The organism is Pseudoalteromonas sp. 2CM32C (assembly GCF_023161925.1).
GTDB lineage: Bacteria > Pseudomonadota > Gammaproteobacteria > Enterobacterales > Alteromonadaceae > Pseudoalteromonas > Pseudoalteromonas marina.
This window is the reverse complement of sequence record NZ_JALNTI010000002.1, coordinates 403,699-461,369: the sequence shown is the minus strand read 5'-3', so window position 1 is coordinate 461,369 and position 57,671 is coordinate 403,699. Positions and strand designations below refer to the sequence as shown.

Annotated in this window: 48 protein-coding genes and 1 pseudogene (2 of these 49 only partly in view); 14 read left to right on the top strand and 35 right to left on the bottom strand. The window is 39.3% G+C overall.

What is annotated here, in order from left to right; genetic code table 11:
- Positions 1 to 757: the 3' end of an AAA family ATPase gene (locus tag MTF67_RS05935; protein ID WP_248518982.1), read on the top strand. It extends 1,400 nt beyond the left edge of the window; only the last 757 of its 2,157 coding nucleotides appear in the window; its start codon lies off the left edge, out of view; its stop codon occupies positions 755 to 757.
- A gap of 49 nt (positions 758 to 806) precedes the next feature.
- Here MTF67_RS05935 and MTF67_RS05930 read toward each other — a convergent pair whose 3' ends face one another.
- From MTF67_RS05930 to MTF67_RS05910, 5 genes are all read right to left on the bottom strand, one after another.
- Positions 807 to 4,127: an HsdR family type I site-specific deoxyribonuclease gene (locus tag MTF67_RS05930; RefSeq protein WP_248518981.1), complete on the bottom strand. Its 3,321-nt coding sequence runs from the start codon at positions 4,125 to 4,127 to the stop codon at positions 807 to 809.
- Positions 4,128 to 4,178: 51 nt separating this feature from the next.
- The gene (locus MTF67_RS05925) at positions 4,179 to 5,690 is read right to left on the bottom strand and encodes a restriction endonuclease subunit S (RefSeq protein ID WP_248518980.1); all 1,512 of its coding nucleotides are present in this window, start codon (positions 5,688 to 5,690) and stop codon (positions 4,179 to 4,181) included.
- A complete protein-coding gene (locus tag MTF67_RS05920; protein WP_248518979.1) occupies positions 5,680 to 7,293 on the bottom strand; it encodes a class I SAM-dependent DNA methyltransferase in 1,614 nt (537 codons plus the stop codon). The genes MTF67_RS05925 and MTF67_RS05920 overlap by 11 nt, the downstream gene beginning before the upstream one ends.
- 152 nt (positions 7,294 to 7,445) lie before the next feature.
- Positions 7,446 to 7,916 (bottom strand): hypothetical protein, encoded by a 471-nt coding sequence (locus MTF67_RS05915; protein WP_154945483.1) that lies wholly within the window; start codon positions 7,914 to 7,916, stop codon positions 7,446 to 7,448.
- 58 nt (positions 7,917 to 7,974) lie between these two features.
- Positions 7,975 to 8,280, bottom strand: a complete 306-nt coding sequence (locus tag MTF67_RS05910; RefSeq protein WP_348983486.1) for a helix-turn-helix transcriptional regulator — start codon at positions 8,278 to 8,280, stop codon at positions 7,975 to 7,977.
- A 105-nt stretch (positions 8,281 to 8,385) separates the two neighbouring features.
- Between MTF67_RS05910 and MTF67_RS05905 the strand changes: the two genes are divergently transcribed.
- Entirely contained in the window at positions 8,386 to 8,958 is a 573-nt protein-coding gene (locus MTF67_RS05905) for a hypothetical protein (RefSeq protein ID WP_154945482.1), read from the top strand.
- Between the two features lie 411 nt (positions 8,959 to 9,369).
- On the opposite strand, the gene MTF67_RS05900 is transcribed toward MTF67_RS05905, so the two are convergent.
- Positions 9,370 to 9,975 (bottom strand): TetR/AcrR family transcriptional regulator, encoded by a 606-nt coding sequence (locus tag MTF67_RS05900; protein WP_248518977.1) that lies wholly within the window; start codon positions 9,973 to 9,975, stop codon positions 9,370 to 9,372.
- A gap of 100 nt (positions 9,976 to 10,075) precedes the next feature.
- Between MTF67_RS05900 and MTF67_RS05895 the strand changes: the two genes are divergently transcribed.
- Entirely contained in the window at positions 10,076 to 11,092 is a 1,017-nt protein-coding gene (locus MTF67_RS05895) for an aldehyde reductase (RefSeq protein ID WP_248518976.1), read from the top strand.
- Positions 11,093 to 11,620: 528 nt separating this feature from the next.
- Here MTF67_RS05895 and MTF67_RS05890 read toward each other — a convergent pair.
- Both MTF67_RS05890 and MTF67_RS05885 read right to left on the bottom strand, forming a co-directional pair.
- Positions 11,621 to 11,986 (bottom strand): hypothetical protein, encoded by a 366-nt coding sequence (locus MTF67_RS05890; protein ID WP_248518975.1) that lies wholly within the window; start codon positions 11,984 to 11,986, stop codon positions 11,621 to 11,623.
- Positions 11,987 to 12,030: 44 nt separating this feature from the next.
- Positions 12,031 to 12,921 carry an oxidoreductase gene (locus tag MTF67_RS05885; protein WP_248518974.1) on the bottom strand — a complete coding sequence of 297 codons (891 nt, stop codon included), beginning with the start codon at positions 12,919 to 12,921 and terminating at the stop codon, positions 12,031 to 12,033.
- Between the two features lie 291 nt (positions 12,922 to 13,212).
- On the opposite strand from MTF67_RS05885, the gene MTF67_RS05880 reads away from it, so the two are divergent.
- The gene (locus MTF67_RS05880; protein ID WP_248518973.1) at positions 13,213 to 14,130 is read left to right on the top strand and encodes a response regulator transcription factor; all 918 of its coding nucleotides are present in this window, start codon (positions 13,213 to 13,215) and stop codon (positions 14,128 to 14,130) included.
- Between the two features lie 462 nt (positions 14,131 to 14,592).
- Here the strand turns inward: MTF67_RS05880 and MTF67_RS05875 are convergent, their stop codons facing one another.
- From MTF67_RS05875 to MTF67_RS05865, 3 genes are all read right to left on the bottom strand, one after another.
- The gene (locus MTF67_RS05875; protein ID WP_248518972.1) at positions 14,593 to 14,955 is read right to left on the bottom strand and encodes an MmcQ/YjbR family DNA-binding protein; all 363 of its coding nucleotides are present in this window, start codon (positions 14,953 to 14,955) and stop codon (positions 14,593 to 14,595) included.
- 85 nt (positions 14,956 to 15,040) lie between these two features.
- Complete coding sequence (locus MTF67_RS05870; RefSeq protein ID WP_248518971.1) at positions 15,041 to 15,424, bottom strand: hypothetical protein; 384 nt, start codon at positions 15,422 to 15,424, stop codon at positions 15,041 to 15,043.
- Between the two features lie 445 nt (positions 15,425 to 15,869).
- Entirely contained in the window at positions 15,870 to 16,472 is a 603-nt protein-coding gene (locus tag MTF67_RS05865; protein ID WP_248518970.1) for a TetR/AcrR family transcriptional regulator, read from the bottom strand.
- A gap of 196 nt (positions 16,473 to 16,668) precedes the next feature.
- Here MTF67_RS05865 and MTF67_RS05860 point away from each other — a divergent pair, with 196 nt between their 5' ends.
- A complete protein-coding gene (locus tag MTF67_RS05860; RefSeq protein WP_248518969.1) occupies positions 16,669 to 17,574 on the top strand; it encodes a haloalkane dehalogenase in 906 nt (301 codons plus the stop codon).
- 267 nt (positions 17,575 to 17,841) lie between these two features.
- On the opposite strand, the gene MTF67_RS05855 is transcribed toward MTF67_RS05860, so the two are convergent.
- A complete protein-coding gene (locus tag MTF67_RS05855; protein ID WP_248518968.1) occupies positions 17,842 to 18,654 on the bottom strand; it encodes an ion transporter in 813 nt (270 codons plus the stop codon).
- Between the two features lie 255 nt (positions 18,655 to 18,909).
- On the opposite strand from MTF67_RS05855, the pseudogene MTF67_RS05850 reads away from it, so the two are divergent.
- A pseudogene (locus MTF67_RS05850) lies at positions 18,910 to 19,152 on the top strand (ion transporter); the annotation flags it as partial.
- A 52-nt stretch (positions 19,153 to 19,204) separates the two neighbouring features.
- On the opposite strand, the gene MTF67_RS05845 reads toward MTF67_RS05850, so the two are convergent.
- On the bottom strand, positions 19,205 to 20,320 hold the full coding sequence (locus MTF67_RS05845; protein WP_039037360.1) for a DUF748 domain-containing protein: 1,116 nt from the start codon (positions 20,318 to 20,320) through the stop codon (positions 19,205 to 19,207).
- A 466-nt stretch (positions 20,321 to 20,786) separates the two neighbouring features.
- On the opposite strand from MTF67_RS05845, the gene MTF67_RS05840 reads away from it, so the two are divergent.
- Positions 20,787 to 21,752 carry a GGDEF domain-containing protein gene (locus MTF67_RS05840; protein WP_235420611.1) on the top strand — a complete coding sequence of 322 codons (966 nt, stop codon included), beginning with the start codon at positions 20,787 to 20,789 and terminating at the stop codon, positions 21,750 to 21,752.
- Positions 21,753 to 21,877: 125 nt separating this feature from the next.
- Here MTF67_RS05840 and asd read toward each other — a convergent pair whose 3' ends face one another.
- From asd to MTF67_RS05755, 17 genes are all read right to left on the bottom strand, one after another.
- On the bottom strand, positions 21,878 to 23,017 hold the full coding sequence (gene asd / locus MTF67_RS05835) for an aspartate-semialdehyde dehydrogenase (protein WP_039037362.1): 1,140 nt from the start codon (positions 23,015 to 23,017) through the stop codon (positions 21,878 to 21,880).
- 203 nt (positions 23,018 to 23,220) lie between these two features.
- On the bottom strand, positions 23,221 to 25,920 hold the full coding sequence (locus MTF67_RS05830) for a TonB-dependent receptor (RefSeq protein WP_248518967.1): 2,700 nt from the start codon (positions 25,918 to 25,920) through the stop codon (positions 23,221 to 23,223).
- Between the two features lie 63 nt (positions 25,921 to 25,983).
- Positions 25,984 to 30,072, bottom strand: coding sequence for a hypothetical protein (locus MTF67_RS05825; protein WP_248518966.1), 4,089 nt, complete (start codon positions 30,070 to 30,072; stop codon positions 25,984 to 25,986).
- Between the two features lie 307 nt (positions 30,073 to 30,379).
- Positions 30,380 to 31,708, bottom strand: coding sequence for a CDC27 family protein (locus tag MTF67_RS05820; protein WP_248518965.1), 1,329 nt, complete (start codon positions 31,706 to 31,708; stop codon positions 30,380 to 30,382).
- A 30-nt stretch (positions 31,709 to 31,738) separates the two neighbouring features.
- Positions 31,739 to 32,344 (bottom strand): energy transducer TonB, encoded by a 606-nt coding sequence (locus MTF67_RS05815; RefSeq protein ID WP_006793482.1) that lies wholly within the window; start codon positions 32,342 to 32,344, stop codon positions 31,739 to 31,741.
- Between the two features lie 9 nt (positions 32,345 to 32,353).
- Positions 32,354 to 32,764, bottom strand: a complete 411-nt coding sequence (locus tag MTF67_RS05810) for a biopolymer transporter ExbD (protein WP_006793481.1) — start codon at positions 32,762 to 32,764, stop codon at positions 32,354 to 32,356.
- A gap of 50 nt (positions 32,765 to 32,814) precedes the next feature.
- Complete coding sequence (locus MTF67_RS05805; protein WP_006793480.1) at positions 32,815 to 33,342, bottom strand: MotA/TolQ/ExbB proton channel family protein; 528 nt, start codon at positions 33,340 to 33,342, stop codon at positions 32,815 to 32,817.
- A gap of 3 nt (positions 33,343 to 33,345) precedes the next feature.
- The gene (locus tag MTF67_RS05800; protein ID WP_006793479.1) at positions 33,346 to 34,713 is read right to left on the bottom strand and encodes a MotA/TolQ/ExbB proton channel family protein; all 1,368 of its coding nucleotides are present in this window, start codon (positions 34,711 to 34,713) and stop codon (positions 33,346 to 33,348) included.
- Between the two features lie 10 nt (positions 34,714 to 34,723).
- Entirely contained in the window at positions 34,724 to 35,476 is a 753-nt protein-coding gene (locus MTF67_RS05795; RefSeq protein WP_006793478.1) for a DUF3450 domain-containing protein, read from the bottom strand.
- 211 nt (positions 35,477 to 35,687) lie between these two features.
- Positions 35,688 to 36,302, bottom strand: coding sequence for a DsbA family protein (locus MTF67_RS05790; protein WP_248518964.1), 615 nt, complete (start codon positions 36,300 to 36,302; stop codon positions 35,688 to 35,690).
- Between the two features lie 8 nt (positions 36,303 to 36,310).
- Positions 36,311 to 37,399, bottom strand: a complete 1,089-nt coding sequence (locus tag MTF67_RS05785; RefSeq protein WP_248518963.1) for a GGDEF domain-containing protein — start codon at positions 37,397 to 37,399, stop codon at positions 36,311 to 36,313.
- A gap of 2 nt (positions 37,400 to 37,401) precedes the next feature.
- Positions 37,402 to 39,291, bottom strand: a complete 1,890-nt coding sequence (locus MTF67_RS05780; RefSeq protein ID WP_248518962.1) for a methyl-accepting chemotaxis protein — start codon at positions 39,289 to 39,291, stop codon at positions 37,402 to 37,404.
- A 252-nt stretch (positions 39,292 to 39,543) separates the two neighbouring features.
- Entirely contained in the window at positions 39,544 to 40,794 is a 1,251-nt protein-coding gene (locus MTF67_RS05775) for a sugar MFS transporter (RefSeq protein WP_248518961.1), read from the bottom strand.
- A 98-nt stretch (positions 40,795 to 40,892) separates the two neighbouring features.
- A complete protein-coding gene (locus tag MTF67_RS05770; protein WP_248518960.1) occupies positions 40,893 to 41,786 on the bottom strand; it encodes a transporter substrate-binding domain-containing protein in 894 nt (297 codons plus the stop codon).
- A gap of 157 nt (positions 41,787 to 41,943) precedes the next feature.
- On the bottom strand, positions 41,944 to 42,462 hold the full coding sequence (locus tag MTF67_RS05765) for an RNA methyltransferase (protein WP_248518959.1): 519 nt from the start codon (positions 42,460 to 42,462) through the stop codon (positions 41,944 to 41,946).
- The gene (locus MTF67_RS05760; protein WP_006793470.1) at positions 42,462 to 42,974 is read right to left on the bottom strand and encodes a YcgN family cysteine cluster protein; all 513 of its coding nucleotides are present in this window, start codon (positions 42,972 to 42,974) and stop codon (positions 42,462 to 42,464) included. The genes MTF67_RS05765 and MTF67_RS05760 overlap by 1 nt, the downstream gene beginning before the upstream one ends.
- A gap of 97 nt (positions 42,975 to 43,071) precedes the next feature.
- Positions 43,072 to 44,901 (bottom strand): DUF885 domain-containing protein, encoded by a 1,830-nt coding sequence (locus MTF67_RS05755; RefSeq protein WP_248518958.1) that lies wholly within the window; start codon positions 44,899 to 44,901, stop codon positions 43,072 to 43,074.
- A 143-nt stretch (positions 44,902 to 45,044) separates the two neighbouring features.
- Here MTF67_RS05755 and MTF67_RS05750 point away from each other — a divergent pair, with 143 nt between their 5' ends.
- The 3 genes from MTF67_RS05750 to MTF67_RS05740 all read left to right on the top strand — a co-directional run bounded on the left by MTF67_RS05750 (position 45,045) and on the right by MTF67_RS05740 (position 49,878).
- On the top strand, positions 45,045 to 46,322 hold the full coding sequence (locus tag MTF67_RS05750; protein WP_248518957.1) for an amidohydrolase family protein: 1,278 nt from the start codon (positions 45,045 to 45,047) through the stop codon (positions 46,320 to 46,322).
- A 416-nt stretch (positions 46,323 to 46,738) separates the two neighbouring features.
- Entirely contained in the window at positions 46,739 to 49,156 is a 2,418-nt protein-coding gene (locus tag MTF67_RS05745; RefSeq protein WP_248518956.1) for a TonB-dependent receptor, read from the top strand.
- A gap of 176 nt (positions 49,157 to 49,332) precedes the next feature.
- Positions 49,333 to 49,878: a MarR family transcriptional regulator gene (locus MTF67_RS05740; RefSeq protein ID WP_010556194.1), complete on the top strand. Its 546-nt coding sequence runs from the start codon at positions 49,333 to 49,335 to the stop codon at positions 49,876 to 49,878.
- A 32-nt stretch (positions 49,879 to 49,910) separates the two neighbouring features.
- Here MTF67_RS05740 and MTF67_RS05735 read toward each other — a convergent pair whose 3' ends face one another.
- Both MTF67_RS05735 and MTF67_RS05730 read right to left on the bottom strand, forming a co-directional pair.
- Positions 49,911 to 50,927, bottom strand: a complete 1,017-nt coding sequence (locus tag MTF67_RS05735; protein WP_006793465.1) for a lytic murein transglycosylase — start codon at positions 50,925 to 50,927, stop codon at positions 49,911 to 49,913.
- Entirely contained in the window at positions 50,920 to 51,201 is a 282-nt protein-coding gene (locus MTF67_RS05730) for a YcgL domain-containing protein (RefSeq protein WP_006793464.1), read from the bottom strand. Before MTF67_RS05730 ends, MTF67_RS05735 begins: the two co-directional genes overlap by 8 nt.
- Positions 51,202 to 51,356: 155 nt before the next feature.
- Between MTF67_RS05730 and minC the strand changes: the two genes are divergently transcribed.
- The 3 genes from minC to minE are packed head-to-tail and all read left to right on the top strand — an operon-like array spanning position 51,357 to position 53,141.
- Positions 51,357 to 52,061, top strand: coding sequence for a septum site-determining protein MinC (gene minC, locus MTF67_RS05725; protein ID WP_248518955.1), 705 nt, complete (start codon positions 51,357 to 51,359; stop codon positions 52,059 to 52,061).
- A gap of 5 nt (positions 52,062 to 52,066) precedes the next feature.
- Positions 52,067 to 52,876: a septum site-determining protein MinD gene (gene minD, locus MTF67_RS05720; protein WP_006793462.1), complete on the top strand. Its 810-nt coding sequence runs from the start codon at positions 52,067 to 52,069 to the stop codon at positions 52,874 to 52,876.
- A gap of 1 nt (position 52,877) precedes the next feature.
- Entirely contained in the window at positions 52,878 to 53,141 is a 264-nt protein-coding gene (gene minE / locus MTF67_RS05715; protein ID WP_006793461.1) for a cell division topological specificity factor MinE, read from the top strand.
- 61 nt (positions 53,142 to 53,202) lie between these two features.
- Here the strand turns inward: minE and rnd are convergent, their stop codons facing one another.
- The 3 genes from rnd to MTF67_RS05700 form a co-directional block, all read right to left on the bottom strand.
- Positions 53,203 to 54,333: a ribonuclease D gene (rnd, locus tag MTF67_RS05710; protein ID WP_248518954.1), complete on the bottom strand. Its 1,131-nt coding sequence runs from the start codon at positions 54,331 to 54,333 to the stop codon at positions 53,203 to 53,205.
- A gap of 51 nt (positions 54,334 to 54,384) precedes the next feature.
- The gene (gene fadD, locus MTF67_RS05705; protein ID WP_248518953.1) at positions 54,385 to 56,037 is read right to left on the bottom strand and encodes a long-chain-fatty-acid--CoA ligase FadD; all 1,653 of its coding nucleotides are present in this window, start codon (positions 56,035 to 56,037) and stop codon (positions 54,385 to 54,387) included.
- A 115-nt stretch (positions 56,038 to 56,152) separates the two neighbouring features.
- Positions 56,153 to 57,004, bottom strand: a complete 852-nt coding sequence (locus MTF67_RS05700) for an alpha/beta hydrolase (RefSeq protein WP_248518952.1) — start codon at positions 57,002 to 57,004, stop codon at positions 56,153 to 56,155.
- A gap of 359 nt (positions 57,005 to 57,363) precedes the next feature.
- On the opposite strand from MTF67_RS05700, the gene MTF67_RS05695 reads away from it, so the two are divergent.
- Positions 57,364 to 57,671, top strand: the 5' portion of a protein-coding gene (locus tag MTF67_RS05695) for an alkaline phosphatase (RefSeq protein ID WP_248518951.1). The gene runs 982 nt beyond the window's last position; the window shows 308 of its 1,290 coding nt (coding positions 1–308); its start codon is at positions 57,364 to 57,366; the stop codon falls past the right edge of the window.

Here is a 57,671-nt window from a genome sequence, read left to right as displayed (position 1 = left end):
GATCCTAGCCGATATTGTTCTATCACAAAGCATTGCTAATACGATGCTGGATATTGTTAAACGCCAGGATGGGTCAACAGGTATCCCTGAATATTCAAAGTATATTAACCAAGGTATAGTACCTGAAAACTTAAGCTTTGGAGCCGTACATTTTCATGAAACCCCTAAGCAACACATAGCTAATGTATGCTGCGAATTATATTTAGAGTCTTCGTATAATAGCCGTGTAATGGCACCAACAAAAAAATTGGTTCAAGACATCAATAATCAAATTCAAGATACTGTCAATGAACATGGCGAGCAATTAAAATTTAACCTTCAAGGGGACGAATTTTATGTAAAATTAAGAGTTAATGATCAAATACTGTTTACTCAGAATTTATATGACAAAGGAGTAAATAATGGCTCTCTTGGAGAGCTTTCTTCAGTTACCAATGCAGGTGACTGCTTTGGTGAGGTTACATTAGATACAGGTGATAAAGTCGAAATTACACAACCAGTACTCGATTGCATGGAGCTTGGTTATGCCATCACCCTCCATAAGGCTCAAGGCTCTCAATTTCCTAGAGTAATCATAGCACTTCAACAAGGTCGAATTGTTGACAGAGCATGGCTTTATACAGCAATAACTCGTGCTGAGAGTGAAATACACTTAGTAGGCTCAGCAACTGATTTTAAACTAATCACTAAGTCACCTAGCAATTCAAACAGCAGAAATAGCTTTCTCTGTGAAATTTTGCGTGATCAAGGAAATTGAGGCTAATTATTATTTCTCAAAGCAAATATTAAGAAGAGATCTTGGCTGATCAAACCTCTTTGTTCGCTTTAAAACTCTGCGCTTGTTCAAATATTTCTTTATACACTTCATCGCGGCTGATTGGTGGGTATTTAAATTTAGCGAGTATTAAAATCAGCTCTACTTTTAAAGCTGATTTAATATCGTCGCGGTGGTTCCAATCTACAAATTTTACCTTGTCGTCTACGATTACTTTTACCGCTTGGGCGAGCTCTATTAGCTTATCTTCGGGGTAGTCAAAGTCGTACTTAACCGCTAACATTTTTAACGCGTCGTAAAAGCCCTTTTCTTCAATATCAATGCCTAGCTCATCGCCGGCGTTCATTTCGTCGCGTACGCTGTAAATCATATCAACCATGCTTTCTGAAAAGTCATCAAGTACACTACTTACCAACACGTCATCTTCTTTTCGTTCGTTGTAGCGCTGTACTAGCGATTCAAAGCGTTTAGTAAAATCGATACCTTGGGTTTGGTTTACTTTTTTAAGCTCGCCAATGGCTTTGGCTAGCATTTGTTGCAGTATTTTTATTTTGGTATTCGGGAGTTTTATTTTTTCTATTTTAGCAATGTAGTCGTCATTAAAAATGTCGATTTCGCCACCGTCTTCATTACCGAGTTTAAATACTTCTTCTACACCGTCGCTTTGCAGGGCTTCGCTTATCATTTCACGTACTTTGGCGTTCATTTGCGCGGTATCGGGCGCTTCACCTTTGGTTAGTTTGTAAATAATAGAGCGAATGGCAAGGTAAAAGTGAATGTGGTTACGCTCGTTTTCGCTAATTTTTTCACTGCCACAACATACATCGTAAGCGGCTTTTAAACGCTTTACTAAATCCATAAAACGCTTTTGGCGTTTTTCGGTAATAAGTGCAAACTCAGCGGCGTGGTTTAAGCAATTTAATTGTGCAACGGCTTGACCGGTAAAGTATGGGCTGCTGTCAAATTTATGAAATAGCTCTGCAAGTAACGCTAAGTGATTTTTTACTTCAATAACCGAGGCGGTAATGTCTTCAAAGTTGGTTTCGTCAGTTTTTGAATACTGCGCTAACGCTTTATTCATTTCAGATTTAATACCAATGTAGTCAACCACTAGGCCTTTATCTTTGCCTTCAAACTGACGATTAACCCGCGAAATAGTTTGTATTAAGCTGTGTTTTTGCAGTGGCTTATCTATGTACATGGTATCTAAAAATGGCACGTCAAAACCGGTTAGCCACATATCTACTACTATGGCAATTTTGAAGTTTGAATTTTTGTTTTTAAATTGCTTATCAAGCTCTTTACGTTCGTCTTTACTGCCAAGTAAATTATATAAGCGCTCAACGTCGTCTTTGCCTCGCGTCATCACCATTTTTACTTTTTCAGAAGGAGCTGCAATACGGCCTTCGCTAATGGCGCGCTTTCGCTCGGTATCTGATAGCTTTTGCGCGTCATCAGTATCTACTACATCAAACCACTGTGGGCGTAGTTCTTCTAGCTCTTGATACAGCTGATAGGCAATGCCGCGCGAGCTACACACAAACATCGCCTTTCCTGCAATGGTAGAGCCTTCCTCAACGCGTTTTTCGTAATGTTCAACAAAGTCTCTTGCTAATACACGTATGCGGTCAGGGTCGCCTAAAATGCTATTCATGTTAGCGGTGGCTTTTTTACTGTCTTCTATTTGCAGCTCGTTACTGCCTGCATCGGCGCATTCTTTGTAATAGGCTTCAATTTCTGCCAGCTTGCTATTGTTTAAACACACCTTGGCGGCGCGGCCTTCGTAAACAATGCGTACGGTTATTTCATCTTTAACCGACTCGGTCATAGTGTACGAGTCAACCACTTCACCAAACACATCAAGCGTGGCGTCCACTGGCGTGCCAGTAAAACCAACGTAAGTAGCATTGGGCAGTGAGTCGTGCAGGTATTTAGCAAAACCAAAGGTCTTTTTTACACCTTTTTCGGTAATAGTAATTTTTTGATCAAGATTAACTTGGCTACGATGCGCCTCATCAGAAATACAAATAACGTTAGCGCGTTCAGTTAATAACTGGGTGTCTTCGGTAAACTTATGAATAGTGGTTAAAAATACACCGCCACTATTACGGCCCTCTAATAACTCACGTAAGTGAGTCCGGCTGGTAACAGTTTTAACTGTGTCGTCGCCAATGTAGGTTTTAGCATTACCAAACTGCTGCGAAAGTTGGTCGTCTAAATCGGTTCGGTCGGTAATTAAAATAATGGTGGGGCTTTTAAGTTCAACGCTCTTCATCAATAAGCGTGTTAAAAATTGCATGGTGTAACTTTTGCCACAACCCGTTGCGCCAAAGTACGTACCGCCTTTACCATCACCTTGTGGTTTTAAATGCAGTTTTATATTTTCGAACAGTTTATTAGCCGCATAATATTGCGGGTAACGCGGAACAATTTTTATCTCTTTTTTGCCCGCGCTTTTATTATCAGAATCGGGGAAGAATACAAAATTGCGCATTACATCGCGCAAACGCGCTTTATCAAACAAACCCTGCAATAAGGTATGTAACGAGTTAATACCCTCTTGCGCGGTGAGTTCTTGCCCCGTTACTTTTCCCCACGAGTAAAAAAACTGATACGGCGCAAATAAGTTACCCATTTTGTTGTTTACGCCATCACTTATAACGCACAAGGTATTAAACACAAATAACTGCGGAATAGCGCGGCGGTAGCGCACCGTTAACTGCTCATACGCTTCAAAAATAGGGGCTTGCTCGCGTATCGCGCTTTTAAATTCAAATACCACCAATGGCAAGCCATTTACATATAAAATGCCATCGGGAATACGCAGTTCAATGTTGTCGTAGCTTGTGGGGCTTTCTATCTCTAACTGGGTAACAAAGCGATAGATATTGCCGTCTTGCAGGTAAGTAACGCTTGCTTCATTCACGTTATCGAGAGCCATATTATCCAAAGCAGCCATAGCACTGCCTGCTACTAGGCTACTTTTAATGCCTTGCTCAACGTTGTCGTAATCTAGCAGCTGAACATACAAATCTTTTTGCGCTGCACTGCCTGCTACTTTGCCACGCTCACGTGTGAGTAAAAAGCCATCACTCAGCCACTTACAAAAGGTTTTATTGCTCTCGTATAAATCACTGGCTGGCAGCTTTTCAAGCTTTGCAATTATTGAGTCTACTTCGCCGGTGGTAATATTATTTTTAGCGTAGCGTTTAGTTAAAAAAGCACGCAAGTCGTCTTTAATTAATACATCGCTATTACTACGAGTGAGCTCACCGCCCAGTAAATGCGGGTAGCCTTGCTCGCCTAATAACTCCACCACCGCTTGTTCTAATTTGGCTTCAGTAAATTTCATCAAACATCCTTATTCTTTTTATATTCGCCTTTAAACGCTTAGCTAAGGTTATTAATCTACTATTTTTTCATCAGTGGTTACATCGGGTATTTGTACTTCACCAGAGATAAGTTTGGGTAATAGAGTATCGCGGAGTTTTGTTAAGTATCTATTTTGTTGTTCATTTTTTGCAACTTTAGCCATAAATTTTCCAATGCTAGATTCAAATGTATCCAAAATTTTATTATTTGAGTAGATGCAATATGTATTCGCGACATCTTCAGGCTTAATTGCAGGGTAAGCAGCACCATCTGCAATGCGCGTAAACTCTTGAATGCAATCATCATTAGTTAGAGAAAAATATGCAAAAGCTCTACAATTTTGATTGTTTGCTCTAACTACTGCAAAGCCTGTACTACCCGTTAAATTTTCTTCATTTACATAAGCAAAAGATCTATTTGCAGGTCTAACTACACCAATGATTGTGTCATGCGGTCGCAAAACTCTTCTGGCCCGGCTTGGTGCTTCAGAAAAACTATACTCTATAGTTTCCCCCACAGCTCCATTTTTAGCATTAGCCAAATCAACATATTTAACTACCTGCGGTGCATTTTTTTTAGTCCACGATTCTGGATTTATTCTACATATTTCATCAATAGTTTTTGCTTCCCAGCCCTTTGGTATCCAGCCTAGTTGTTCGTTGTGCTCGAACTCATTGGGGAAGTGAGCGTGGGTGTTGGCGTGTTGCGTCAATATATTAGGGTTGGTGTTAAAGTTTGCTTTAACGGGTGTTTCAGTGCCTTTCTCTGCTTCTTTTGTTGGTAACTGTGCTTGTAGATCGTGAGCGAGTGCAATGAGTGATGCTTTGCATTCTGTCGCATTTTCTAAACTGTTCAGTGCCGCTAAGCGACGCTGCGCTTTTTGTTTTAACTCGTCAGGCAGACTAGTTTCAAGGTTTTCTAACTTAAAATCCACGCTGGCAAGGAGGTTGTCGAACACAGGATCAAAGTCAACAAACCAACTTTTAAACAACGCCTGCGCCATTTGTTCGAGGGTTTGGTTGGTTTTTTGGTTTAAATGAATTTTGCTGTCTAATGAATAAAGAATGTCAGCAATACGTTTTTGCTCTTCTACAGCAGGGATTGAAAATTTAAGTCGCTCAAATGTTGCTAGATTAATATTATCTTGGACAGAACCTATAGCTTCTCTCTGTAGTTGTTTTTTCAAATATCTAAAATGATATTCAACAAATCGTACATCACACTTTTTTTCATCAGCAACAAAGCCAATTACACTATCAGGAAAGCATGCTGGATATGTTAAAATTCCAGTTTCAGCGATATTAGCTGCAATAGTTATACACATAGTATTAGTTGGCCATAAACGGCTTTGCGCCAAACCCGCTTCACTATATGTTTGTGAATGAGAGGTTACCAATCCACCTGAAGCCTTAATGTCACCCGTTTGAACAAATGGATATTTACCACCATATAAATGTTCTGCGTATCTAGGCCTATGCCTAGATTTTCCTCTAGCAACTTCACCTAAATCATTTAGTCCTACTTTTTTCCAATCACTCCCCATAACCCAGCGCCTCCAAGTTTTTACGGATAGCTTTATCAAGCTCATCGCTTTGGCTCATTTGGCTATAAAGTGTTTGGCTAAGTTCGCTCATTTTAGTCTCAAACGGAATGCCGTCGTCTGCAATGTCAGCAGCACCTACATAGCGCCCTGGGGTCAATACGTAGTCGTTCGCTTTTATATCGGCAAGGGTGGCTGATTTACAGTAACCGGCAACATCTGCATATTCTTGCTCTGTATTTATGCTTAGCTCTTCACCGCGCCATATATGGTAGGTTTCGGTTATTTTAGCTATGTCGTCGTTAGTGAGCTCTTTTAGGGTACGGTTAACCATAGAGCCCATTTCGCGGGCGTCTATAAATAGCGTTTCGCCTTGGCGGTCGCGGCGCTTTAGAATGCCTTTTTCGTTATTACCGCGTTTATCTTTGCTTATAAACCATAAACACACCGGAATTTGTGTGGTGTAAAACAACTGCCCTGGTAGGGCTATCATACAATCGACTAAATCGTTTTCGATTATTTTTTGGCGAATATCGCCCTCGCCACTGGTGTTAGAACTCATTGAGCCATTAGCCAGTACAAAACCTGCGGTACCATGCTCGCTGAGTTTTGAGATCATATGCATGATCCACGCATAGTTGGCATTACCAGTAGGCGGTGTTGGGTAACCTGCCCAGCGGGCATCGTCGACTAGTTCATTATCGGCGCGCCACTGTTTTTGGTTAAACGGTGGGTTTGCCATTATGTAATCGGCTTTTAGGTCGGGGTGTTGGTCTTTAAAAAAAGTATCGCCCGCTATATCGCCTAAGTTGCCAGAAATACCGCGCACAGCAAGGTTCATTTTAGCCAGTTTATAAGTGGTGTTGGTGTACTCTTGCCCGTAAATAGACACATTTTTTTGGTTACCGTTGTGGCTATTTATAAACTTAAGCGATTGCACAAACATACCTCCCGAGCCACAACATGGGTCGTAAATTTTGCCCTCGAACGGTTCTATCATATCAGCTATGAGGGTAACAATTGACTTAGGCGTATAGAACTCGCCCCCGCCTTTACCTTCAGATGCGGCAAACTTACCTAAAAAGTATTCGTAAACACGGCCAACGAGATCTTCTTCTGTTTTTTCGTTTTGGTTGGCAATGGTGTCGATATTATTAATGGTGTCGATTAGTGCTGAGAGCTTACTGGCATCAAGCCCTAAGCGTGAAAAGTAGTTATCGGGCAATGCGCCGGCGAGTGATTTATTGTTTTTTTCTACCGCGTGCAGCGCGGTATCTATTTTAACGGCAATATCGCCTTGCTTAGCGTTGATTTGAATATATGACCAGCGTGCGTCTTCTGGGAGGTAAAACACGTTATCCATCGCGTAAAAATCGACCATGTCGATGTATTCATCACCGTACTCAGCAACGATAGCCTTTTTACGCACTTCAAATTTATCACTAATAAATTTAAGAAAGATTAAGCTTAAAACAATGTGCTTATATTCGGCTGACTCAACACTTCCGCGCAGTTTATTGGCGGCGTCCCAAAGGGACTCTTCAAACCCGACTTGTGTTTTTTTTGTGGCTTTTTTAGTTGCAGGCTTTTTTGATGCAGCGTCCATGTGGTCTCTCTTTGCAAGAATATCAATATAATTATTGGCTTATCATACCGCAAAGGTCGTGGTTTTTTGAGCGTTAATTAGTAATAAATTGGTATTAAAAAGAAAGGTGTAATATTACTGCTAGGTAGAAATAATACACATGGGCGACTAAATTACTTTTCTTCATAGCCCTTAGCTGAAGAAATGACCCATGAATACTCAGAGCCATTTCCAGCTGGAATTATATCAAAACCAAAGCTTTTGCTTGTTAAGGGGGGAATGTTAACCTCATCAATATAATATCTTGACGTTTTGCTTTTTCCATTCGTAGTTGTAATTTTAACTTTTAATTCTGTAACTGTAATTGATTCATTACCATTGTAAATATTGCCGGAATAATAATTTGAATAACCTAAACTTGCACGACCGGTTAAGTTTAACCGTTCTTTAACTTCAAGTTGTTTAATTTCTTTATGCGTCGTTTGCTTTTTATTTTTATCGTAACAAGACCTATGGATTAACTTAGCGCCAACATCACTTTTAACGCCTTTCATATTCTCAAGAATACATTCATCATAAGTTGCGGGCTTTCTATCACAGCCCAATAGAAATAAAGTAACTAGTATTAAAGGGATAATTCTCATAAACATCCTTATTCATATGATAAATAAACTAAAAATTTTTCTCGAATTACAAGATTTACTATTCTGATTCTAGTAGTTGAATTAGTTTTCGCTTGCCTTCTTCATCTAGCTTTTCGATTAAACACGCAAGAGTTGCGCTTTCTTCTGACTCACAAAAAAAGTAATTTACGGGAACATTTAGCTCGGTTGCTAGCTTTTTTAGAGTAGCTAAGTCGGGCATATGGCGACCCGTTTCGTAATGGTTCATTCTGCCACTGGCTGAACTTGGGTCCATCCCTATTTTAACACCTAACTCTTTTTGGCTTATCTTCATTCGCTTTCGAGCCTCTTTAAGACGCTCTGTAAAAAAGGATTTAACCTGCACCGTTGCTTCATCTTGGTAACTCTCACATTTAAATGATTGTCTAGCTTTTACATGAGCATGTATACTTAGGAATCCTAAGTTTATGGTTGATAGTAAGGTTTAGCAATGATTAAGAAAGCGAATATGAATGTATTTTTACATTTTCTCTTGGTAATCAAGCAGATGGATAAATTTACTGTAACAGAAGCTAAAGAGGGGTTATTACGTGAACAGCCTACGTTTACCGATGCGGTAGAAACCCGAAAGTTTATATATCGTCAATTAACTCGCAATGTTGCAAAAGGACTTTTAAAACGAACCAACAAATTAAACAAGGGAGTTAAGGAAGTTATTTATTCAAAAACAGAGCTATTTCTGAGCTTGGAAATAGTGCCGATTTCAAGAGGAAGTAGAACAAGCGAAATAAATACCCTCAAAAATGTCTCGACCGAAAAAGTTAAGGTTATTGAATACCAAGAAGAGCTTCAAAGAGATTTATCAATGCACGAGGTTGATTTAAAAATAGTGCTTGAAGAAGCTAAAGAGTACAAGCGTCTTTCATTACATTACCCGGAGTTATATGAAAAACTTAAACAGCATCATACTCAGGCTAAGAAGAAATCGATTAAATTACTTGGCAAAATAAATGCTTTGCAGACTTTACTGGATAATAAAATAACAGAAAAGCAGCCACATTAATGGCTTGGCTAACAGTCTGCTTATCGGCAGTTAAAAACATTATTCTTAAAACTATAAACACTTTTTTTGTTTGGCTACACCGATGATCAAACACACAAAAGGTGGGATTGTTGCACAGCGTGAGATTTATGACCGATTTAAAGTAGCAAAAATGGCTTTTTAATTGAACAAGCTATTCGAATATCTCAAATTAGAATCAGGATAATACCTAGACAACAATGTGTAAATAACCACCGTCGGCTGAGTGCCAAAAGCAGACCTTTACTTTTGTTTGATGCCTACATTTCTTAGCGAATACTCAAGTGAATACTTAACTTTTTACCCACTTATTTCGATATTATCATATATAGCGATTATGACTATGTAACCTAAATATCAGCCATAGTATTTAGATTACTTGCTTGTTCACTGTCATAGAACAGAGAGTGCAACCTGTAATATAGCCCTAACATCCTCACTAGTTTCGCCCTTCATCATCTGTGATTGAGCAAAACTGATTTGGGCATAAATATAGACCGCAGCAAATCTGCTATCCATATCCATCATTTTAAACTCACCTTTTTCTTTTGCCGCATCAACCCATTGTTCGAATGCTTTAATGACACTTTCATAAGTTTTATCAATTTGCTCGATTGTGAACTCACCTAAGCTCAAGCGCGACTCTTTCATATTCGCAAACAAGCACCCTTTGGGCATTTCAGAAGTTTCATCTGCACTCGTACTATAGAGTGCCAGATTTTTTAGCGTGTCGTTGAATAGAGCGTCCAAGCTCAAAACGCTTAGCATTGGACTGAGTATTGTATTGTTATAACGCTCTAGTACAGCTTGCATCAAGCCATCTTCCCCGCCAAATTCGCGATAGATGCTTGGCTTAGATACACCTGCCAATTTACATAACTCATTAATCGATACCTGATTGATACCGAGTTTCCAGTAACTTTCTTGGGCAATATCTAACACATGGTTACGGTCGAATTTTTTAGGGCGACCACGTGATGCTTTTTTTTCTTTACTCATATTTTAGTACCAGCCGGTATTTTATTGTTGACAACTAAATAACTGGCCATTAAGATACCATGCAGTATTTAATTAATCAAGAAACTTAAAGGCACCCACTATGACAAAACAAATCGTTTTACTGACTGGTATTTCAGGCTTTATTGGTCTTCATATTGCGAAACAACTTTTAGACCAAGGCTTTCATGTTCGTGGCTCTGTTCGTAATTTAAGAAAATCACAGAGCATCAAAAATACACTAGAGAAAGCATCGACTAATGTGAGCGAGTTGTCATTTGTTGAATTAGACCTGACTTCTGATAAAGGATGGGATAACGCTGCTGAAGGTTGTGATTATGTTATGCATGTTGCTTCTCCGTTTGCAGCCGCTGAACCAAAACATGAAGACGATATGATAAAACCTGCTGTCGATGGCTCACTTCGAGCACTTCGAGCGGCTAAAAATGCAGGAGTTAAGCGAGTTGTATTAACCAGCTCAGCCCTGACAATGATGGCGACAATGAAAACTGGCACAATTGGGCCTGATGATTGGGCTGATACTAACTCTAAAGACATTGGCACCTACGCTAAAAGCAAGACATTAGCAGAACAAGCGGCATGGCAATTCATGGAAAAACAAAATTCTGCTATGGAACTTGTTACTGTCAACCCTGGTGGCGTATTTGGTCCGGCATTAGGTGATGACATTAGTGGACAATCGATGTCTACGGTTGACCAAATGTTACGCGGGAAAATTCCAATGGTCGCCAATGTTGCTATTCCGATGGTTGATGTTCGTGATGTGGCAAACGCCCATGTAAAAGCGATGACAAATGATCAGGCTGCGGGCCATCGTATTATTGCTTCTCGCTCAGAAGCAACTCATCTTAAAGAGATTGCAAAAATACTGAAAGAGCATGGTTACAAAGGCCCAAGCACACGTGTTGCTCCTAACTTTTTACTACGCTTTATGTCTCTTTTTGATAAAGAAGCAAAAGGCATGGTGAGTTTCCTAGATATGAATATCCGTGCAGACAATAGCAAAGCACTAGAGCTATTTGATTGGACACCTCGCCCATTTTCAGAAACCATACTTGATGCTGCAAAATCGATTATAAAGATTCAGAGAAATTCATAATCCACGGTTCCAATAAAGCACTCGATAATCACCGTTGACTTGTGCTCAAAAGTCACAGCCTAGAGAGAGCTATTGACCTTTTATCATCACATGCGAGAGCGCTCAAAGTTATTAGTTTTGGGCGTTTCCTTTAAAACTTGGCTTTGATTAATTGAGCTTTAAATTACCTTATGCAGCATTAGAATTAGTTTTCAATGCCTGCGATTAATGAAGTTTTTTTAGAAATAGAGTAGCTAATAAAATAAAGGAGCAAATAATTCTATTAAGGTCCGCTTCTCGCTCATTGACGAAGTTCGGCTCAGTGCCATGAGCGGACACTCATTGTTAACTCGTTTCTGCCCCATTCGGTGTTAACGCAATTACTCAGAGGCAGACCGTGCCACTGGAATCATAGTATTTTTGCTTATGACTGACGGTTGAGGGGCGTTGCTATGAAGCTTACATTTTCTTGCAAAAACGGAATTCCTAAACTGAAACGATCGTCTACATTGTTGTGGATATTCGCTGGCAAGTATATCTCGCAACTCGCTATGTGTGTTGCTTGGCATACCAAAAACCGAAACCAATGACCATTACTAGCTCAACTGCAACCCACATCCAATGCCGTGCTACGGAGCCATTAAGGAAAATCCCCATTACGCGTGCAACCAAAGCTCCCAAGGTCAATGTCATGCCGAGTGCAGCAGCAGTAAATAAGTATGGGGTAATTTGATGATGAAACATGAGCAGCATACCTACTCCCATTAGAAAGCCCCACCGAACTCTTCGTTCAACAGCTTGGAAGGTATCCTCAGGGATGGGTTTATTACTCACTAGCTCAGGGTTATAGCTGAGTATTCCCCCTAATAATAAAATGATAAAACCCACCACCTGTAAAATTATTTTATTGTCCATAAATACCCTTAAACGTACGTAGCACAATGCTCTTGTATAATCATTTAATATTTGATGCCTGTTATTTCTTCAGATAGCGTCCAAAGCTTTTGCGCCGCGTCGGCATCATGTGACCGCTTGCTTGAATCGACCTTGATTGGTGCGCCGTGCAATTCAAAAAAATCTTTCGGGCCGAAAAAATCACCCGAATACGCACTCCCGTCTGTTGCGGCTCTCAGCGTTGGCAATGCTCCCATTTCTTTGCTCTGGCCGAAAAAACTATTTAAAAATTTCACAAAGCCACGCTGAAGCCCTGATGTCGTCCATCCTGGATGAGCGGCTGTAACCATAGGATTGCAACCTTGTGATTTAAGTCGTCTTTTCAGCTCATAGGCAAAGTAGAGATTTGCCAACTTGCTATCTGCGTATGCCGTAAAATTGCAGTATTTTCGTTTTTCCCAATTCAGATCATCCAAATCGATCTTAGAGGCCTTATGAGCGCCAGCGGAAACGACAACCACGCGGGAGTCTGGTGTTTTCTTGAGTGTCTCGATTAAATGACCAACTAATGCAAAGTGACCTAAATGATTCGTACCCATCAGAATTTCAAACCCGTCTTCTGTCTTGTCATAAGGGCACGCCACGCCTGCGTTGTTGATCAGCAAATCAAGTCTGTTGAACTTGGCCAAAAACAGTGAACTGAATGCTCGAATTGAACTAAGACTGGAAAGATCCAACGGCATAACCAAAATATCTGCATCTGAATAGTCAACTCGAATTTCCTCTGCAACCTTCTCGCCTTTGGATACGTTTCTAACAGCAAGTATCACAGTCGATTGTTTTTGTGCTAACACTTTAGCTGTTTCCTTGCCTATCCCGCTGGTCGCCCCAGTAACGACAGAGACTCTGCCTTTTTGATTGGGTATGTCGTCAGCACTCCAAGGTTTTCTTGACATGAATCTTCACTCCTCAAACTTTATATTGAATTAACAGTTTCGAAACAAAACATAGAGCCGATGCAATTGAATTTGACGGTTTCGCAATCGAAAGAGGAATTTTAGGAGGTATGGTCAAAAGTAGCAGTGCACAAAACTGCAAGAGTTGTATACGAAATAACGAATGGAACTGCTTTGAAATTTTGTATACGCATAGCGACAATTTGTGCACTGATTTTTCAGTTCAATTACACCATAATGTGTTTAAGAATGAGGTTTATGCTGCTAAAGGTCACTCTGCAAGGTTAAGCAATGAAAAAATTCCATTTTGACACCATTAAAGAACTCAATGCCGTCCTTGGTATTCGTCCACCAGAGCGTCCTTTAATTGATGTAATGAAACTAAATCCAGACAGTGATGAGAATCAATTGCTCAGTGGTGACAGGATTTCACTCACCACCAGTTTCTATTCGATATCATTCAAACACATCACTTCAGGTGAGGTCATGTACGGCCGTACCAAATATGATTGTTCCAATGGGGCGATGCTTTTTATTGCCCCTGGTCAAGAGCTGACCGCTAGTGGTATCGTAATTGACTCCGTAGCTCGCACAATCTGTTTTCACCCTGATTACATTCGAGGTCACAAGCTGCACGATGAGCTTAAGCAATGTCAATTTTTTAATTATTCGGTTAACGAGGCTCTACACCTTTCGCCAAAAGAAGAACAGCATATGATCGCGATGTTTAATGCGCTTGAGGCAGAAAACAACAATACTCTAGATGCCTTTAGTAAAGACCTCATTTTATCTCAAATCAGTACGTTATTGATGTATGCCAATCGCTATTACCACCGTCAATTTATGATGCGTAAGGAGGCAGACACCTCCGTATACGATCGCTTTTCAACGCTTTTAGAGGCTCGCTTAGAAACTGTCACTCAAGAGTCTGCCGCAATCCCTAATGTAGAAAAGCTGGCTCAGGGCATGAATATGACCAGTCGATACCTAAGTGATGCCCTTAAAGCTGAAACAGGTAAGACAACCAAGGACTGGATTCATTATGCGCTAATTGATAAGTCAAAAGATCGCTTACTTTCTAGTAAGGATTCAGTAGCGACCATTGCCTACAGCCTAGGTTTTGAATACCCACAGTATTTTTCGAGATTATTTAAAAACAAAGTAGGGATGACACCTTCAGAATATCGAACAGAGAATACTCGCCATTGAAAGCTTTTATCCAGTTCTGAGCACATTGACCACCGATGACCTTTGAAATTTTAGTATACGAGTAGTTATCCGAAGAACGGGTTTTGGCCTATCTGCTCTAACAAAGTTATGTCCAGAGACGGGTTATAAATATAACTCGCCTTTGCCTCATTATGAGTTTGCGCAACAGAACAGTGTGTTTTTCATTCAGGAATACGTCCTACAATTACGAATGAGTGAGCTTGTAAAACAGCTTTCTGATTGATGTGTTCACATCAAGCTCTTAACCTTATGACTCTCGTGAAATTGCAAGTATAAGCGGGTAAAAGTAGATATACCGATCCAGCTTCATGGTTCGGCTTCTTCTTGAAATACGACCAATGACAGAAGTGTTACACGCATAGTTTAACAGTTGATGTACACACTTAATCCGCAAGCAACTTTAGCGAGCTATTATGGTTAGATCGCCCAAGTGCATTTTTATCATTGAGGTAAACCAAGCTCTGCTTGCTTTCGCTTGCTTAGCGCTGAGGAAACTATTCGATAGGATTCAGACATGTAATACTTCAGCTCTTCATCAAGCGTTCCGTCGGTATCGGTTTGCTGGATCCATTTCATCCCTCGACTAGCAAAGTATGGAGCAGGGCGGTAGCCATCATGGTTACACAAAAACTCATAATTCAGGTTCGATGCTTTGAATGTGTATGCTGTCGTGCCTCCTTTTAAAGTAAAGCCAATCGCATACACCTTTCCCCCCACCTTCCACACATGTGAGTTTCCCCATTGCATGACATAGGTTGAGGATTTTAAAGCTTCACAAAATTGATTGAATTCATCGTGTTTCATACCCCTGTATTCCTTATCTGATGCTTTTTAAGCTACTTAGCTCACTTTAGCTACATTGGCTTTATAAGTGAAAAGGCGAAAGCTTTTAAGAAGCGGACTTTCCTAAAATCAGAGACATAACTGGAATCCCCGTTATTTTTGAACTTCCGATTATGTAGATTGTGGCAGCGAGCAGATCCATTAATGAAATAGGAATAAATGCCATTGGCGCGATACCAAGCAGAGCGGCATAGCTGACAACGAAGAAGCCAAAAAGTCGAACAAGGCCATTCCAAACAATTATAGGAGCACGTCTAGGTAAATCTGAGACAGCCCAAAGTAATGCTGCCCCGATACATATTAAGAACGAAGCGAGCACAAGAGTAACAATGAATGAACTTGGCTTAGGAGAAAGAAGCTCAGGGATCATTATCCCAATCGCGATAGGAAAATTAAAAATGGCGGTAATTTGTACAAACTTCTTAAACATATATCTACTCAATCATTTGAATGTATCGGTTGACTAGGATTTATTTTGTAGTGATCAGTAAGTAATGTCAATATTTTTTAGCGATAACTACAAAATAGGTTTCACCCCTTATCCTCGTTGCAAATCAATCACACAGACTGCATGAAGAATTCGCTTATGCTATGTCATTTACCAGAACAACAAAAAAAAGAGTTTGCCCACTTACAACAAGACTCAAACGGCGATACTCACCATCACAATAAGCGACACAAACTCCTTTACCCTTTCTCTCCCCAATCAAATGAAAGGGTTGTTCGAAGTAATTCTGCATCGTTCACTAAAAAATATTTAGTTATAGCGTTGACATTACTTAGTGATCGATACGGAATTTTCACCCTGGCGTGGTTGCAACAGATATGGCGGATATTACTGGTTTAAGTGAAATGGCATCGTCACCACAATAGTATTACTGACCGCTGCTAGTCTGTATCGAATTGAGTGCGTAGTCTATGACCGATTCTGCAACTTGCTGTGACTCACCCGCTCGAATCTGAGTAGAAAGCCCATAAAGAACCGATAGCAGGTATTTTGTCTGCAGTTCTGCGGTCTCAGACTCAGTGATTACACCCTCAGATTCGATCAAGGTAGTGATCAGGTTTTGGGTTTTCAATCCAAATTGATTGATGTACACCGTCGCTTCCTCGGGAAAGGCAACGCTGTCAGACTCATTGACGCTTTTTACTAATAAACACCCCAGCGGGGTATCAGCATCTGAAAACTCTTGAATCAGCTCATAGAAACACGCTCGTAGCCTTTCTATGAAAGGCGCGTCTGAAGGCTCTGTGATATGGCGATAACACGGGTCAGCATATTGCGTGATGTAATGCGCGATCACTTCTTTGAATAGCTTCTCTTTGTTGCCAAAAGCGGCATACAAGCTAGGCGTATTGATCCCGAGCTCTGAGGTTAGATGCGCCACAGATGTAGCTGCATAACCGTTGTTCCAAAATATGCGCATTGCCTTATCGAGTGCGATCTCTCTGTCAAACGCTCTTTTTCTTCCGGCCATTACCGATGATGCTCCTACCTAAAGTATATTGATCGATAACTATTTTGTAGTATTCACTAAAAAATGTCAATTTCGTTGTTGACTTGCTTTATCGATCGGTACAGAATGCATTCTTACAATATGTATCGATCACTACAAAACATTAATGACCGTGCAGACAATTTTATGAAAACTAACCAATCTGTAGGAAAAAATAATGACGATTAAAGCATTAAGAACACCAGAAGAACGTTTTTCAGTACTCCCTGCGTTTCCTTATCAACCTAATTATGTTGATGATCTCGGAGGATATGAATCGCTGCGAATGGCGTATATTGATGAAGGTGATAAAGACTCGGAATACACGTTTCTTTGTTTGCACGGTGAACCAACATGGAGTTATCTATATCGTAAAATGATCCCAGTTTTTACTGATGCAGGTCATCGTGTTGTTGCCCCTGATTTATTCGGCTTTGGCCGCTCAGATAAGCCTATTGAAGACTCTGTGTACAACTTTGAGTTCCACAGAAACAGTCTAATTCAATTAATTGAACACTTAGATCTTAAAAATATTGTGTTGGTTTGTCAGGATTGGGGCGGGTGCCTTGGTTTGACGATACCAATGGATATGCAAGATCGTTTCAAAAAACTTATTGTGATGAACACTACTATCTCAAATGGTGAACCGCTGGCCGAAGCCGCAGTACAGTGGATGGCTTTTAATGAAACAATTTCAGAATTACCAGTAGCAGGGATCATAGCATGTGATGCTGGCGCAGCTGTCAATGTGATGGACGCAATTGCGTATGATGCGCCATTCCCTGACAAAAACTACAAAGTTGGCGTGAAACGATTCCCACAGATGATCCCAACGAATGCAGATGATGATGCGGTGAAGTATGGACTTCGTGCGATTGAGTTCTGGTCAAATGAATGGAGCGGTGAAAGCTTTATGGCGATAGGAATGAAAGATGCAATCTTAGGTGAGGCCGCCATGATGCAACTTAAAGCGGTTATCAAAGGTTGTCCTGAGCCAATGAAAATTGAAGAAGCTGGTCACTTTGTTCAAGAGTATGGTGTTGAAATAGCAGAGCAAGCTCTTGCTTCATTTACTATGAGTTAGTTGTACTCATTCAAACCTGACAGTTGTCTATAACTCGACTCGGCATCTGTCAGGTGATATCTGAAAACCAACCTCTATATATTTATCCTATCCCCAAAAGAGCCAACTAGCAGCCAACTAGGGTCAGCAGCCAACTAGGGTCAAATCTTGACTTCAGCAATGTTGACGTAATCACACCCCTATTATTTTTGTAAAATCAACAAATCAACAAATCAACGAAGGTATAAATTCAAAAAGAATATTATTGGAACTCTAACATATTTAACATCAAGGTTTAGAATCATTGCTACTGCGCTTTAATATTTGTTTTAATTCTAGAATTTCTTTATGTAAATCCTCGATTGTCGGCTTATTCAGGGCTTCTTGTTTTTCTTGACGCATCTTAGCGTGCTCATCTTCCATAACATTAACTACGATACCAATAACCATGTTTAAAAATGCAAACGCTGTAAAAAATATAAATGATAAATAAAATACCCATGACATTGGGTAAACTTCCATAGTTTCATATTGAATGTCAGTCCAGTCCTCGAACGTCATTATTCGAAAAAGTGTCAGCATTGATATAGCGATATCTCCCCATAATACAGGATTGATTTCGTTAAATATAAAACTTCCAATAGCAGCATATATATAAAAAATAATAAACATTAATAAAATAACATAACCGAGTTGAGGCATTGCTTTAATTAGTGAGTTAATAAGCACCCGTAATTCAGGAACAACAGATACCATCCTTAAAACTCTAAATACACGAACTAATCTAGCCAAAAGTGCCATTTCACTGTCATCTATTGGGATCAAACTAATTGCTACCACGAGCGTATCGAAAATATTCCAACCTTTTTTGAAAAAGTTCTTTTTATCTTCGTCTGCAACAAAACGAACTGTAATTTCAAACAAAAAAAACAAAGTTATCAATATATCAAGTATATGTGTAGCTGAAATTGCGGTATCGGGAAGCGTAAAAGTTTTAGCGCCTATTTCCAAGGCTGAAATGATTATTACTGCTACAACCGTTAGCTCAAAAGCTTTATTGTTTTTAAGGTTGTTCAACTTAATTTTTAAATTTTCGTACATTTACATCTACTAAAAGGTTGGAGTAATTTAAATTACGTGGATTATATCCTAGTTATTTGTCAACAAAAATGCTTAATGTGGTGATCTGAAGTTAGGGCTTAGATAATTTCTTTTGACTATATTTTTGAGTGTCAACGTTGACAGTGGCAATTTGAAGAAAGATTCCTCATCTCCTTTTGTGATGCGTTGTAATATGGGGGGGTCACTCACTCACCCATTGATTGTCACAAAAGAATGGGTTCTTATAAAGTGGCCATAATGTACGAAACAATGGCGGTGTATGAGCTAAGCTGGATTTACTACCTGACCTTTATATTTTTAACCGCCTTTGTATTTTTAAATATGATGGTTGGCGCAATTTTAGAAGTAATGGGTGAAGAACACCGAAATGCACGAGAAGAACAGGCCGATAACGACTCGCTTCCTGCAACACAAGGACAAGTTAACGAATTACAAGCGCAAATAGCAGAGTTAAAAACATTGCTGAGTAAAAAGTAACAGTTTAAGCCTCACAAAATATGTTTGTGGGGCTTAAAACTCAAATAGCCTGTTACTCATCTGATGTATTTTCTACTGTTTCAAACGAGATGACGTCGTCCACTTCCATTTTAAACGCCTCTAAAAACGCATTTTTTAATACTGATACCACTGCCTGAAACGTAGATATATCGGTGTTGTTTAATGTGCCGTCGATCGGTATACGCGCAGCAACTAACTCAGATTCATCATTTTCAAGTAATTCGCTGAGTATATCTATGCTGCCTTCAAAAATAGCAGTGAACAGTCCGTCGTCGTCTTTTTCTATATCTTCACGCCACGAAAAAACACTCAAGTTATAAACACCGGCCTTTGCATAGCCGTTTAAAACATTGTCTTTTGCAGCAAGCTCCATTGCCCCATCAATGCCTCCTGCTTCAATGTCAAACGGGGTGTACACTTTAAAAACCGTTTCTAGGTGTTTAACCGAAAAACGTTGAACCTCTACATTAAAGTCAAAGTTTGCTTTTTCACTAAATGGGTCTAATTGCCCTTTAAGAGACAATGCAGCTTCGCCCATTAAATCCCCTTCAACGTTTAACGAAGTCACTAAGGTTTTTGTAAGGTTTTGAGCATTGGTTATGTTTTTAATCTCTGCATTAATATTTGAGATATAGGTAGGTTTATCACCCTCGCGGGTGGCATTAACTAATGAAACCTTACCGTTATCAATAATTAATGTATCAATTGAAAAAGGGACTAAATTATTAGCAAGCCCAATCCAGGTTGTTTCGTTTTTAACTTGTTTGTTTTGCTCCATTTTATTAGGGGCTTTGTCGTAAACAACAATTTCAGGATGGGTAAATTGCATGTTAGTTACTAAATTTCCTTTTAAAAGCGCAGGCCAAGAAAGTGAAAAATTAAGTGTATCCACTGCTAATAATGGTTTTGGAGCGGATGTTGCTCCCAGAGCGTAAATGTTAACGCTATCTATAGCGTAAGCACCGCGATATAAATATAAGTCTACATCGCCAACATGCCCTTTGATCCCTTGTGTTTGTTCAAGCTGCTGATTTACGTAATATTGCACTGCATAAGGCAATGCACCTCTTAGCAAAATTAAAAATAAAACAGTAGCTATTACAACAGAAAGCCACTTATTTCGGGTATGTTTGAAAATAAAAGCCATTTTATGTCCTTGTGGTAAAACTTAGTAACTCGGTATAAGTAAAAGTTACACACGTAAAAGAACTAACTACCTAAAAAACAGCTTAACCGAGCTAAAAACAATGTAATCAATATAAATTGCAAAAGCTGTTCCAAAAAAGTAATTCATGGAAAGTGGATACGCACTAGCACTAAATATTTTCTAATGGAACGTGTTAAATACATGGAGTTATTAGAATTATGAGGAAACCTCTACTACATTAAAAAGTAACTCAAACAAAAACAAATATTCTATGAGCCCAATCTTCTTTATTTTAATTACTCTTTTGCTTACCAGTATTATTTGGTCCGTTATATTTTTGATGGCATGGTATACATTAGGTAAAAAATCATATGCTTTATTTTGGGCTGGCGCGTTTATATGCTCGGCATGTCAATGGAGTACAATATTATTACGACCCTACTTTGAGTCAGAGGTTACTTATTGGATGTTAGCTATAAGCTTATCTATGGGGTCTGTTTTACTAGGAACTTGGGGGCATTGTATACGTACACGCTGTCCGATAAGTATTCGCTTTTTAGTCGCATTAGCCATTATAACATTTGCTGCTGTTTACTACTTTAAAGCAGTCGATCTACATGTTGGACTATCTATGTCGTTGTACTTATATTACGATATAATGCTGCTGTTTATAAGTGCCATTGTTATAATAAAACATAAACCGCAATCCCTTCCGGCTGAAATTGGCGCAGCTGTTACCTATACCGTATGTGGTTTACTTTTATTTGTTGCAGCCACAACAGCGCTTATGCAAGGCAGCCAAGTAAATCAAACTTACCTAGATTTATACACACTCATAAATTTTATTACCGTCCCTACTGCACATGTTGGTATGGCGGTATTTATTATTTTTATAATGGCGTCAGACTTAGCCCAAGAAATGCAAAAACTCGCCACCACCGATATGCTAACTAAATGTATAAACAGACGTGGATTTTATGAAATTGGCGAACAAAAACTACAAACTCACTTAAACTGCCTACAACACGTTTCGCTAATATATTGGGATATAGACTCGTTTAAGAACATAAATGATGAATACGGACATGCTGGTGGTGATGAAGTGCTTATCCAAGCTACTAAACGCATAAGAGCCTGTTTAAATAAAGACGATATATTTGCTCGTATAGGCGGAGAAGAATTTGTAATACTCATAGCCAGAGATTCAGAACAAAAAACACAGCAATTTGCCGAAACACTACGTACACAACTTTGCAGTAGGCCTATTGAATATAATACACAACAAATAGAAGTAACGGCTAGCTTTGGGGTAGTTATTATAAAAAGTGCAAACACACTTATAGATAAAGCAATAGACCTAGCTGATAAAGCCCTTTACGTAGCAAAACACGAAGGTAAGAATAAAGTCGCTTATGCAACACCTATTAACTAAAATGGGTTAACAGTAAGCTAACCCATTTTACTAACTTCCTTAATTAGGTGTTAGCGCAAATATATTTTAGTTCTGAACAGCGTCTAAAAATAAAGATTGCTTTAATACACTGGCATGAATTAAATTTATTCACCGTCTACAATAATGCGAAGCATACGACGAAGTGGCTCTGCTGCACCCCATAAAAGCTGATCGCCCACTGTGAAAGCACTAATATATTTAGGCCCCATTGCAAGCTTACGAATACGCCCAACAGGGATGCTTAATGTGCCCGTTACTTTAACCGGTGTTAAGTCAGTCGCTGTAATGTCACGCTCGTTAGGAATAACTTTAACCCACTCGTTGTGCGATGCTAATATTTCTTCTATTTTCTCTACGCTTATGTCTTCGCGTAATTTAATAGTCATTGCTTGGCTATGACAACGCATTGCGCCAATACGAACACATAAACCATCAATAGGTACAGGCTGCTGGGTAGAGCCTAAAATTTTGTTAGCTTCAACTTGTGCTTTCCATTCTTCCTTTGATTGTCCACTTGGCATAGGCACGTCAATCCATGGGATCAAGCTACCTGCTAATGGCACGCCAAATTGATCTTGTGGTAAATCGCTTGAAGCCATTTTTTCACTGACTATTTTATCAATTTCTAAAATAGCTGAACTTGGGTTATCGAGTTGCTGAGCAACACTTGAATGAATAGCGCCCATTTGTGAAATCAGCTCTTTCATATTGCGTGCACCCGCACCCGAGGCTGCTTGGTAAGTCATAGGGCTTACCCATTCAATAAGGTCTTTCTCAAACAAACCACCTAAAGCTAGGAGCATTAACGACACAGTACAGTTACCGCCAACAAAGGTTTTAACGCCTTGCTCTAAACCTTGAGTAATGACATCTTTATTTACAGGGTCAAGCACAATAATGCTGTCATCACTCATACGAAGTGCAGAAGCAGCATCAATCCAGTAACCATCCCACCCCGATTCACGAAGCTTTGGGTAAACCGCTTTGGTGTAATCGCCCCCTTGACACGTAACAATAATATCCATTTTTGCAAGTTCAGATACATCGCTTGCATCAAGTAGCGGTTTAGCATCACCCGCTAAATCAGGACCAAGTTGTCCGGCTTGTGAGGTAGTAAAAAAAGTGGTGTCTATATTGGCAAAATCATTTTGCTTTTCCATACGCTCTAATAACACAGAGCCAACCATGCCACGCCAACCGACTAAACCTACTTTTTTCATTGTTTTATCCACTGTTTTGTTCATAAAAGATGCCTTAATACATTAAAAATTAAATTCATTGCGTGAGATTCAATTTTCAAGTTAACAAACTAACACTGCTAGACGGCTAAAACTAGTTAATAAAACAGAACTTAAAAATTTTTCATGCGTAATTAAGGTATAAAAAAAGCCCTGTATTTAATACAGGGCTTATAGCGTGAATGTACAAGGCTTAACGCAAGCTAAAACTAAAATTCATAACTATAGCTTAAGCTAAACTCGGTGCCTGTTTCTTGGCCCCAAAGGGTTAACCCTTCTTGCTCTATTTGTTTTTCTTGGCCTAGAATATTCTTCACTTTAAAATTAACTTTAGAATTAAAGTTAGGAAAGTAAGAATAAACTAAATCAAGTGAGTGAAATGACTTTTCTTCAGCATCTTCATTTCCACGCGTACCTGGTACGATAATTCGCGGCCCAAACACATTGTAAATAACCGATGTTGAATGAAAACCGTCATCTGAATCGTAACCCATTTGTAAGTTAGCAACCCATTCAGAGTGGCCTACTAAACGGCGTTTGTTGTTAGTAACAATATTTGAAACGGTATCGGCTTCGAGTGCTTCTTTAAGTTGCGTTTCAAATAATGAATCAACATTATCTGAGTCATTTATACCTAAATTGACGCTCGAATCAGATAGCGTTACGTTACCCGACAAAAATGCAGAGGACCAATCTTTATTAATAAAACCAAAGTCAGTTAAAAAATCTACCTCAATACCTGATAGCTTACCCGACTGCGCATTAGCCGTAAGTAATTGCGGAGACGCACCACCTACACCTGCAAGTTCTACCATTTCAATTGGGTTTTCTATGTCCTTGTAAAACAATGCAACTGACAGGTTATTCCCTGTTGGCATGTACCACTCAAACCTAAAATCAATATTCGTTAGCTCAGAGCTTTGCAAGCTAGGCGAACCACGAACCAAAAACTCAGTTAGCGGATCAACAAAAAACGAGGTACTTACATCACGTAAGTCTGGGCGAATGGTGGTTTCGCTCACGTTTAAACGAAACTGCATTTCTTCATCCATGATGTACGTAACAGCAAGTGATGGAAAAAAAGTATCTTCGTTAATGACAACGTCTTGAATTTCTTCAAGCGTGTTTTCGAATAAGTTTGAATGTGCCTGATAACCAATTGATACTTGTTTGAAATCTTCCCAGCGAACACCGCCAGTAATACGCCATGTATTTTCAAAAAAGTAGTCAGCCATAAAGTAATAAGCATCTAACTTATGCGCTGCACTGTATTTGTCACCGTCAGTTGTACCATCATCAAAAATACCTGAACCCGTAGCACTTGTGTAAAACGCGTCGTTTGATGTGTTTGCATCAGCAAAAATATCGCTAATGTTATTACCAAACGTAAACTCATCGCTTATACCACGGTGCGTTATGCCAAATTTAACATTGCTTGCATCACGTTTTTTTTCTGAAAAGTCACCGCCAATTTTAAGTTCGAGCTCGTAGCCGTCCCCATAAAAAGGTAACCCCATGTTCCAACCAAATGTTTCTACGTCATCGTGAAGTACCTGGTATTCACGCGTAATATTAGTTGCTGCAACATCTTGAAGCTGCTCTGACTCAAATACACCGTCGTTATAGTTTTGTTGAAAAACAACATCTAAACCGCCTGGTGCGTTGCGGTTAGCTCTACTTAAGCCACCATACCAATCAAAAAATAAATTATTTAGCTCTGGAAAGTTATGCGTGCCTTTAAGCTGAGAAGAAAACATTTCACGTTCTTCGTAGCTAATATCAACACGGCGAAGCTCAGTAACACCCTCTTCGGTTTCATTGGCATCGTAATAGTTACGATTACGAACCCGATCGCTCATGTCGTGTAACGCAATGTTAGTCAGCTCAAATCGATGGTTTGAGTTAAACTCATAGCCAAGGTTTAACGTTCCGCTCCAGCGAACATTTTGTTTAGTCGATGTACCATCGTAATATTGTGCAAAACATTTGTTCTCACAACCCAAACTACCTAGGCTTGAACCACTTTGTTCTTGAACAACTTCCCATTCGTTGTCATAAGAAACAGCCGCAAGCATGCCAAAGGTGCCTATTTCGCTTTCTAGTCTGTCGCCCACAGCAACAGAAAAGCTCATAGCTGGGTCAACATCTTCCTTGCTAATGCCTACATTCCAATCAAGCGATTGAATAAGGTTTTTACGCTCTTCAAGCGTAGAATTAATATTGCCTTCAAGGCCTGCGTCGCTGGTAAGTGCTGTAGTAAATACATTAGATAGCGCACGTGTGCCATCATCACGGCCCATCCAATCATCATCACCGCCTTCGTAAAAGTAGCCAGAATCACTATTTGACGTGTTATACGATGAGCCTACTTGTACTTTAAATAAAAAGTCAGACGGAATAGACTTGGTACGAATGTTTACATTACCACCACCAAAATGCGCAGGCATATCTGGTGAAAATGATTTTTGTACACTTAAGCTTTCGATTATTTCAGATGGAAATAAATCGAGTGGCACAACCGAGCGAGTAGGATCGGGGCTTGGTACATACATGCTATTTAATTGTGTACTTGAGTAACGCTCACCTAAACCACGCACATATATAAATTTACCGTCAACTAAGGTTAAGCCTGTTACACGGCGAAGAGCCGATGCAGCATCACCATCGCCGGTGCGTGAAATTTGGTCGGCACCCATAATATCAGCAACAAACGCCTGATTTTGGCGTTCTTGCAGTACTGCACCTGCGCTCCCTTTGAGTCGTTGCCCTACTGCAACCACTTCTTCTATTTCTTGCTCTTGAATGTCGGCTTCTGCAGAAGCAGTATTTACCGACCAACCAAATAGTGCAGCCAAAACGGCGCAATTTAATGTTGATAAGGCAAGTTTAGAGGGTTTATAAGAATTCATTTTTATACTCCGAAACAAAACAAGACATTAGCCGGGCTTTCGCCCGGCCTAAAGCGTTTAAGGTTAAAGACCTACTTTTACCCAACCCGCTGTCCAGTCTGTTTGTGCATCCATTGCACCAATGTAATCTACTGTATCAAAGTAGCTATCTAGGCTAGAAGAATCAAAACCTGCATCGAGTAGTAATGATTCACTTGAAGGCATGTAACCGTTACTCGCTAGTGCAAGGCTTGCAGCTGTTTGCACTGAGTTACCAGCTTGACCTAAGAACCAAGACTCAACATTGCCATCACCAATTGCTTGAGTACCAAAGTTGTTAGCTGTTTCACACGCAACCACTGAGTGAGTGATAGTAAGTGAACCGTCTTCGGCACGTGGTGCTGAATCAGAACCTACACGTAAACAGTTTGCGTAATCTGCGCCACCGGTTACCACTACGTTTTTAAGTATGCCCGCAGTACCTGCACGTAAGCGAATACCGTTTACGCCTGCGTCACCAATAATGGTTACATTAGAGATAGTAGGCATAGTAAGCGGTGATGCATCTGAATCAAATTCAGAGTTATCAGCTTCAATCGCGTTATCGCCCTCAGAGCCTGATTGTTTGATAAGTACGTATTGCGCTTTACCCGTCCAACCAAATGACCAATCTAAAGAGTCGTCACCAATATTTGTAAGCACTAAGTGGCTGATGTTTGCTGTGCCACCGAAGAACTCTACGCCGTCATCTAGGTTTTCATGAACGTGGATGTAATCTAGCTCTGTTTGGCTACCTACACCAGCAAGTGATATACCGTTAAGTTCATCACCATTACCTAGCGTTTTTCCCGCTTGTTTTACAGCAACATACTTTAACGTACCTGAGTTATCTTCTGGGTCATTACCACCAAATTGGCCAGCATCACCTTCAGCAGATACACCACAGTTTGCAAGTTCATCAGCTGTTGCTTCACCTTCTTGGTCGCCACATGAGTTAGCCGGTGCATTACCTAATAATACTAAGCCGCCCCATTGGCCAATCGTTGTTTCGCCACCCGTTACATCTTGAATAGATGTCATGGTGATAGGCTGAGTTGCTGTGCCTACGGCCTCAATTTTTGAACCACGACGAACAACTAAAAAGTCATCACCCGATTCACCAATTAATGTTGTGCCAAACTGAACATACAATGTTGTGTTATCTGCGCGGTCATTACCAACAGCTGTACGCCCTTTTAAGATCCAATGTGCATCATTTGTTAGTGTTACATCAGCTGTGAATACCACATCTGAATTTAACTGATAAACAGGCTTATCGGTAATAGCTGGGAAACTTGCAGACACATCTGTTGCTAGCCCTTGCTCTAAAGCGTTTTGGATATCTGTTGGGAAGCTAGGTTTAATAGCAACGGTCCAGCCTTCCATCCAGTTATTATCACCATCAAACGCACCAATGTAATCGGTTTTAGTGAAGAACGAATCAAGGCCAGAGGTATCAACACCTGCACCAAGTAAAGGTGAACTCGACTTAGGTGTATATCCATCAGTTGCTAAGCTTAGGTTTGCAGCCGTGAGTGTTTGGTTACCTGTTTGGCCTTCAAACCACGATTGAACGTTACCACCAGCAATTGCTTCGCTACCGAAGTTATTATCTTCATTACAGGCTACTACTGAGTTTTCAATAGAAAGCTCACCCGATTCTGCATTAGCTACCGAGTCAGAACCTACACGTAAACAGTTTGAATACCCATCTGGGCCAGTGATAACAACATTACGAAGCACACCCGCTGTACCTGCACGTAAACGAACACCGTTAGTACCATCTGCACCTACAATTGTTACGTTAGAAATAAGTGGCTTAGTCAATGGCGTTGCATTTGAATCAAATTCAGAGTTATCAGCTTCAATGGCATTATCGCCTTCAACAGCACTTTGTTGAATATAGATATTTTGTGCACGACCTGTCCAACCAAACGACCAGTCAAATGCGTCATCGCCAATATCAGTCAGTACAATGTTACGTACGTTTACTGTACCACCAAAAAACTCTACACCGTCGTCTAGGTTTTGATGAACCTGGATATATTCAACCTTAGTTTGTGAACCTACACCAGCAAACGAAATACCGTTTAGCTCATCGCCATTACCCAGTGTTTTACCAGCATGTTTTACAACAATGTAACGAAGAACACCTGAGTTATCATCGCTGATATCACCACCAAACTGACCTGCATCACCTTCTGCCGATACACCACAGTTAGCGAGTTCTTCTGGAGTAGTCTCACCTTGTTGGTCGCCACAAGAGTTAGCAGGAGCATTACCAAGTAACACTAAACCACCCCATTGGCCAATATTTGTTTCGCCACCCGTTACATCTTGAATAGATGTCATAGTGATAGGTGCTGTTGCATTACCATTAGCGTTGATTTGTGAACCACGGCGAACAACTAAGAAATCGTCACCAGTTTCACCAATAAGCGTAGTGCCCGCTTGAACGTAAAGTGTAGTTGCATCAGCGCGATCGTTACCTACCGCAGTACGGCCATTTAAAATCCAATGCGCATCGTTTGTAAGCGTTACATCGGCTGTAAATGTTGTATCTTGTGTTAAACGGTAAACAGGCTTATCGGTAATTTGTGGAAATTCACTTGATACATTGGTCGCTAAACCCTGCTCCAACGCATTTGAAATATCTGTTGGGAAGCCACCATTAATACCTACTGTCCAACCTTCCATCCAGTTAGTTGTACCATTAAATGCACCAACTTGCCCATTGGCAATAAGCGGTGAACCCGGCAGTGGTGTGTAACCATTATCATCAAGCATTAAATCTGCTGGAGTTAGCGTTTGGTTGCCGTCTTGAGCTTCAAACCACGATTTAACATCGCCGCCATTAATCGCTTCACTACCAAAGTTGTTAGCTGTTGTTTGACATGCAACAACTGAATTAGTAATAGTTAATGTACCATCTTCTGCGCGTGGTACAGAGTCTGAACCCACACGTAAACAATTTTCATAAGTAGCTGGACCCGTTACGAATACATTACTTAATGCGCCCGCAGTACCTGCACGTAAACGAATACCGTTGTTACCTTCAGCACCTACAATTGTTACGTTTGAAACAGTTGGCATTGTAAGTGGTGTTGCACTTGAATCAAACTCAGAGTTATCAGCTTCAATCGCATTATCGCCCACGTTTGCAGCTTGTTGAATGTATACGTTAGTTGCAGAGCCTGTCCAACCGAACGACCAATCAAGTGAATCATCACCAATGCTGGTTAATACAACATTGCTTACATCAACTGTACCACCGAAAAACTCGATACCGTCATCAAGGTTTTCGTGTACTTGAATGTAATCAACAGTTGTTGCAGAACCCACACCGGCAAACGAAATACCGTTTAGCTCATCGCCATTACCCAGAGTTTTACCTGCTTGCTTAACGATTAAGTACTTTAATGTACCTGAGTTATCATCTGCAACATCGCCACCAAACTGGCCTGCGTCACCTTCAGCAGATACACCACAGTTAGCTAGCTCGTCGGCTGTTGCTTCACCTTGTTGATCGCCACATGAGTTAGCAGGTGCATTACCTAGTAATACTAAACCACCCCATTGACCAATGGCTGTTTCACCACCCGTTACATCTTGAATAGAGGTCATAGTAATTGGCTGGCTTACTGTACCAACCGACTCAAGCTGTGAACCACGACGAACAACTAAAAAGTCATCGCCAGATTCACCAATAATTGTTGTGCCTTGTTGAATATAAAGCTTTGCGTTATCTGCACGGTCATTACCTACTGCTGTACGACCATTTACAATCCAATGCGCGTCGTTTGTAAGTGTTGCATCGGTAGTGAACGTTGTATCTGCTGTTAAGCGATACACTGGCTTATCAGTAATTTCCGGAAATTCGCTTGATACGTCTGTGGCTAAGCCTTGAACAAATGCGTTATCAATAGTAGTAGGGAAACCAGTTGTGCCGTTTTGTGAATCATCACGAGATGACGTTTCACCGCCTGTGTCTGAGCCGCCTTCAACAACGTTTGTTATTGTATCGCCTTCGTTAATTGTTGTGTCGCCTTCAGATACTACTAAGTCACCACCACAACCCGCTAAAGATACTGCAGTTGCAATCAAACTAACTTTGAATAAGTCAGATAATTTCATTGTTCACTCCGTTAAAGTATTTAATTATTTTGTTAGCGCTTTATAAAAACTCAAGTCACTTTAAAGCACTTAATAATGCGTTAAGGTCACTTGAGTTATCAGCAGGGCTTACCTTACGGGAGCTATATGACACTGGAGTTACACTTTAATAAACATAACATGACAAAACTATGCTGTTAAAATTCAACAACTTAATTGCTAAAGCAATAAAAAAGCCGACTCAATTATTATTGAGCCGGCTTGCGTAGTGCGATTATGAAATTGATATTACAAGCACCAACGAAGTAGTGACTTGTTGGTTTAAAATTTAAAGCAAAGCGGTTCTTAACGTTTCAGCATGTACTTTTTCACGTTTAACATACTTAATCCATTGCTTAGCCAAACGCTGTGATTTTTTGTGTTTTTCAGCTTGTTCAAACGCTAAAATAGACGCATCGAAATTTTGCAAATTGTACTGCGCCATACCCAGTGCAACAAAGGCATTTGACTCAAAATCAAGTCCGCCTTTATCAAGCGCTTTACGCGCTGAATCGGCAGCATCTTCATAGTGCTCTGTATTAACATACACCTCAGCTAAACGCTGATCGTATTGCCCATGATCTGATAAATCGGCAGCTTTAACAAAATACTCTATCGATTTTTCATCTTCTTTTGCTTGGATCATCGCCTCGGCTACAAACGCATAGTTTTTAGCTGTTTGTTCGGCAATGCCATTATCTATTGCTTTACTCATAACTTCTGCCGCTTTAAAAGCAAGTCCATTGTATAAGTAAACTTGAGCAAGTTGGCGTAAGTCGGCTCTTGATGTTAAAAACCCTTGCTGATAGGCAGCTTCAATAACAGCTAATTGCTTTTTCTCTTGCCCTGTTTCACCATACATACCCGAAAGCTGTACCCAGTATTCTGGTTTATCATAAAGCTTAACCATGCGTTCAAGCACTTCAACCACTTTGTTAGTTTGATTTAGTGAATAAAACATAGCGCGCTGTAATACAAGCCAGTTTTCTTTTGGGGTTTTACCTTCGTCATCACTTAATGAAATAACTTTAGTGATGTAGTCTAGGCCTTGCTTATAGTCTTTTAACTGGTAATACGTTTGTGCACGAAGTAAGTAATACCCTTCAGGTATTGGTTGAGTGTTAATCTCATCCCAGTTATCCAAAAAGGCAATGACTTTATCGTAATCACTGTTTGCCATTGCAAGCTGCGCTAAACTAAAAGTGGTGCTTAAACGCAATGTTTCAGGGATCCCTTCTTCTGCCACAACGCGTTCAAATGAAGCTATCGCTTTTGGTAAGTCATTTTGATTGTAGTAAATGAACCCGTAAAAATTATGCATCATGGCTATTTCGTACGAATTCATACTTGAAGAACGTTCATTAATGCTATCGAGCGCTTCAAGTCCGGCTTTTACATCGCCATCGTCTGCCAATTTTTGTGCGCGAGCCAGTTGGCTGTATACTTTTTCACGAAGCGCAGGAACGCGTTTTGTTTTTTGCTCCTGCGCCGCTTGAGCACTTACGATTGATACGCCAGGTAACAACGTTAGTGCACTGGGTGTAACAATACTGAACCCTATCGCAGTGGTACAAAGTAGTGTTACTTTTAAAAGTTTAGTTTTGGTTAATAATTTCATAATCGCCTCACGGTCTTTTCTAGTTAGCTACTATCCGCCAATTTGAAAAGATATTTTGTTCTGAACACCCGCTACTTCAACAGCTTCACCGTTGACAACACGCGGTTTATATTTAAATTTGAGAGCAGCGTCCATTGCAGCCCGATCAAATAACGACTCAGGCTCTGCTTTTAATACTTGCGGGTCGCGAACGGTACCTTGCTTTGTCACTGTAAATTCAACAATCACATACCCTTCAATACCGCGTGATAGCGCTCGACGCGGATAAACTGGTGCAACTTTTACAATGGGTAAATATTCGCCATCGCTCGTTTCCAGTGCTAATCCACCCGCCAGGTTCACCTCGGCATCAACATTAGCACCAAAGTCAAAGTTGTTAGCGTTGGCATTAGCATCACTACTTTGCATTTGTGGCGACTCCATTGGTGGTGGCGGCTCTTTTGGCGTAGGTGGCTTTTGTGGTTTACGCTCTTTCTTTTGAACACTTTCTTCTTTTTTCAAACGAACAAAATCAAGTACATTACCTTTAGCTGGTTCGCTCATTGCCCCTTCACCGCCGGTTATAAGTGCTTGCATGCCCAAAAACAGCATAAACGTGACTACACCGGCAACAATTAATGCTACTAAATAACGCATTACTTACCCTTACGCTTCTTGAGCCGCAATTGAAACATCAAACACACCTGCAGCGCGTGCGGCATCCATTACTTTAATTAACGTATCGGTGGTTGCTTTTTTATCGGCTTGAATTACAACGCTACCTTGTGGGTTTTCAGCTTTTAAGCGTTCAATATTCGCCTGCACTGCGCGAACATCTATTTGGCGTTTGTTAATCCAAATTTCACCCTTATCTGAAATAGCAACTAAGATATTGGCTCTTTCTTTTTTAACCGCCGTTGCGGCTTCTGGCCGGTTTACGTCAATGCCTGCTTCTTTAACAAATGAAGCTGTTACAATAAAGAAGATAAGCATAATAAATACAACATCTAGCATGGGTGTCATGTTTATTTCTTCAGCTTCATCTTCTTGCATTAAATTACCTAAAGGCGCTCTCATTTTTATTCTCCTGATATGAGCGGGTATGTTTAGCCGCTCATAAAACTTATTTAGTGATCTAGCAACATGCTATCTTCAAGTAGTTCTACTTCACGTTTGGCTTTACGTTGTAAGTACGTTGAGGCAAATACACCAGATAATGCCCCTACCATACCCGCCATTGTCGGGATTGTGGCTTTAGATACACCTGACGCCATTGAACGCGCACTCCCGGTGCCTGTTATAGCCATTACATCAAACACTTCAATCATGCCCGTTACTGTGCCAAGCAACCCAAGTAGTGGACACAAAGCCACCATGACATTGATAAGCGGAAGGTTTGCATTTAAACGCATACTTGCTCGCGAAATCATAGCTTGGCGTATTTGCTCAGCATTCCAACTATTGCGTTCGTTACGCGTTGACCATGTTCCTTTAATGCTATTTTTGTATCCGCGAAACCCGTTGAAAAAGTATATAAATCGCTCGAGTATCAATAACCACATCGCGAAGATTAACACCCCAATGACCAAGAGGACTTGGCCACCGGTGTCGAGAAAATCACGGATAGCATTGATTGAGTCAATCAATAGCACCATGGTTTATTCTCCCTTCTCGCTTCGCTCAGCAATAATACCTGCGCTTTGCTCTTGTAAAATAAGCAGTAAGCCTTTTGAACGCGTGTTTAGTAATGTGTATATAAACACTGTTGGGATTGCCACAACTAAGCCAAGTACGGTCGTAACTAGTGCCTGAGAAATACCACCAGCCATTAGTTTAGGGTCGCCAGTACCAAATAAGGTGATTGCTTGGAACGTGTTGATCATACCGGTAACTGTACCTAGCAAGCCAAGTAATGGGGCAACAACAGAGATGATTTTTATAAGCGTTAAGTTACGTGTGATTTTTGGCATTTCACGTAAAATTGCTTCACTTAATTTAAGCTCTAACGTGTCGTAAGCAACATGTGGGTAGTCGTCTTTTACTTTCATTACACGACCTAGCGGATTGTCGTCACGTGCTACTGAATCTTTTAATTGGCGACGAATTTTTCCACCAACAAGTAACAATGAAATAAAGCGCTCAATTGCAATTAATAAAGCAAGCAAACCAACACCTAAAATGACATAACCAACAGCACCACCTTGATGAACTTGCTCTGATGTATCTGGTGCTTGAACAAGTAAACCTAAAATAGAGCCTCCTGTTGGGTCTAATGCAAACTGTACAACACCACTTTTAGCATCTTGTAAGTCAGCAGCTGTAGCGGTATAACGAGACACTGGTTGGCGAGTAAGCGCGCTCAGCGTGTTTGTTCCTGGGTTATATTCTAAGTATTGACCCTGTGAAATTAAGTTAAAGGCACCAACACGAACAACTTCTTGCTCTGCTTTATTTCCACCTTCAACAATAACTGAAGTATTAAAGCGACTGACTTTACCTTGCTCAGTCATTTCACGTTGCAGCTCGTACCACACCTTTTCAATATCTTCTATTGAAGCAAGCTTAGACGTTGAACCCATTTTTTGAGCTAACTCGTCCATAAAGTCACTACGGCCCGGTAATTCTGCTGATACAACCGAAGTAGCAAACTTATTGCTAGAGTCCCCAGCGACTTGCTGTAATACCCCAAATAACTCTTTAAGTGATCCCATTCGCTTAGATAAGGTATCGGTTAAGTTTGCTAGTTTAACTTCGTTTTCTTCAAATTGTGTTTCAAGGCGCTCTGATTCAACAAGCATTTGGTTACGCTTTGCAGTTGTATCATTTAACATTTGAACTTGCTGGTTTTGGCGAGAAGTAAACTCCTGCTCTCGTTGTTTATTTTGCGCACTTTGAACGGTCTTGCCGTTTTCTAATGTTTTTAATAATGAATCAAGATCCATTGTTTCTGCCGCAGTGCTAACGCCTGCAAAACCGAGGCTTGTAACAAACAATGCCATTTTTGTCATTTGAGTAAACAATTTCATTTTTAACCTCTTATTCTGCTGCGTGTACTGGCAGAGTTAGCATATCTGGGGCAAGTTGCTTGCGCGCAATACGTAAACCTTTATTGATTTGACTAATTGTTGAATCTGGTAATGTTTCAAATGTTTTAGTCTCTGTGTTGTAGCTACCAGCGTGTTTACCATCACGTGTTAGGTAAATCAGCTCTAATCGGCCAATGCGTAAAAAGTCAACTTCACGCTCTTTACCGTTTACATCTAACAATGCGGTGTAAGCTTCAATTGTGCGCCCGTAATCTACCTCTACTTGGTAAGCTTCTAGCACACGACGAAATTTTTCACTCGAGGTGATATCAGCGCGGTCCATCATGGCTTTCAGTGATACTAAACGCTTAGCGCGCTCGTCTTGCAAAAAGGGAATGTCTAACGATACAAACTGCTCAAGACCTGTGATCATTCGCATCATAAGTGGTGTAATTTGGCGCTCAATAATAGAAACCTGATCCATTGATAGGTTAAGCGATTCCATTTCTTCAATTTGATTATTAAGCTGTTTATTTAACTGCGCGTTATAAACAGCTAAACCGTCAATCTCTTTATTGAGCGTTTTAAATTGCTGTAAACGTCCTTGCATTGAATCTGCAATCTTGTCTATTTTTGTTTGTGATTGCGCAGCTGATTTATTAATTTCGCTGCTTTTATCAATAACCTTATCTAAATCGTTAGCGTGTACTGCTGCACTTGCGGCAACAATACCAGCTAAGATTAATGGTTTAACGCCTTTCATCGCATACACCTTTACTCGTTAATTAGCGGATTTGCTAGGTTGTATTTCAAGCCAATAAATAGAGCTTTAGTGGCTTGAATAATTCAATGAAGGGAAGTTTATAGATAAAAGATGACAAGGATGTTGCGCAAAAAAGTCGCTTTTATGACAGCTGTCATAATTAGGACTTATAGCAGAATAAAGACGGTCGAGGCGTTAAAATTAACGCTGCCTAATCAATAATATTTAAAATTTGGCTGTAAGTACTTTGCCAATCAGTGTAATTAACGCCAATAGGATAGTAGCTGTTGTTATGAATAAGTACCAAGGAAGGAAAGCCATTAATAGGCAACGCATTAACAAATGCCAACTCGTCACTCAATTCATTATTTAATGATGAACTAACTAATTCATTTGCAAATCCCTCTTCATCTAGACCAATGCTTTTAGCGAGCGCTACCAAGGTGGCTTCATCAGAAGGGTTTTGCGCATTTAAATAGTAAGCATGTTGGATTGCTTCTATCATTTGCGCTTCTTTATTGGTTTTACGTGCGATCAGAGCTGCTCTACAAGCCGGGTAAGTAGAACGTCGAGGTTCGCAATTACGCCAAAAGTCATGATTAAACTGGGTACCTAACTGCTTTTGTATTTTGTGCCACGTATCTTCAAGCATTTCTTTCATTGCTTTTGGCATAGGCTGCTGACTATCGGCAGCTAAGCCGCCCACTTTATATTCAACAATAATTTTATGCTCAAGTTGTTCTTTTAATTTTAGCCACGTAGGTGCATAGCCCCAACACCAACTACACATTGGATCGTGTATATAAATTAACTTACTTTGAAACATAACAACTCCTACATAAAAGCTGAAACAACTTTATTTCGACCCGATTCCTTTGCTTTATAAAGGCATCGATCGGCTTGTTTTAAAGCATCATTGTAATCTGATAGTTTATTTACTTGTGCTACACCTATGCTACAGGTAAGTGCTACGTTTTTACTTTCAACATTCAAAAGTGTTGTATTGGCGACACTTTCTCTAAAGTTGTTAGCAATGTGCTCTGCAATTTGAATAGTCGCTTTTGGGAGAATAACCACAAACTCTTCACCACCATAACGCGCTTTTATTGAATCGCTACTGAAGTGTAACTCCAGCATTTTAGTAAATTCTATTAGGACAGTATCACCACTATCATGACCATAGTTATCATTGATAGATTTAAAGTGATCTAAGTCCAAAAGTAAAATTGAGAACGGTAAATAATTATCGGGATTATCGCTAACCAGCTTAAAAAAATGAGATGTCACAAAACGCCTATTGGCAGCCCCTGTTAGCTGATCGGTATACGCATCCTTTTTTTGTGCCAAAGTTATTTCAGCAATAGATTGATGGCTTTTATATCTAAAAAATTCACCAATCAACGAAAAAATAAACACCAAACTAAACGAAGCCATAAAACGTGATTTTTCTACAAAACCGTAATCGACCTGCCCAAAATTAGGGCCGTATAATAGCCCTAAACAGCAGACCAATAAAAACCCACTAAGCCATAACCCTAATTTAACACCGAGAGTAGCAAAGGTAACAACTGGATAAAACATGAGCCAATACAGCGCTGTGTTCTCTTTACCACCTGTGTAAATAAGCGCAATACACATAATAAAAATGATTAGCATGGTTATTAAAGACACAACCTCTAGCTTACCGGTTTTGAAGAAGTAAACAGTGCAGGCAATGATCGTCATATTAGCAACGAGCAAAGCCACACTTAAGATGGGCGAATACACATCATAATTAGATAGAAGTAAAAAACCCAATATAAGAATAGCAAAGGCTATCATTGTAAATAATGAAAGTGCTTGGCGTTGCCTGTCCGAATTGTAAACGCTATCTATGTTAATTAAATTGCGCCAATTTGACTTAGCTAATTTTTCCTCTTCCATATCTATACTTTAAACTTTTGGACCATTTGTTCTAAATCACCGAATTGTTGTCTCAGTTTTGTACATTCGTTCAGAGTATTATTTAGGTTGGTTTTACTTTGAATAGATAGTTCACTGATAGTTTGTATATCTGCATCTAATGATTTAACAACTTGATTTTGCTCTTCTGTAGCGTCTGCAACGGTATGATTGGCAGCACTTATTTGTTTTATATCTTCTATAACTTGCTGCATTAATTTTCCAACTGCATCAGCTTCTGACACGCTTTTTTCACTGCCTTGTAAACTTGTTTTCATTAACTCCACAGCCAAAGTTGACCCTTTTTGCAATTCTATGACTGTTTCTTCAATCTCTTGCGTTGATTCTTTGGTGCGATGAGCTAATTGTCGAACTTCATCTGCCACTACTGCAAAACCACGCCCTGCTTCACCTGCGCGAGCTGCTTCAATAGCTGCATTCAATGCAAGTAAGTTGGTTTGTTCACTCACGCCTTTAATCACTTCTAAAACATTACCAATGCTTTCTGTATGTTCATTTAAGCTATTAATAGTTTGTTGAGCTTGCACTATATTGGCAGATAGCTCATGGATCCCTGCTACATTAGTGCTTAATATTTCCTGGTTTTGTGTAGAGTGCTTATTCGCATCTTTTGCAAGTGTTGATGCGTCAGACGCACTATTGAATATATCTGATGTCATCCCTGTAAATTGATTAATTGCAGCTGCAACGCTATCAGTACGCATACTTTGATCGTCATACATAGCAAGTGAAGAATGTGTTTGTGATAACAGACTGGCTATTACGTCATCAAGAAGTATTGTTGTATCTTTAACTTGTTCGATTGATGATTGAATTTTTTCAATAAACACATTGAATGAATGGCTGAGTTCACCAAACTCATCGTCATTTTCTATCTCTAAACGACGTGTTAAATCACCTTCTCCCTGTGAAATATCTTTTATAGCGTCATTTAACCGATTCATTGGACGCATTAAATAACGAAGTAAAAATTGCATTAAAATTACAATTACGATTGTACCCACAATTAAGTAAATAAATGCCGTTTCACCAAAACTAGATACACTAGCAAATGCTTTTTGTTGATCAATAACAACCCCTAAATACCAATTAACATTTTCAATACCACGTATTTTATTAAACGAAACTAATTTAGTTTCGCCAGCTATTTGATATTCAACAAACTCGCTACTAAGTAATGGTTTGGTGCCAAATAACTCAGCGATATTTTTTAGGTTAACATTGCTTTGTGGGTGACTTAATATTTGGCCGCTGTCATCGAGTAAAAAACCATAACCCAGCCCTAAAAAATCAATATTATTAATAATTTCTGTCACAGTTTGCATATCAATATCAGCACCAGCAACACCAACAAATCGGTCATTTTGGTTTATAGGCACAACAGCAGATATAGTTAACTCGTTAGTTGTTACATCAATATAGGGAGTAGTAAAGGCAGTATTGGTTTTGTTTTCGACTAGCTTATACCAAGGACGTGATGTTGCATCAAAATCTGGCGGTAAAACGATGCTTTGATCATTTAAAATAAAACTACCGTTAGATTGACCAATATAGGTGTTTTTAAAACTACCTGCTAACCCTGCTGTGTTTAATTGTAGTAATGTAAGCGTATTTGGATCTGATGGTTGGTGGGTTTTAGCAAACGCGCTAACAATGGCCAGCTTTGCATTTAACCAGCTAGCTATATTTTGAGAAACAGATTCTGAGTTTTGTTGCAACACGAGAGCAAGCTGATTTTGTGTTTGGTTTTTTAAGGTAAAGTAGTTATTTACAGTGAATAACCCTAATACCAAAACGAGTACAACAGACGCTGCTATTGTGACTTTTGTAGTAAATTTGAATGCCCCAAACATAAATGCCCTTTAATTTATTTTTAGCATTCTAGTTTTAGCAAATATTGTGAGCATTGTCTTAGCTATTTTCGGTTTTTCCGAAAATAGCAGCTAAAAACAATAAAAAAGGACTAGACAAACTTAATTACAAATTTTAAGTAATTAATTTTACATAAATAATGTTCAATAGATAACAAAATTTGGAATGTTCCAAACAAAAAGAAAATAATAATGACTGAATACGTATTCAGCCATTATTATTCAATACATTTTCTACCATTTTTTAGCTAAACGAACAGCATTTAAACCATACCAAGCTATAAATACATAACATACCATAGGCACGAAAAAGCTATCTTGAATATTTACGGTATCGGCAATATACCCTTGTAATAAAGGCACTAATGCACCACCTACAATCGCTAAACATAGCCAACCAGAGCCTTTACTTGTTAACGGGCCTAATTTTTCAATCGCAACAGAAAATATAGTTGGAAACATAATTGAATTAAACAACCCGATTGCCAATACTGAATACAAAGCGACATCACCTTGTGTAAAAATAGTGATTAATAACAACGCAATAACACTGATAGCATTAAAGGCAATTGCTTTAGAAGGCGCAATTTTTTGTAACAACGCAGAGCCTACAAAACGCCCAACCATTGCTCCGCCCCAATAATAACTAATAAGTGCCGCGGCAGCATGCTCTTCAAGCCCAGCAATGTGTGCTTCACCAAAGTAATTAACTAAAAAGCTACCTATAGCTACTTCACCGCCTACATAACAAAATATTGCTACAACCCCCATAGTAAGGTGAGGTGCTTGCATTAAAGAACGAGTTTCGGTGTCTGTGCTGTCTTCCTTATGGGCTTCAATTTCAGGTAACTTTATAAATGCAAACACAATGGCAATTAATAAAAGTGCTGCAGCCAACATTAAATAAGGCACTTTTACTGATTCTGCCGATGCAGCAGACGCAGCCAATGTACCAGCAGTACCGAAAAAGAGAATGCCTCCTACGTAAGGCCCTACTGTAGTACCCAAGGCATTAAGCGCTTGTGCTAAGTTTAATCGTGAAGAGGCGGTTTTATCAGGACCAAGAGCCGCAACGTATGGATTAGCTGATACTTGCAATACGGTTATACCAGCAGCAAGCACGAACAATGCGCCTAAAAACAACCAATACTCATGCACTACTACTGCAGGGTAAAAAAGCATACAACCAATCGAAGCAATAATAAGCCCCGTTAAAATACCTTTTTTATAGCCAAGCTGTTTAACTAAAATACCAGCGGGGATAGATACAATGAAATAGGCACCAAAAAAGCAAAACTGCACTAGCATTGCCTCAAAGTAGCTAAGATCAAATACGCCTTTTAATCGTGGAATCAATACATCATTTAATACTGTAATAAAACCCCATAAAAAAAACAGGGTTGTCATTGCCGTTAGGGGAAACAGGTAATTTTTGTTGTGCTGTTTATTAACGCCATAATCGTTATGTGTGTTCAGTGTGCTCATTTTTATTTTCACTCCATTAACAAGTTAAACTGATTCTACATTGTTAATAAGTTGTTTGGGCATAAGTTAATTAGAACGTTCCAAATCATCATGCATATTCAAACTGCACATTCTTCTGAAACAGTATTGATTAAACGCTCAGTTTCACCGCTATTAGAAAATATATATAAGGCTTGATTTATGTCATCTAGCACTCTAAGCCAGTTAGGTGTTAGCTTACTTATAGCAAAATACAATGAGTTATAATGTAGTGGTTTACCATCTTGCTCAACAGCATTAAGCAGTTTTATTTTTTCATTTTGGTTAAGCTCAGAAAACGTAACTGAATGGGTTAACACCGAAGGATCGCCTATAATAAGATCGACCCGCTTGGCAAAAAGTAATTGCATTAACTGCAAATCGTTTACCGCACTAATAACTTTAAACTCTTCATTATCCATCATGGCATCAAATTCAGGGGTGTTTTGATATCCTCTTACAACACCTATTGTTGAGCCTTTTAATGAGTTTAGATTACCTGTAAAAATACCAGGTGCGTTTTTTCGCTTTAGAAATACAATATTTCCACCTTGAAACGAATTTGAAATACCAAGCAGCTCTCTTCGCATTTTACTTTTAACATAGTCTGAAGGCGCAGTGTCTTCAATAAAGTACTCAGGCATTAAAATATCGGCTTTTCCAAGTTCCACATTACGCACAGCTCTTGCCCAAGGTAAAAATTCTAAATAAACGCTGTAACCCTGACTATTAAGAACAGCAACGGCAAAATGATAGACCCACCCTTTGTTACATAAGTCGTTACTTATATAAGGCGGCCAATCTAAAGTAACAATATGTAATGTGCGTTTACTATTTGGGGCGCTATATAAAAGCCCCGATTTATAACGCTGCCCTTCTACAGTTTTAAGGCTATTTTTATGAATGAAGGTTACGCTTTGACTCGCGAAACTAAAACAACTAATAAAGGACAACAAAAAGACTACAATGCGCATAATAAAGCTATCGTCAAACTAATAGTCAGTTAAGTGTAGGCGTTATTTACACTTTTGAAGGAGAAATAAATCTAGAGAATGAAAAATTGGTAGAACGTGAAATTGAATATAGACAGTGTCTAATGCCAACTAGCAGATTTAATTGGCATTACAAAAGTTATAAAGCAGGTTTAACCCATTTCATTTTATTATTGGTATCGCGCGAACTTATTATAGTGTCATCACTGCTTTTAACACCACCTAATTTAGAAAGCCTATCGTAAAGTACTACATTACAGGTTGCAGCTAAGTTCATGCACCCTATAGTAGGAATGTAAACTACTTCATCGCACCACTTTAGTACGTCTTTAGGAACAGAACCATCTTCTGGGCCCAAAACATAAAATGCATTTTCTGGGTGCTTAAATTTAGGGAGCGGTGTAGCCCCTTCAATTAACTCAACAACAACAACGGTTGCCCCTTCAGGTTTTACTTTTTCTAGGCTATCAGTAGAGGTTAATGGAATACGTTCAACCACATTTTTAGTATCGGTATGAAATTTTTGCGCATTAAGATAACGATTACCCGTAAAATAAACCTGCTTTGCGTCGTAACACCCAGCAGCTCGTAACACACCGCCAACGTTAGTAGGGCTCTTCGGGTTTATTAAACCAATACTCGCTTTTAACTTGCTCATTAATCGCAATCCTTTGTTGGCCACTCAGCAATGTATAAATCAAAATCATCTAATTTTACATTACTGTCTTTGACTGTTTTATCTTTTACTGAAATACCGAGATCATGCATAAGTGTTTTATCGCCGTTATTTAATAACGGGTGCCACGAAGCTAAACCACGCCCTTCATGCAGGCGGCGGTAACTGCAGCTCTGCGGCATAAAGAAAATATCTTTAAGGTTTTCTTTGGTTAGTTTTACGCAAGAAGGGACAAGTGTTTGGCGGTTTTCGTATTCGCTACACCCACAGGTATTATTATCTAAATACTGACATACAATATTTGTGAAAATGAGCTGTTCACCTTCACGTAGCTGATCTGTGGGGGAAAAATCGTCTTCGTCTTCACTATCTATAAACGTATTTAAACAACATTTACCACAGCCATCGCAAATAGCTTCCCATTCATTTTGGCTCATTTCGCTCAAGCTTTTTGTAAGCCAAAACTGTGTATTTGCTAACTGTTGATCAAACATAGTGTACTCGCGCCCTTTTTAGAGCGCGCATTCTAACGTATTGCACTAAATGGCGCAAAGCGAATACCTCAATTTGATAATCACTTTGCGCTATTCATTAACGCTGCGATTGCACCCAACGCTTTATTTTTTTCTCCAAAATAGGCATGGGTAATGCGCCATCTATTAATATTTGCGTATGAAACGCCTTAATATCAAATTGGGAACCTAGCTCTTTTTTACAATAATCGCGAAGTTCTTTAATTTTAAACTCCCCTAATTTGTACGAAAGTGCTTGCCCTGGCCACGCAATATAACGCTCAACCTCTGCCACTACATCGCTTTCAGCCATTGATGAATTAGCAAGCATGTATTGTATACCTTGCTCGCGCGTCCACCCTTTTGCATGAAAACCAGTATCGAGCACTAAACGCATTGCCCGTAATTGCTCGTCAGCCAAACGCCCATACCACATATAAGGATCGGTAAATAACCCAAGCTCTTTCCCTAAACTTTCTGCATACAGTGCCCACCCTTCAGCAAAAACCGTATACCCACCAAATTTACGAAAATCAGGTAAACCGTCTATTTCTTGTTGAAGAGCAATTTGAAAATGATGACCAGGTGCCGCTTCATGAATCGAGAGTGTTTCGAGTAAAAACTTAGGTTGTGCTTTTAAATTAAAAGTATTGATATAAAAAATACCCGGACGAGAACCATCTGGTGCTGGGGCTGCATAAGAAGCACCCGCCGCAGACTGAGCACGATAAGCCTCTACTGGTTTAACAATGTAAGGCGCTTTAGGAGCCACATCAAATAACTGCGGTACTTTGGCATCAATTTTTTTCTTCACATTTTCGTACGCTTCAATAAGCTCATCAGCGGTATTAAAGTAGAACTCATCTGAATCACGTAAGTGAGTAAAAAATGCAGGCAAATCGCCGTCAAAGCCAACGGTGTGTTTTACCTTTTTCATTTCGCTCAAAATACGCGATACTTCGCTTAAACCAATATTGTGAATTTCGTCAGCAGATAAGTTAAGCGTTGTGTTTTTCTTTATTTGGTATTCGTACCAAGCTTTACCATTAGTAAAATCACTGTAGCCTACTGACACACGACTACTAGGTATATAATCGTTAATTAAAAATGTGTGCATGCTTTGATAAGCCGGTACTAATTGCTTCATGATTAAATCGCGGTATTGCGCTGTTATTTCTTGTTTTTGCTCAACTGTAAACGAATTTGGTAAGTTTTTTATAGGTCCCCAAAACAGTGAATCTTCAGCCTTATTTACAACATGCGCACTAAATTGTAGGGCTAACTTTTTTGCAAGTGGCAAAGGTAAAACAATATTTTGTTTTATACCTTCAGCCATAGAAAGCTCAACACTTTTAAGCCATTTGATATAGCCATCACTACGTTTTAAAAAATTATCGTAATCCTGTACTGTTTTAAAAGGTTGTGCACTTTGCCCAGAGCCAAATCCAGCAAACACATTATGTGCTCCCGACATTTGATTAATAGGCAGAAAATAGCTTGGAAATTGCATCCCCTCGAGGTTAAGTGCAAGGTCACGTTTTAAAATCTCATAACTTAATAGCGCTTGCCCTGTTAACTGCTTTGAATCAATGTAAGCAAGGCGTTGTTGATACTTTTTATAAAAAGCCGCCTTTTTGTTACGATTTCTCGCTGAAATTTCAGGCGTGAACTGATCATTAAATTCATTTTTACCGCTATATGTTGCCCTGATTGGCGAAAATGCAAGCGACTCGTTGTAGTATTGATCAACAAGCACGTCTAATTGCTGCTCGGCCGATAATTCTGAAACCACAGCATTTATAGATGATGAAACGGGTTTACTATTATTTTGTTGAGACGTTGTGCTACTACACCCCATAAGCGCACCGATCACTGAAGAAGCGACCAGTGCTAATTTTAATAATTTCATATTAATCCTTATAAAAAACTCAGCTCGATTATGTGCTTTAAATTAAGCTAAATAAAGTAGTAACTTAGTCGTTATTTTATTGCACTTTTACTTGAGCTTGGTAAAGTCAAAACAACGTAACTTTCATATAAAAGAATTAAAAAGTGAAAAAGCACCTATTATCAGCCTCAATAGCCATATTATGTTTGAGCAGTCTACCTGCCCAGGCAGTCACCTACATTTCTGCAAAAGCCATGTTAGATGTAGAAAATGGCACACTCATTCAATCGCCATTAATTACTATTGATGATGGTGTGATCACCTCAATAGAGCGTAATAAAAAGCCGAAACTAGGTAAAAATGATGAACTTATCAACCTGCCACAGTTAACACTAGTCCCTGGATTGATGGACATGCATGTACACTTAACGAGTGATCCTACTGTTTCTCGTAGTGAGCGCTTGGGTCAATCAATCCCACGCATGGCAGTTAAATCGGCTTATTTTGCTAAAAAGACCCTTGAAGCAGGTTTTACTACCGTAAGAAATGTGGGCGCAGATGGTTATAGCGTTATTGCGGTGCGAGACGGTATTAATGCGGGTGACATTGTAGGCCCACGAATTTGGGCTGCAGGTCCTTCACTGGGTATAACTGGCGGGCACTGTGACAATAACCGTTTACCGCCAGAGCTAAAATATACCTCAGCAGGTGTAGCAGACGGACCATGGGCGGTTAGAACAAAAGTACGTGAAAATATAAAGTACGGTGCAAACGCTATAAAGTTTTGTGCTACAGGTGGTGTTTTTTCAAAGGGTACCAAAGTAGGTGTACAACAATATTCGCTTGAAGAAATGAAAGCCATTGTTGAAGAAGCGCACATGCGCGACCTACCAGTTGCAGCGCATGCACACGGCACAAGCGGCATAAAAACAGCCATCATTGCAGGTGTTGACAGCGTAGAACACGCAAGCTTTTTAGACGATGAAGCCATAGCCCTGGCTAAAAAACATGGCACTTGGCTTTCTATGGATATATACAACACAGAATACACATTAAGCTTTGGCGAACAAAATGGTGTAGACGAAGAAAACCTAAACAAAGAACGCCAAGTTTCTAAAAAGCAAAGAGATAGCTTTAGCCGAGCTGTAAAAGCTGGTGTGAACATGGTATTTGGAACCGACGCTGCCATCTACCCACATGGTGATAATGCAAAGCAATTTTCACGTATGGTTGAATTTGGCATGACTGAACTGCAAGCCATTCAATCAGCTACCATTAACAGCGCTAAACTGTTAAAAATGCATAATACACTAGGGCAAATAAAAACGGGATATGCCGCCGATATTATTGCTGTTGAAGGAAACCCATTAAAAAACATTTCAACATTAGAGCAAATACCGTTTGTGATGAAAGCAGGTATTGTTTATAAAACTGAAAAATAAAATTTAAATCTAAGTTAAGGCTGGCTTTATAGTGTTAGCCTTTACTTTTAACGTTAAAATTCATTAAGTTTTAATTTTCAACCCTAAAAACACTAAAATTAAAAGCCAATTAAAACAATGTGTTAAAGGTAAAGCTTTAATAGCATTGTTTTACCTGATCTCTATTGTCACTTTTAGTTTATTACTCTTAATTTGGGAGAGTTGTTAAAGAAAATCATATTGCAATTTGTTTTTCTTAATTGCCAAATTCGTCCCCTTCTTTATATTTGTTTGGTTTTTATTAACTAAGCCGGCCTATTTGTATAAAAAACACGCAAGCAGTTGTTTTAATCTAATATTTATTGAACTTTTAGTATATTTTGCAAATAATAATCATTACCATTAGCGCAAATCAACAAATGCGAATGGTTATCATAATGAAACAGTTTAATTACTCACTCCTCACCCTTGCTTGTTTAAATGCACAAGCCGCTTTAGCATCAACCACTGCAGAACAAGATATTGAACACATAAGTGTTTATCAAAAACAAAATCAAGTTGTTATGAGTTCGGGTCTTGCCACAAAGTCAGATATGTCCTTAATGGAAACCCCTGCTCCTGTTGTTATTATTGATCGTGAATTAATTGAATCACAGGGCGTAGACAACCTACAAGATCTTGTCCGTAATGTGAGTGGTTTAACCCAAGCGGGTAATAATTATGGTATTGGTGATAACCTGGTTATTCGCGGTCTTGACGCCAATTACACTTATGATGGTATGTATGGGGGAGCTGGACTTGGAAACACCTTTAATCCAACTCGCTCATTAACCAATGTTGAGTCGGTTGAAGTGTTAAAAGGCCCAGCTACAGGTTTATATGGTATTGGTAGCGCTGGTGGTGTAATTAATTTAATTGAAAAAAAGCCTGAGTTTGAAGAAAAACATAAAGTCGCTTTAGAGCTTGGTCAATGGGACAGCTACTCTCTTGCTTTTGACAGCACAAATGCACTTAGCGACAACTTAGCGTATCGCGTAATGGCTAAAACGGCCTCGAGCGATGGCTTTCGCGATTTAAAAGAAGAGCGTGATGAAATTTATACATCACTTAAGTATGTGTTAAACGATAAACAAGACGTTATGCTCTCTGCTGCCTATATTAAGGATTCAATTGCTGTTGACTCAATTGGCCACCCTATTCGCATATACAACGCAGAGACAGCGAATGGCTTAACTGCTGGTGAAGTAACCGCTGCAGACTTAGTAAACGATCCGACAGGCAGTGGCTTACAACTGACAAGTGAACAGCAATTACAATTAGCGAACTCTCTTTCTGCAACAGATGGTTTAACACCCTATGACTTTGGTACCAATGGGATTATTTCACCAATGGCCGATGATAATGAAGGTGAAGAATTACGATTTAAGCTTACGCATAATTACTTTATCACTGATGACTTATTCTTAAACCAGCAACTACAGTACCGTAATTACACATCAAGCTTTGCTCGTCAAACAGGGGCTTTTAATTACGTGTACTCAACTCGCAGTGGCGTTATTAATCAAGACCCTCGAGCTCCTTTAGTTGAAAATGATGTCCTTTATCCATTTGCAGCTAGGCGCCAAGAGTATCGCCAAGTAGAAGCAGATGAAAAATCATGGCAGTACTTTTTAGATTTAAGATACGACTTTGAGATAGGCGATATTGATAACGAACTCTTAGTTAATGCAAATTATGAAGACCGAGATATTGGTTTCAAACAATACTCTATTTATGACAGCGATAAAGTAATTTACGACACTGATGGTAATGTGCTTTATCAAGGTGCTTTACCCTATATCTATGACATGAGGCAACCAAATTGGCCAATCGGTGGCTTTGACGATTACGATCCTCTAAAAACGAGTGATTATAATAAAAAGGTTCAAGCATGGGGAATGGGCGTTCAGCATGTAGGTTATATTAATGACACACTGACTACACGCATAGGAGTCGCCTATAACCGTATTAAACAGAGCTACGAACATAATGGTGTAGATGAACGTTACAGTTCAAGCCGTGCAGAGCCAACCCCTGAGGCAAACACATCTGATTCAGGTTTAACCTATAATTTAGGTGCTACTTATCAGCCTACTGAAGATTTTTCTGTGTTTGTTAATCACTCTAAAGGCCGAACCGCATACAGTGTATTAGGCTCTGTTACTGGTAACGAAGCAGATAGAGAAGACTCAGAATCAATAAGTAATGACTTAGGCTTTAGGTATAAAGCATTTGACGACCAGCTACTAGCTACTTTAGTTGTGTTTGAAAGCGCTCGTACAAATCTTGAATACAGTAACCCACTGTATGAAGCTGGTGTGTCTGGCCCTGATATAGTAGAAAGCTACTTTGATGGCGAAGAGCAAACCAAAGGCGTTGAGCTTGATTTAAATGCGTATTTAAATGAGCAGTGGAAAATAAATGTTAACGGCGTATATCAAGACGCGCGTGATAAATCTAACCCCAATAGTAGCGCTTACGACACTCGTCAAAAAGGGGTGCCTTATGTAACTGCAAGCACATGGGTTACTTACTATGCAAACATATTTAATTTACCCGAGTCAGTTAATATTAGCGGGGGTATTACTTACGTTGATAACAGAAGTACTAACTCAAGTTCATTTAATATTCCTGATGGCTATGTACCTGGCTACACTGTGTACGATGCTGCAATTTCGTATACAACTAAACAGTGGAACATGCAGCTTAATTTAAACAACCTATTTAACAAACAGTATTATTCTAAAGCGATGTTTTTAGGCGGTATGCCTGGTGAAGAGCGTAATGCTAAATTAAGTTTTAGTTACACACTTTAGCGGTTAAAATTTATGGGTGCGTGTATTTACACGCGCTCTTAATATTTAAAAACTATGCATAAAATGGCTTAAATTGTATTTAAGCCAAACTAAGATTATTTTAGTGCACTTAATGCCTTGCTATCGCAAATCAACATGCTAGCATTTAATTTCTGAAATTACTGAAAGTTAATGATATGACTTTATCTGAAAAGAATTTTACCTTTGTGATGCATTGTGGCGAAATGGGCAGCCGTTGGGGCTTTAACCGTACAATAGGCCAAATGTGTGGTTTACTAATCATTACTAAAAACCCGATGACAGCGAATGAAATTGCCGACTCACTAAGTATCTCGCGTGGTAATGTGAGTATGGGCATAAAAGAGCTGCAATCTTGGCAATTAATTAAAGTTCAGCACATTCCTGGTGATCGTAAAGAGTATTATGCGCCTGCAGGCGATATTTGGGATATGGCGAATCGAGTATTTGAAGAGCGAAAAAAACGTGAAATCGATCCAACGCTCAGCCTTTTGCGAGATAACTTACTCGACGAAGCGAATAACGAAGAAGAAGTGTATGCCCAAAAGCAAATGGAAGAAATTCACAACCTACTTGAAACGGTCACTAAATGGTCGTCTGAGTTACAGCGCTTAACTCCCGAGCAGCTCAACAAGCTTATGAAACTGGGATCAGGAATTGGCAAGGTCATCGATTTAAAAGATAAAATTTTTAAAAAAGAATAAAGCCGCATTTTGCGGCTTTATTTTTTGTTGGACTAGATTTTTGGGTATCCGATTCTATCAGACAAATAACCCACACTCGTTGCAAAGTAATAAGAGCGGTTCCAATGCATTAACACTTTGTAATTATCATAGGCCAAAAACATACGGCCGTTGATATCATCGGGCATAACCAGTGCTGCTCGTACATCAACGTTAGGCAACGCAGTACCGTCTGCTCTTCTCACCCCTAAAGCCTGCCACTCATCGAGTGAACGCTCAGAATCATTCCAATATTCAAGCCATTGTTTACGTGTTTTAGTACCACGAACTAAGATATATTTATTGTCAAAGTTATCAGGAAGCATAACTTGACGACCCCAAGTTAATGAGTCGTTCCACCCTTCTTGCTTTAAATAATTAGCAATTGAAGCAAACGCATCTTCTTTTGTAGTCCAAATATCTTTGCGACCATCATTGTTATAATCAATTGCATAAGCATTAAAAGACGTTGGCATAAATTGAGTTTGCCCCATAGCCCCAGCCCAAGAACCTTTAAACTTATCTAAGGTAATATGACCCGATTTTAGAATGTCTAAAGCCGCCCACAACTGACGTTTATAAAGTGCTTCACGGCGGCCATCAAAGGCAAGTGTCACTAATGATGAAATAACATTGTGACCGCCTTGAATAGTACCAAAGTTACTTTCAAGACCCCATAAAGCGACAATAAAGCGTGCTTGTACGCCAAACTCTTTAGCTACTTGCTCAAGAATATCTTTGTTCTCAGCATAAAGTTTACGAGCACGGTCAATTTTCCATTGTGGTACACGTTTTGGTAAATAGGTCTCGAGTGTTTCTTTCACTTCAGGCTGGTTTTTATCAGCTGATACCACTTTTTCTTTATACGTCGCAGTCGCAAATGCACTATCAATTAACGACGTTTCGTAGCCTTTTGCGATTGCTTCTTCTTTTAGGTTTACTAAGTAATCTTTAAATTCGGCTTGTGTTTTAGCAACAACTGACGAACTCAAGCATAAACCACATAATACAACTGCCAGTTTTTTAATCACGATCGGCTCCATTTTGTTTTCTTAGTTCAGTAAGCAAATTATCTTCCGGTGGTGGAAGTTGTAAATAGTATCCTTGATCGGTTAATGCACCCTTAACGGTTTCCAAATCCGCACCACCTAGGTGCTCACGTTTAGCTAAGTTGATGAGCATCACATATTGAGGTTTGCCAAACATAGCCATTAGAGGTTCTGGAACTTTGCTAAAATCATCTCTTTTTTCAACAAATAAGAAGGTATCCGTCTTTTTCTTACTTTTATATACCGCAGTTAACATTATGACCCTATAAATTCTTGCACAACAATGCTGCACACTATACCATGAGAGTAATAATAAGTTAGAAAATTTAGATTAGAAATTTTGATTAAGGCCTTATTCAGCCTGTGTTTATCTAATTATAATTTCTTATCATACAATTCAATTGAGCGTGTATGTCGGACCAAATTTTTGAGTTAAAAGGGAATCTTTTTACGTTATCAGTTTTACATCTTTATAGTGCTGATATAAACCTTTTAGCAGAACAATTGTACGTAAAAATAGCCCAAGCCCCTCGTTTTTTTGAAGGAGCCCCTATTGTTGTCAATTTAGAAGAAGTAAAAAACAGTTCTTTAGACTTTGTTCATTTAAAATCACTTATCGAACGAATGAGCTTCAACGCAGTGGGTGTATGCAATGGCTCTGATGGGCAGCATGCAAGTGCCAAAAAAGCTGGCTTTTCAGTATTAAATTATTCGCAAGACGTAAAAGCAGAGCCAGTTGAAAAGCAACCAAACACGTCAATTGTCGAAAAAAATATTATACTTCCAGCACAAATAATTAACGGTACTGTGCGCTCGGGTCAACAGGTGTATGCAAAAGACCGCGACCTTATTGTATTAGGCGCTGTTAGTCATGGTGCAGAAGTAATAGCAGATGGCAACGTACATATTTACGGAACCCTTCGTGGTCGCGCAATAGCGGGCGCAAAAGGATTAGAAAACGCACATATATTTTGCCAAAAGCTAGAAGCAGAACTTGTTTCCATAAATGGCAACTACTGGATCAGTGACTCTCTACAAGGTGAGTTTTGGGGCAGTGCAGTGCAAATACAACAAAAAAATGAATCATTAGAAATTTCAGCTTTGGTTAAAGGATAAATCTCATGGCAAAAGTAATTGTCGTTACCTCGGGTAAAGGTGGTGTTGGTAAAACAACATCAAGTGCCGCAATAGGCACAGGCTTAGCATTAAAAGGCTACAAAACGGTTATTATCGATTTTGACATCGGTTTACGTAACCTTGATTTAATTATGGGGTGCGAGCGCCGCGTTGTTTATGACTTTGTAAACGTCATAAACGGTGAAGCAAACCTAAACCAAGCACTTATCAAAGACAAACGTGTTGAGAAGTTATTTTTACTGCCAGCATCGCAAACGCGTGATAAAGATGCACTAACTCGTGATGGTGTAGAACGCGTTTTAAACGAGCTAAAAGAAGACTTTGATTATATTGTATGTGATTCACCAGCAGGAATTGAAGCGGGTGCGATGATGGCAATGTATTTTGCTGATGAAGCGATTGTAACCACCAACCCAGAAGTGTCATCTGTACGAGATTCTGACCGTATTTTAGGTATTTTGCATAGTAAATCTAAACGCGCTGAAGAAGGCCTTGAAAATATCAAAGAACACCTATTATTAACACGCTACAACCCTGAGCGTGTTGCTAAAGGTGAAATGCTTTCGGTAGAAGATGTACAAGACATATTAGCTATCGATTTGTTAGGTGTTATTCCTGAGTCACAAGCAGTATTGAGTGCATCAAATTCAGGTCAACCGGTAATATTGGATGGCGAATCAGATGCTGGTCAAGCATATGCTGATGCCATAAACCGCTTACTTGGTGAAACCGTCGATTTTCGCTTCTTAGATGTAGAGAAAAAAGGCATTTTTAAACGGATTTTTGGAGGCTAATGTGTCGTTACTTGACTATTTCCGCTCAGAAAAGAAAAACAGTGCGTCTCTTGCAAAAGAGCGATTGCAAATCATTGTCGCACACGAACGTTCTCAGCGTGGAACACCTGAATACCTACCACAATTAAAACAAGATATTTTGGATGTAATTCGAAAATATGTGAACGTTAATAGTGATGCCGTGCAGGTACAATTTGATCAGAATGAAGACGACTTAGCTGTATTAGAGCTAAACGTAACTTTACCTGACGAAGAAAAGAAATAATTGAAGAATGGGCGCGTTAAGCGCCCTCTTTATAACTAAAAACTACTAAAAGATTAACTTTTTAGGTATCCCACTCTTTTAGTGCTTCTTTAATAAAACTATAACGCCAAGAGCTCAATAAATCTGGCTTTATATGTGTCTTTTTTTGCTCTGCCGTTAACTTCCAATTCCAGCTGATTAATTGATTAACTTGTTTTTTAGAGGCTAAAACATCCTCAGGAATATTATTAGCTTTAGCAACTTTCGTTATTTTTTGCTTAATATCTTTTGCCGTTTGTTTATAATTAGGAAAATCTATTAAACGCTTCAACACTTGCGGGTGCTCGTCAACGGCAATTGCTTTAGCTTTTTCTATACACTTTAAAATCTCAACCCCTGAGCGATTAACTTCAATCGATTCTACACCCGGTATTTGACGCAATGAATTTAAACTAGATGGCCCTCGCTTAGCGATTTCGGTCATGTTATGTTCTTTCAACACAAAATTGAGAGCAAGGTTTTTACGTATTGCTTTATTACGGCGCCATATAGCAAGCTCTTTTAATACAGCTAATTCATGTGGTTTTAACTGCCAAGCATTTTTAATATCTTTATAGAGCAATTCATCCGGCGTTTGAAAAGCTCGCTTATTAGCAATTAATTCGCTCTCATCCAACACAATCTCAAACAAGTCAGCTTTGTTGATGCGATCAATAATTAATTCAAAGCACGGTAATAAATGAAATGTATCAGCGGCAGCATAATCAAGTTGCTTAGTAGTTAGCGGTCGTTGTAGCCAATTGGTGCGTGATTCGCTTTTATCTATTTCAATACCTAGGAGTGTTTTAACCATAAGGGCAAACCCCATACAGTTTCCTTCACCAAGCAATTGCAAAGCAAATTGAGTATCAAACAATGGTGCAGGAACAAACCCAGCATATTTTTGAAATACTTCAATGTCTTCAGATGGTGAATGAAGCACTTTTAAAACTGCGGGGTCTTTTAAGACCAGCCAAAAATCAAATAACGAGAGCTCAGCTAAAGGATCGATAAGTGCTAAATGCTCACCGTCAAAAACCTGAATCAGTGCAACTTCTGGATACAAAGTGCGACGACGCATAAACTCGGTATCAATAGCTAATATAGGCTTATTTTGGATCTGCTCAACAAAGGTATTAAGCTGAACTTGTGTTTGAATTAATTGATATTGCACTTAGTCTCCTACAATAAAAAAGCCGGCTAATGCCGGCTTTTTTATAGTTTTCTAATCTTTCAAGGCTCGTCTGAGTATTTTACCTACGTTTGTTTTAGGTAACTCATCCCTAAACTCAACGAGTTTTGGAACCTTGTAATTAGTTAAATTATCACGACAATGGTTTATTATATCTTTTTCAGTTAAAGAAGGGTCTTTTTTAACAACAAAAACTTTAACTTGTTCACCGCTGACATCATGAGGAATACCAACAGCCGCCACTTCAAGCACACCGTCGTGCATTGCAACAACTTCTTCAATCTCATTTGGGAAAACGTTAAAGCCAGATACTATGATCATGTCTTTTTTACGATCTACTATATAGAAGAAGCCTTCATCGTCATATGTAGCAATGTCACCTGTTGCAAACCAACCGTCTTGTAAACATTCGGCAGTGGCATCTGGGCGCTTGTAATAGCCAAGCATAACCTGAGGGCCTTTAACGCATAATTCGCCAGGCTCACCTTTAGCTGCCTCTTCACCATTCTCAAGCATTAGCTTAATGTCAGTATTTGGTGCAGGTAAACCAATAGAACCGTTATAAGACTCTAAGTCGTAAGGGCTAATTGTAACAAGTGGAGCACATTCAGTAAGGCCGTAGCCTTCCATCAGTTTTGACCCCGTCACTTTTTGCCACTTTTCAGCAACAGGACGTTGAACCGCCATACCACCACCTAACGACATTTTTAGGTGGCTAAAATCAAGTTCATCAAAACCTGGGGTGTTTAGTAAACCATTAAATAATGTGTTAACACCGGTGATTGCTGTAAATTTAGTTTGGCCTAACTCTTTTACAAAACCCGGCATATCACGCGGATTAGTAATCAATAAGTTTAAACCACCATATTTCATGAACGTTAAGCAGTTAGCCGTAAGTGCAAAGATATGGTAAAGCGGAAGTGCAGTAACAACCACTTCTGTTCCACGGTTTAGTACCTTATCTAAACAACCAGACACCTGCTCAAGGTTACCCACCATATTACCATGGCTCAACATAGCACCTTTAGATACACCGGTCGTACCGCCTGTGTATTGTAAAAATGCTAGGTCAGATAAATTTAATTCAGGGCGTGTGTAAGCATTTTCGTCAGCGTTTAACAAATCTGAAAATTTAATCGTGTTTGGTAAGTTGTATTTAGGCACCATTTTTTTAACGTGCTTAACAACAAAGTTAACAATGTGCTTTTTAAGGCCACCCACCATGTCACCAACTTGTGTAACCACGATGTGTTTAACGTCTGTTTTACCTAAGGCCTTTTCAAGAGTATCTGCAAAGTTTGCAAGAATGAAAATGGCGCTTGTGTCTGAATCTTTTAACTGATGTTCGAGCTCACGTACAGTGTATAAAGGGTTAACGTTAACTACCACACACCCTGCGCGTAAAATACCTAAAATAGAAATAGGTGTTTGTAATAAGTTAGGCATCATTACGGCAACTTTGTCGCCTTTTTTGAGTCCCAAATCATTTTGAATATACGAGGCAACTTTTTTAGTTGCTGTGTCTATTTCTTCATACGACAACGTTTTACCCATGTTTGTGAATGCAGGTAAATCTTTGTAATCAGAAAAACTTTTTTCGAACACTTCGAGTAACGAGTTGTAATGCTCAGGATCGATTGTTTCAGGCATACCTTCTGGGTAGCGCTTAAGCCAGATTTTTTCCACTCTTAGCCCCTGTTTATAGTTATATTTTTATTAACCTTAATCTAAGTAAGGCACTTTAACAATTGAGCAAATACTCTAATGCGGGAATAATCCCACATTTAACGTCAATATACAATTAACGTGCACCACTTTGCACCATAAATGCTTGAATGTGTTCATAACATTCTTTGCTACTTTGCATATGGCAATGGTGCCCACCCTCCACATTAATTACACTCAAGTCATTGTAATAATTAATATACTTTTCTAAATTTTGTTTTACAAACACGTAACCTTGGTTACCTAAAATTAATTGGCATGGTGCAATTAATTCTTTTATTGCACCAATACATTGCACTTCATCAAACCTAAAACCTGAATGATTTTTGAGCTTAGGATCGGTTGTTAGTGCAAAACCCTTAGAGACTGCTTTGATATTTCGTTCCATCAACAGCGAAATTAATTCAACATCTAAGTCGGTTGTTTTAGACCGTGCCTCGTAAATATCTTTTTTACATGGATATATTCTTGTTTTTTTATTATGCGTTCTTGCACGATTAAGCACAGCATTTTTTAGTTGCTCCGTAACTTCCTCGCTGGGTGTTGTTACGCAGCCAATACCCTCAATAAAATTTACCGATTTAACCATTTGACTAAAGCAACTGGCGAAAAGACCCGCGACCATAGCTCCCATAGAATGCCCGACTAAATGAACTTTGTCAGCACCAATGGCTTCAATAAATTGATAAACATCATCGATGTAATCAACAAAATAGTAATGTGCGTCATCACTGCGCCACGATGTTAAACCATGTCCAGAAAAATCAATACAGTACCAAGTTTGCTCTGGCTTTTGGCCATCAAGCATGGGCTTAAAACTTTTACAATTATCTAACCAACCGTGAAGTGCTATTACTACCTCTTCACCAGAGCCTATTTTTAAACCATGAATATCTAAATTACGTGTTTTAATATTAAATGGCCGCACATAAACCTCTTTTTATTTTTGTAAATTTATAACATACAAGTTGTCAGACCACTAAATAGTTTCACTAAATGTTTGTTATTTTAGTCGCTGAGGCTACAACTGCAACCTAGAAGAATAAATAAAAACCGTCATTTATTCATAATGTTATTTTTAATTTAGCTCGACTATTATGTGTGTATTTTTTGTTATTTGGTGTTTCCTAATAGATATTTTAACGGCTTTACAATAATTTTTACGCACAATAATCAGCTTATATATAGCTAAATCATCATTTGTCGCAATCTATTAATTTATTTATCATAGTTAAGGTATAAAATAATTTAGCTATTAATAAAGTACACTCAAAAGGTACATAAAACATGAAAAAACAACTAAGTGTGTTAGCTCTAATGTGCACTGCATCTGGTGCAATGGCCGAAACTGCACCTAAAAATGTAATTTATATGATTGGTGATGGCATGGGGCCTGCTTATACTACTGCTTATCGTTATTTTAAAGATGACCCCACTACAAAGTCTGTTGAGCAAACCGTTTTTGATACCATGCTGACAGGAATGGCGCGTACTTACCCTGACGATCACACAGTTGTAACCGATAGCGCCGCAAGTGCGACAGCGTTGAGTAGCGGGCATAAAAGTTATAATGGTGCAATTGCCGTAGATACTGA

Excerpts from the sequence above, each read along its gene's own strand:
- MTF67_RS05795 (WP_006793478.1), bottom strand. The coding sequence starts at position 35,476 with ATGAAAGGCGTTAAACCATTAATCTTAGCTGGTATTGTTGCCGCAAGT.
- MTF67_RS05915 (WP_154945483.1), bottom strand. The coding sequence starts at position 7,916 with ATGAGAATTATCCCTTTAATACTAGTTACTTTATTTCTATTGGGCTGT.
- MTF67_RS05930 (WP_248518981.1), bottom strand. The coding sequence starts at position 4,127 with ATGAAATTTACTGAAGCCAAATTAGAACAAGCGGTGGTGGAGTTATTA.
- MTF67_RS05775 (WP_248518961.1), bottom strand. The coding sequence starts at position 40,794 with ATGAGCACACTGAACACACATAACGATTATGGCGTTAATAAACAGCAC.
- MTF67_RS05755 (WP_248518958.1), bottom strand. The coding sequence starts at position 44,901 with ATGAAATTATTAAAATTAGCACTGGTCGCTTCTTCAGTGATCGGTGCG.
- MTF67_RS05785 (WP_248518963.1), bottom strand. The coding sequence starts at position 37,399 with ATGGAAGAGGAAAAATTAGCTAAGTCAAATTGGCGCAATTTAATTAAC.
- MTF67_RS05740 (WP_010556194.1), top strand. The coding sequence starts at position 49,333 with ATGACTTTATCTGAAAAGAATTTTACCTTTGTGATGCATTGTGGCGAA.
- MTF67_RS05840 (WP_235420611.1), top strand. The coding sequence starts at position 20,787 with ATGTTAGCTATAAGCTTATCTATGGGGTCTGTTTTACTAGGAACTTGG.
- MTF67_RS05860 (WP_248518969.1), top strand. The coding sequence starts at position 16,669 with ATGACGATTAAAGCATTAAGAACACCAGAAGAACGTTTTTCAGTACTC.
- MTF67_RS05855 (WP_248518968.1), bottom strand. The coding sequence starts at position 18,654 with ATGTACGAAAATTTAAAAATTAAGTTGAACAACCTTAAAAACAATAAA.
- MTF67_RS05830 (WP_248518967.1), bottom strand. The coding sequence starts at position 25,920 with ATGAATTCTTATAAACCCTCTAAACTTGCCTTATCAACATTAAATTGC.
- MTF67_RS05745 (WP_248518956.1), top strand. The coding sequence starts at position 46,739 with ATGAAACAGTTTAATTACTCACTCCTCACCCTTGCTTGTTTAAATGCA.
- minD (WP_006793462.1), top strand. The coding sequence starts at position 52,067 with ATGGCAAAAGTAATTGTCGTTACCTCGGGTAAAGGTGGTGTTGGTAAA.
- asd (WP_039037362.1), bottom strand. The coding sequence starts at position 23,017 with ATGAACAAAACAGTGGATAAAACAATGAAAAAAGTAGGTTTAGTCGGT.
- MTF67_RS05920 (WP_248518979.1), bottom strand. The coding sequence starts at position 7,293 with ATGGACGCTGCATCAAAAAAGCCTGCAACTAAAAAAGCCACAAAAAAA.
- MTF67_RS05800 (WP_006793479.1), bottom strand. The coding sequence starts at position 34,713 with ATGAAATTGTTTACTCAAATGACAAAAATGGCATTGTTTGTTACAAGC.
- MTF67_RS05845 (WP_039037360.1), bottom strand. The coding sequence starts at position 20,320 with ATGGCTTTTATTTTCAAACATACCCGAAATAAGTGGCTTTCTGTTGTA.
- MTF67_RS05760 (WP_006793470.1), bottom strand. The coding sequence starts at position 42,974 with ATGTTTGATCAACAGTTAGCAAATACACAGTTTTGGCTTACAAAAAGC.
- minC (WP_248518955.1), top strand. The coding sequence starts at position 51,357 with ATGTCGGACCAAATTTTTGAGTTAAAAGGGAATCTTTTTACGTTATCA.
- MTF67_RS05900 (WP_248518977.1), bottom strand. The coding sequence starts at position 9,975 with ATGAGTAAAGAAAAAAAAGCATCACGTGGTCGCCCTAAAAAATTCGAC.
- MTF67_RS05875 (WP_248518972.1), bottom strand. The coding sequence starts at position 14,955 with ATGAAACACGATGAATTCAATCAATTTTGTGAAGCTTTAAAATCCTCA.
- MTF67_RS05865 (WP_248518970.1), bottom strand. The coding sequence starts at position 16,472 with ATGGCCGGAAGAAAAAGAGCGTTTGACAGAGAGATCGCACTCGATAAG.
- MTF67_RS05925 (WP_248518980.1), bottom strand. The coding sequence starts at position 5,690 with ATGGGGAGTGATTGGAAAAAAGTAGGACTAAATGATTTAGGTGAAGTT.
- MTF67_RS05825 (WP_248518966.1), bottom strand. The coding sequence starts at position 30,072 with ATGAAATTATCTGACTTATTCAAAGTTAGTTTGATTGCAACTGCAGTA.
- MTF67_RS05805 (WP_006793480.1), bottom strand. The coding sequence starts at position 33,342 with ATGGTGCTATTGATTGACTCAATCAATGCTATCCGTGATTTTCTCGAC.
- MTF67_RS05790 (WP_248518964.1), bottom strand. The coding sequence starts at position 36,302 with ATGTTTCAAAGTAAGTTAATTTATATACACGATCCAATGTGTAGTTGG.
- MTF67_RS05780 (WP_248518962.1), bottom strand. The coding sequence starts at position 39,291 with ATGTTTGGGGCATTCAAATTTACTACAAAAGTCACAATAGCAGCGTCT.
- MTF67_RS05820 (WP_248518965.1), bottom strand. The coding sequence starts at position 31,708 with ATGAAATTATTAACCAAAACTAAACTTTTAAAAGTAACACTACTTTGT.
- MTF67_RS05770 (WP_248518960.1), bottom strand. The coding sequence starts at position 41,786 with ATGCGCATTGTAGTCTTTTTGTTGTCCTTTATTAGTTGTTTTAGTTTC.
- MTF67_RS05870 (WP_248518971.1), bottom strand. The coding sequence starts at position 15,424 with ATGTTTAAGAAGTTTGTACAAATTACCGCCATTTTTAATTTTCCTATC.
- MTF67_RS05815 (WP_006793482.1), bottom strand. The coding sequence starts at position 32,344 with ATGCGTTATTTAGTAGCATTAATTGTTGCCGGTGTAGTCACGTTTATG.
- MTF67_RS05905 (WP_154945482.1), top strand. The coding sequence starts at position 8,386 with ATGATTAAGAAAGCGAATATGAATGTATTTTTACATTTTCTCTTGGTA.
- MTF67_RS05895 (WP_248518976.1), top strand. The coding sequence starts at position 10,076 with ATGACAAAACAAATCGTTTTACTGACTGGTATTTCAGGCTTTATTGGT.
- MTF67_RS05810 (WP_006793481.1), bottom strand. The coding sequence starts at position 32,764 with ATGAGAGCGCCTTTAGGTAATTTAATGCAAGAAGATGAAGCTGAAGAA.
- MTF67_RS05765 (WP_248518959.1), bottom strand. The coding sequence starts at position 42,462 with ATGAGCAAGTTAAAAGCGAGTATTGGTTTAATAAACCCGAAGAGCCCT.
- MTF67_RS05730 (WP_006793464.1), bottom strand. The coding sequence starts at position 51,201 with ATGTTAACTGCGGTATATAAAAGTAAGAAAAAGACGGATACCTTCTTA.
- MTF67_RS05890 (WP_248518975.1), bottom strand. The coding sequence starts at position 11,986 with ATGGACAATAAAATAATTTTACAGGTGGTGGGTTTTATCATTTTATTA.
- MTF67_RS05885 (WP_248518974.1), bottom strand. The coding sequence starts at position 12,921 with ATGTCAAGAAAACCTTGGAGTGCTGACGACATACCCAATCAAAAAGGC.
- MTF67_RS05880 (WP_248518973.1), top strand. The coding sequence starts at position 13,213 with ATGAAAAAATTCCATTTTGACACCATTAAAGAACTCAATGCCGTCCTT.